The following is a 42,597-nucleotide window of genomic DNA, read 5'->3' as shown; positions in this document are numbered from 1 at the left end:
CTTACGGACAACTGCTGGCCAGCGGTCAGATCCAGCTCAACGCGCAGGGCGTGCCCATCGTGCAGCCGGGACAGGTGCTGCGGTTTGATCTGTCGGACTCGAGCGCGGCGCAGTGGGGCGGGCGCGCGATTGAGCACGAGAGTGCGGGGCGGGCGCAGCGGGAGGCTCAGGCTGCTCAGCAGGCGGGAGAGACCACCACAGGAGCAGGTGGCGGACGAGGGTTTGTGCATCCTGCGCTGGCTTCAGAGCATGGTCGCTACTCCTTTGCAGGACGCTCCACGATTACCGACCCTAATACTTACATTGATCCGCGCCAACGCACCATGGCACTGGCGGACATGTCGAACGTGCCCGCTGACAAATACAGCGCAGAAGAGTGGAGAGCCGTAGCCCAGGAGTACAAGCAAATCCGGGGCAAAGACTTCTCTCGCGACACCATCTATAACGGCCTGTGGACCAAGGCGGCGCAACTGGACGCTGCGGCAGGCAAAGGGTGGAGCCGGGATGTGATCAATGACATCACGGGCTTTGCCACGTCAGAAGGGTTGCATGCACAGGCCGGGGTGGCGATAGGTGGTGCGCTGGGCCGGGGTATTGGTAACAGGCTGGGTGGCAGCGTTGACAATGTAGTCGCGGGCGCTGAAAGTCGTCCAAGCGGCGGCGCTGCCGTCCAAACACTTGGCGCGACAAGAGAACAAGCCGTAGCTGATGCCGTTGGAGGGGTTCGTTCTGGGGAGATTATTAAAACCACACGCGGAAAGACAGATGTCGATGTGACGGATCCAGCTGGCAACCTCATTGCGGTGGGGGGACCAGCCAAAGCAGATAACCTCGGGAACTTTGTTCGAGGACTAATGGTGTATTCTGAAACCGCCACCGCTCGGGGTGTTAGCGCGTATTTTTACTATGCGCCAAATACGCCTCAGACGGTGATTGATGCAGCGACCAAAGTGCTTGGCCCCGGCTTTGTAAAGCCTATTCCCTAAAGATTTTGTTATGGCTTCGTTTACCTACACAGTTTGGTCCAATCTCTCCTTGCCTGCGTTGATTAATCAATTCCGGTTTGTCTTTGATCAATTGAACTTCTCTCTAACGAACAATCAATCTGGAAAAATTCATTTATGGAGTGACCGGGAGATTGAAATTGATCCATCTGCGTTGTCATTAATTTCAGATATTGAGTTGCCCTTGGGAGTGCAGTGGTGGCGAGGTGATGACGACATTTATGTTGGCTTTTCCAAGGCAAGTGATGTTGGTGGATTTATTTGCCACATAAGCCTTGTTGGGCTCTCTCGCGAGGAGCAGGCGGAGATTGCGAAGTTGCTAATCCTGCATATCACGCCTGAGAAACAGTGCTTTCCTGATGACTTTTATGTGTTTCGACTAAGTGCACAGTAGGAATTCGGCTCCGAGCGGCTTTATCGTATAACCCCCCCTCCGGCCGCGATAGACCCAACCCCAAGCGCAGCGGTGCCATAGCGGGCACTGACGCAGGCACCGTTGTCGGGTGCGCAAGTTCCGTGAAGCGGCTGAGCACAGCCACTCGCACATGCGATTCCGTTACCTGTCGCATCCCGAATGATGCTTGTGCGTGCTCATACACAGTGGCCAATTTGGCAAAGCTGCCCAATTTCTCGCGGCGCCCCCCGCCCGCCCACTTGGCGCAACCAGATCGACGGCGGGGCTGCCTTCCGTGCCGGTGTAGACGCCATCAAGGGGCTTGTAACGCACCCGCTTGCGCGGGCTGAAGAACGTCTCAAGTGTCCCAGCCCGGCGCTTCCCGCTCCACCTTGCGCAGCAGCGCAGGCCAAGCAAAGGCGCCGCCCAGGCCGCCGGTCTGCACGCGCATGGCCTGGGCCACACCGCTCACGATCTGGGGGTTTACGGGGATCAACTCGCCACCGGCCTGCGCGTCGATCTGAATGCGGCAGGTGTTCTCGAAGCTGTACATCGACAGGAACGCGTCGGCAATCGTCTTGCCCACGGTGAGCAGTCCGTGGTTGCGCAGCATGAGGAAGTTGGCTTCCCCCAGGTCGGCCTGCAGGCGCGGCTTTTCCTCGTCGCGGAAGGCCACGCCTTCGTAGTCGTGGTAGGCCAGCGAGGCGAGCACGAAGGTGCTCTGCTGGCTGATGGGCAGCACGCCGCACTGCTGCGCGCTCACCGCCACGCCCGCGCGCGTGTGGGTGTGCAGCACGCAGCCGGCTTCAGGCCGCGCCTCGTGCACTGCGCTGTGGATCACGAAGCCGGCGGGGTTCACCGGGAAGGGCGAGTCGTGCAGCTTGTTGCACTGCATGTCGACCTTGATCAGGCTCGATGCCGTGATCTCTTCGAACATGAGGCCATAGGGGTTGATGAGGAACTGGTGCTCGGGGCCCGAGACCGACTCGGGCAGCTTGGCGCTGATGTGGGTGAAGACCATGTCGCTGAAGCCATAGAGCGCGACGAGGCGGTAGCACGCGGCCAAGTCGCAGCGCAGTTGCCATTCTTCGGTGGATACGCTGCCTTGAATCGATGGGATGTTGAGCATGGGGTTGTCTCCGTGGGGTGGGGCATGGCGCACTGTAGGTTGCTGCGGCCTGAATCAGTGTCCGGCAGGCTACACAAGGGGCATCGGGCGCGCGGGGTGGGGGTTTCCCTCAATGTCGCTCGCGTTCCATTGCGTTGTGCGAACTTCCAATCGCGGCTTGGCGGGCGTCCCTACAGTCTTTTCATCCCGCCGTCCTGCGCGGGATTTCCACACGATTTCTGGAGGACCCCACCATGCACGCTTCATCGCGCACTTTGCGCAAATTGCTCGCCACGCTCATGTCTGCCGCCTGCCTGTCGGGCCTTGCGTTTTCGGCCCGGGCGCTTGAGACCGTCGACAAGGGCGCTTTCACCATCGCCTTCTCGGGCGACATGCCGGGCACCGGATACCAGGACGGCAAGATGGTCGGCTATGACGGCGAGATCCTGCAGCGCATTGCCGAGGCGCTCAAGCTCAAGGTCAAGCCCGCGCTGATGGAGTGGTCGGGCACCATTGCCTCGGTGCAATCAAAGCGGGTGGATGTGATGGCAGGCACCATGGGCTGGACGGAGCAGCGTTCCAAGATCATGGCGCTGAGCGACCCCATCCATTACTTCAAGAACGGCATCACCCAGTCGGACAAGACGGACTGGAGCAAGCTCAAGGACCTGGAGGGCAAGAAGGTCGGCACCATCACCGGTTTTTCGTTCATCCCCGAGCTGCGCAAGATCAGCGGCCTGCAACTGGCGCTTTATGACACCTCGGATGCCGCCGTGCGCGACTTGCTGGCCGGGCGCATCGACGCCGTGATCGGCGACCCGCCGGTAATGCAGTACGCGATCTCGCAGAACCCGCAGTGGAAGATCAAGTTCAACGCCTTCACCGACGCATCGCCCGACTACCCGCTGCTCACCGGCCTGGGCCAGGTGGTGTTCGGCCTGAACAAGGACAACCCCGAACTGGTAAAGGCCGTCAATGCCGAGATCGCCAAGCTCTGGGGTAACTGCGAGATGCGCAAGATCGGCAAGAACTATGGCCTGGTGCAAGACGTCTGGTACATCCCCGTGGGCCAGAACGCTCGCGCCGGCGTGGACCGTGCAGCGGACTGGAAGCTGCCCTCGTGCAAATAGCGGCGCGCAGCATCCGCTGATTTGATTTCTCGTTGGTGTCGACGAAACGGCCGCATGCTTTTTTCAAGGCATGCGGTCGTTTCACATGGCGCCCTGTTCTTTTTTCTCCTGTCGAGTTGAGCACCATGGCAACGCATGACCAGCCTTTGCGCGGACTCTCCATCCGCGCCTCCCTGATCCTCGGTTTCTCGGCTATCGGTGTGCTGCTGGCGGTGGTGCTGTCCCTCGCCGTGCATGCGGGGTTGGCCGCCAACGCGCGGGCCGGCGTTGTTGCGGCGCAGAGCCTGCCGCAGTGGAATGCCGCCTACGCGGTGTCGCTGGAGGTTTCGGCCATCTCGCGGGCCCTGCGCGATGCGGTGCTGGTGCAGATGCAGGAAGACCTGCCTGTGGAGGTCGAGCGCATCGAGGCGGCGCACCAGCGCATTGCGGGTCACATGGCCGCGCTCACGGCGGCGGTGGCGCAGCCTGCCGAGCGGCAGCAGCTGGACGCGATCGTGCAGGCCGCGGTGCGCTTCCAGAGCGACCGCGAGCAGTTCATTGCGCACCTGCAGGGCGGTGCACGCGGTCCGGCACGCGGCATGTTGACGGGCGTGCTGCGCGAGTCCCAGGCGGCCTATCTGGATGCGCTGGCGCAGTTGCGCGCGTCGCAGGCGGACGGCGTGCAGCGGGCTGCTGCGGCGTCCACCCAGGCGGTGCAAGACATGCTGTGGCAAGTGGGTGCGTCGCTGGCGGCAGCGCTGCTGCTGGTCGCCGCAGTCGCCGTGCTGCTGCTGCGCACGCTCAGGCTGCGGCTGGGCGCGGAGCCGGCCGCCGCCGCGGCAGCCATGGCACGCGTGTCGGCGGGCGATCTCACCCTGCCGCTGCCGGGCGTGGCGGCGCCCCGGAGTTCGGTGATCGACTCACTGCGCGCCATGGTGGCGGGCTTGGGCGAGACCGTGAAGGAGGTGCGCCGGGCATCGAGGGATGTGGCAGGCCACAGCCTGCACTTGGTCGATGAAGCCCGCACGCTTGCCGAGCGCACCGAGATGCAATCCGCCGAGTTGCAGCAGGCAGCGGCCGCGCTGGAGGAGTTTGCGGACACCATGGACCACAGCCAGCAATCGGTGCAGGAGGCGCACCGCCTGGCGGCCTCGGCCTGCCAGGTGGCGCGCGACGGTCAGGCCATCGTGGACGATGCGATGCAGAGCATGCTGTCCGTGGCAGGCCATGGGCAGCGCATTGCGGAGACCACGGCGGTCATTGACGGCATTGCGTTTCAGACCAACATCCTCGCGCTCAATGCGGCGGTGGAATCGGCCCGGGCCGGGGCGCAAGGGCGGGGCTTTGCGGTGGTGGCAAGCGAGGTGCGCAGCCTGGCGCAGCATTCCGCGCAGTCGGCCCGCGAGATACGGCAGATGATCGAGGAAACGAACGCGCAGATTGCCAGCTGCCGCGCAATGGTGGAACGGGCCCGTGCGCAGACCGCAGGGGTGATCGCTGCGGTGGAGTCGTTCGCTCAGCTGATGACCGCCGTGCAGACGGCCAGCAGCGAGCAGACCGTGGGCGTGCAGCAGTTGACCGAAGTGCTCTCGCGCATCGACCAGTTCACGCAGCGCAACGCTGCGCTGGTGAACGAAACCCGGGGCGCGTCGGAAGCGCTGCACGCGCAGTCCGACCGGCTGGTGTCGGTGGTGGCCCGTTTTCGTGTCGAGGGCGATGCGGAGGATGGGCGCCGTGCGGACGGTAGGGGTGGCGCAGGTGGTGCCGTAGTTCGGGTCGCCGCCGTGCGACAGGCCGCGCCTGTGCCCGTCCGTCTGTCCACCCGCGCTCAGGTGGTTTCGTCGACGCCGGCCTGAAGGCTCTTGCGCATGCGGCCCGGCGGCATGCCGTACAGCTGCTGGAAGTGGCGGATGAAGTGCGAGGCGTCCGCAAAGCCGCATTCATAGGCGATGGTGATCACCGGCAGGTCGGTGCTGGTGAGCATCCACTTGGCGTACTTCAGCCGCGCGTTGCGGTAGTACTCCGATGGGGTGCAGCGTGTCTCGGCCAGGAACACGCGCTCGAGCTGGCGGCTGCTCGAATCCACGAGCCGCGCGATGACCGCGATCTCCAGCGGCGTGCCGATGTTCTTCTCCATGAGCACGATGGCTTGGCGCAGCTTGTCGTGGTCGGTGGTGCCATAGCCCAGCGCGTGGCGGCGCGCCACATGCGTGTGGCCGGCGGATGGGTTCACCGTCATCTGGTGCACCACCTTGGCCGCGCGGTCGGGGCCGCAGTGCAGGCGCACCAGCTCGGCCATGAGTTCCACGATGGAAATGCCGCCCGCGCAGGTAATGCGGTCGCCATCGAACAGATAGTGCGAGTCCGTCACGAAAGGCAGCGTGGGGAAAGCCTGCTGCCAGTCGTCCACATGGTAGGGGTGCACACAGGCGCGCCGCTGTTCCATGAGGCCTGCATGCGCGAGCACGAACGAGCCCGTGCAAATGCCGATGAGCGGCTTGCCCAGCGATGCTGCGTACTGCAGAAACTCACGGTAGCGCGGGTTGGCCGAGGGAATGGCCGGCAGCAGCCCGCCGATGACGGCGATGTAGTCGTAGTCGCATTCGGAGGAGAGCGATTCCTGCACAGGCACTTGCACGCCGCAGCTGGCGGCCACCGATTGGCCTGGAATGCCCAGGATCGTCCAGGAGCAGCGGATCTGCCGGCTCTGGTCGCCCACGTCGGCCGCGTGCCGCAGGCCGTCGCACAGGCCGGCCAGGGACAGCAGCGGAAATTGTGGCCACAACAGGATGCCCACGCGCAGCTCGGTGCCGGTGGTCTTGCGACGGGGCGCGGCGGCGGGACGCGATGCGGCGTCGAGCTTGCCGATCAGTGCACCAATGTCGCCTGTGTTCTGTGCACTTCCCTGGTGCGGTTTTGCACCAACGTTGTCTTTTTTCGCCTGGAAATTGCTTTTTCTGGAGGCCATCGGGTTTTCCCTGACTGTCGCATACGTTCAATATAGCTGCGTCCTCCTCCAATGAACAGAAGGGCCAAATTTTTAGCATCGACGCACTGTGTATCGAACGGTATGTCTGCAAGGACTGTGCCGCGATGCCGGCCACCTGGGTGCACGCGAGCTGTTCGCGAGACCCGCTGTTTTGTCTGGAGAATGATGTGAACCACCCGCCTTTGCTCCGCGTGAGCGGCCTCAAGAAGAGCTACGGTCAGGCCGAAGTGCTCAAGGGCATTTCCTTCGACCTGAAGAAAGGCGAGACCCTCTCGCTGATCGGCCCTAGCGGTTCGGGAAAGTCCACCTGCCTGCGCTGCCTGAACTTTCTGGAAAAGCCCAATGAGGGCGAAGTCATGCTGGAGTCCGAGCGCATCGGCCAGGTGCCGGCGCGCAAGGGCGGCGGCTGGCGCCTGATGAGCGACACCGAGATGGCACCGCAGCGGCGCGAGATCGGCATGGTCTTCCAGCTGTTCTACCTGTGGCCCCACCTGACGGTGCGGGACAACGTGGCGCTGGCATCCATCAAGGCCGGTGGCATGCGGCGGGACGAAGCCTACGCGCTGGCCGAGGAGATGCTGGAGAAAGTGCACCTGCGCCACAAGGCCGGTGCGTACCCAGAGCAGCTCTCGGGCGGGCAGCAGCAGCGCGTGGCCATTGCGCGCACGCTGGCGCAAAAGCCCAAGCTCATCCTGTTCGACGAGCCCACCTCGGCGCTGGACCCTGAGCTGGTGGGTGAGGTGCTGGGCGTGATCCGCGAGCTGGCCGACGAAGGCCGCTCGATGATCCTCGTGACGCATGAGATCCGCTTCGCGCGCGACGTGGCCGACCGCGTGATCTTCATGGACGGTGGCCACATCGTGGAGGAAGGCCCGGCTGCACAGGTGATCAACACACCGCGCATGGAACGCACGCGCAGCTTCCTTGGGCAGGTGGGGCAGGAAGCGGGGCTGGGTTGACCATGCCAAGCCTCGATACCTTCACCCTGATCGCGCTCACGCTGGCGCGGGGCGCATGGAAGGCGGCCCAGGTGGCGGCCGGCGCCGCGCTGATCGCCGCGGGCCTGGGGCTTCTGCTGGCGCTGCTGGTGGTCTTTGTGCGCCACCGCGCACTGCAATGGGCCATCGCCGCCTACATCGAATGGATGCGCAATGTGCCGGCGCTGGCACATCTGTTCGTGCTGTATTTCGGGCTCGCTTCGGTGGGCGTGCGGCTGTCGCCGCTCACGGCGGCCATCGTGGGGCTGGGCCTGGTGGGCGCGGCCATCCTGTGCGATGTGTTCGCGGCCGGGCTGCGCTGCCTGCATGCGGGCCAGCGCGAGGCGGCACTGGCGGTGGGCCTCACGCCCGCGCAGACGCTGCGCTCGGTGCTGCTGCCGCAGATGCTGCGCGTGACGCTACCTTCGCTGGGCAACTACGCAAGCCAGCTCGTCAAGGACACCTCCATCGCGTCGGCCATCGCGGCGCCCGAGGTCATGTTCTACGCACGCAACTTGGTGACGTCAACGTTCGAGACGCCACTGATCTACCTCACCGCCATGCTGCTCTACGCGGCCATGGTCCTGCCCATCAGCTGGGCCTTCACGCGCCTGGAGCGCAACGCCGCCCGGGGGGCACGATGAACGCATTTCTTGCAACCTATGCCGAGTACTGGGCGGATTGGTGGCCGCGCCTGATGGATGCCGCGCGCGTCACGGCCGAGCTGTCGGCCATCGGCTTCGCCATCGCCATCGTGTTGGGCGCGCTGCTCGTATGGATGCTGCGCAGCGGCCTGTCCGCGCTGCGGCGCACTGCCCAAGGTTTCATCGAGCTCCTGCGCGCCGTGCCGCTGCTGGCGCTGCTCCTGGCGATCTATTTCGTGCTGCCCTCCGTCGGCGTCACGCTGTCGGGCTACTGGGCCGGGGCCATTGGGCTGGGCGTGCATGGCTCGGCCTATGTGGCCGAGATCCTGCGCGGCGGGCTCCAGTCCGTGCATGGCGGGCAGCGCGAGGCAGGTCTGGCCGTGGGGCTCACGCCCCGCAGGGTCTTCCTGCACGTCACGCTGCCGCAGGCGCTGCGCGTGATGCTGCCGCCCCTGCTCAACAGCTATGTGGCGCTGCTCAAGGACAGCTCGCTGTGCGCACTGATCGCCACCAACGAACTGATGCTGGCCGCGAAGGCGATCTCCAGCGAGTACTTCCTGCCCCTGCACATCTTCATCCTGGTGGGGCTCCTGTATTTCGCGATCGCGTTTCCGCTGTCGATGTTGTCGCGCTGGATGGAACGCCGCATGGCCCTGGGCCGCCGAACGGTGGGGGCCGCATGAAGAGGAACGATTCGATGATTGCATCCATGGTGCACGCGCCGCTGGCATCGCAGGCCGCGGCCATCCGTGCGGGCGCGCTGTCCAGCGAAGCCCTGGTCAACGCGCAGCTTGAGCGCATCGCCCGGCATGGCGAGAAGCTGCATGCCTATACCGAGGTGTATGCCGACGATGCCCGCGCTGCGGCGCAGGGCCTGGACCAGATGGCGCGCGCCGGGGTGTTCGTGGGCCCGCTGCACGGCGTGACGGTGGCGGTGAAAGACCTGTTCGAGGTGCAGGGCAAGGCGATTTCCGCAGGATCGCGTGCCCGGCCCGCGCGCATGTCGCTGCACACTGCGACGGTGGTCGACCGGCTCCGCGCGGCCGGTGCCATCGTGATTGGCAAGACCCACACGGTGGAGTTCGCGTTCGGCGGTTGGGGCACCAATGCGGTGATGGGCACACCCTGGAATCCGTGGGACCAGGAGATCCATCGCACGCCCGGGGGCAGCAGCAGTGGCTCGGCGGTGGCACTGGCGGCGGGCTTGTGCAGCGCCTCGGTCGGCACAGACACGGGCGGATCGGTTCGCATTCCGGCGGGTTTGTGCGGGCTGGTGGGGCTCAAGACCACGCGGGGACTCATCAGCCGCCATGGCCTCATCGAGCTGTGTCCCACGCACGACACGGTGGGCCCGCTCACCCGCACCGTGCGCGACAGCGCACTGATGCTGGACGTGCTGGCGGGCGCGGACTCGAACGATGCCGTGTCGTTGCAGGCGCCGGTGCGGTCGGTGCAGCCGCAGCTGGAGCGTGGCGTGGAGGGCATGCGCGTGTGGACGCTGCCCGAGGCCGAGCGCCACGATGTGGACCCCGATGTACTGGCCGCCTATGACGCGGCCGTGCAGGTGCTGGTGTCGCTGGGCATGCAGCGTGTGGAACGCGCGCTCCCGCAAAGCTGTGCCGAGTCCATGCGCGTGGCGGGCAGCCTGATGAGTGCCGAGGGCTATGCCAGCCTGGGCACGCTGTTCGAGCAGGAGGGGCTGGAGTTCGACCCCCACGTGCGCCGCCGCATTCTGCTGGGCCGCGATATTGATGCGGCGCAGTACATCCATCTGCTCAAGCTGCGGGAGCAGGCCAAGGCCGACATGCTGCAGGCCATGGACGGCGTGGAGGTGTGTGCCTTCCCGACCAATGCGATCTCTGCCATCCCCGTGAGTGCGGTCGACGAGCTGGCCACGCCGCTGTCGCGCTTCGGGCGCTTCGTGAACCTGCTGGACCTGTGCTCGCTGGCCGTGCCGGCGGGCTTCACGCGGGAAGGCATGCCCGTGTCCCTTCAGATCATCGGCCGACCCATGGACGAGCCGATGGCGCTGCGCGTGGGCCATGCGTTCGAGCAGGCCACCGACTGGCACCGCGCGATACCGCCGGGCTGGGACTAAGGCCGCATCGCTTCAGGAGTTCCCACCATGCTTGTGTCGTTCCTCCGCGCGCCCCTGGCGTGCGTTTTCGCCCTGACCGTGTGCTGTGCGCAAGCTGCGCAGGCCCCGGCGCCACAAAGCGCCTCGGCACTGGAGCGCATCGCGCGCAGCGGCGTGGTGAACGTGGGCTACATCCCGACGCCGGGCACGTTCGCGTTTCGCAATGCCGCAGGCGAAACGGTGGGCTACTCCATCGACGTGTGCCTGCGCGTGGTGCAAAGCCTGCGCAAGGCGCTGTCGATGCCGGGGTTGCGCGTGGAGTTCCGGCCGCTGGAGGCGGCGCAGCGCATTCCGCTGCTTCAGTCCGGTGCCATCGATATCGAGTGCGGCGGCAACACCAACACTGTGGGCCGGCAAAAGGATGTGGACTTCTCGCACACGCTGTTCACCACGGGTGTGCGCTTTCTGGCGCGCAAATCCGTGTTGCTGGATGGCGCGCCCAGTCTGTGGAAGCGGCGCGTGGCCGTGAGCAAAGGCACGACCGCGCAGGAGACCGTGCAGCGCCTGCAGCGCGAGCAGGATCTGACCGTGGTGGCCGTGGCCACGGACGCCGATGGCGTGCGCCTGGTGGAGGAGGGCAAGGTCGATGCGTTCGCGCAGGACGACATCCTGCTCTACGCCCTGGTCGCCGCGTCCCCGATGAAGGACAGCCTGCACGTCACGGGGCGCCACCTCACGGTGGAGCCCTACGCCTTCATGCTGCCCAAGGACGACCTGCCCCTGCGCGAGGTGGTGGACCGCACAGTGCTCGCGCTCATGCATTCGGGCGAGCTGGCCGCCATTTACCGCAAGTGGTTCGACACCGACACGCTGCGCATCCCGATGAGCGTGCACATGCGCGAAAACATCCGCTACCCCAACAAGTACGGCATTCCGTGATGCCTGGGCGCGTGGTGCCCGCCCTTTCTTTTTCTTCTTTTTCGTCTACTGCCTTTCAGAGTTTTCCATGAACACCAGCATTCCCTTCATCAGCGACCGGCAGATTGCCGAGGCGCTTGATTTCCGTTCGGTGGCCGCCGTGCTGGGCGAGGCCTTTGCCAGTCTGTCGGAGGGTGGCGCGGCCGTGCACCACCGTCAGCGCACCGATTGCCAGGGCCTGCGGCTGAGCACCATGGGCGCGGTATGGGCTGAACGCGGCGTGGCAGGGGTCAAGGTCTACCCCACCGTGCGCGGGCAATTCAGCTTTTCGATCCTGCTGTTCGACCTGGCCACCAACCAGCCGCTGGCGGTCCTCGATGGCAACGAGATCACCCGGCTGCGCACGGCGGCCATCACGGCGCTGGTGGCGTCCAAGGCAGGGCCCTTGCGGCCGCGCAAGCTTGCCGTGTTTGGCGCGGGCCTGCAGGGGCGCGCGCAGGCCGAAGCGCTGAGTGGCTGGTTCGACTTTGAACAGATCGCGCTGGTGGACCCCGCTGGCAACCCCGTTTGGGCCGAGACGCTGGCGCACAAGGCCGGCTGTCCGGCGGCATTCACCACCGCCGAAGCGGCGGTGTGCGATGCCGACATCGTGGTCACGGCCACGCGCTCGGCCACGCCGGTGTTCGATGGCGCGTGGCTCGCGCCCGGCGCGTTCGTCGCCGCCATGGGTATCAGTGCGCCCAAGGGCCGCGAGCTGGACGGCACCACCATGGATCGCGCGGGCCGCATCATCCTGGAGTGGATGCCGCAAAGCCTGGCCGAAGCGGGCGAGGTGGTGCTGTGGGAGGGGCGCAGCAGCACGGCGCCTTTTGTGGACCTGCCCCAGCTCTACGCGGGCGCCGCACCCTGGCGGCCCGAGGTGCCCGGGATCACCGTGTTCAAGTCCGTGGGCGTGGGGCTGGCCGACGTGGCCGTGGCGCAGCTGGCGGTGTCGCGCATCCTGCAGCGCGAGCCCGCCGTTGAAGGCGCGCTGCCATGAAAGTCTGCGTGATTGGCGCGGGCGTGATCGGCTGTGCCACCGCCTACGAACTGACGCGCAGGGGTCACGACGTGCATCTGCTGGACTCCGAACGGGGACCGGGCCTGGGCACCAGCTATGCCAATGGCGCGCAGCTGAGCTACAGCTACGTGGAGCCCTTTGCGTCGCCCGCCACGCTGCGGGGGCTGCCCAAGATGCTGCTGTCGCGCGGCTCGGCCGTGCGCTTTCATCCACGCTGGGACTGGCGGCAGTGGGCCTGGGGGCTGCAGTTCCTGCGCGCCTGCTCGGCACGCCAGTCGCTGCAGGGTACGGCGCAGCTGCTGCAGATGGCGCAGGCGAGCCGTGCCATGCTCGAGCAGTGGATGCGGGAGGAGCGCTGGTCCTTCGGCTTTGAAGAAAACGGCAAGCTGGTGCTGTGCCCGACGCCCGAGTCGCTGCGCCTGCAGGAGCGCCAGGTGGCGCTGCAGGCCGCCATGGGCTGCCGCCAGGAGGTGCTGAGCGTGCGGGAGTGCCTGGAGAAGGAGCCCGCGCTGCAGTCTGCACCCGGGCTGCCCTGGGCGGGCGGTGTGTGGACGCGTGACGAATGCATCGGCGACCCTCACCGCCTGTGTGGGGACATGGTGGCCAGCCTTCAGAAATGGGGCGGTCAGGTGTCGTGGGGTGTGCGCGCCACGTCGTTCCGCCGGCATGGTGAAAGGGTGGCTGCGGTGGTGACGAGCGAAGGCGAGATCGCCGCGGATGCGTTCGTGATGGCCGCGGGCCCGCGCGTGGTGGCCCTGGCGGCAAAGCTGGGCATCTACCTGCCCGTCTACCCCATCAAGGGCTACAGCATCACCGTGCCTTTTCGCCCGGGTGTGCACCGGCCCCGCGCGAGCGTGACCGACCTGGGACGCAAGACGGTGTTCGCGCCGCTGGGCGATCAACTGCGCGTGGCGGCCATGGCCGAAGTGGGTGCCACCGGCCTGGATGTGCCCCCCGACCGCGTGCGGACCATGGTGGACGCGGTGGCGCAAACCTACCCCGGGCTGTGCGACCTGGAGGCCCCGGCGGTGTGGGCCGGCCTTCGGCCCGCCACGCCGACCTCCGTGCCCATCGTGGGCCGCTGGCGCGGGAGCAATGTGTACCTCAACGTGGGACACGGTGCGCTGGGCCTCACGCTCGCGGCGGGCAGCGCGGTGGCGCTGTCGCGGCAGATGCCGCAGGCGGCCTGAGGGCCGGTGGCGCCGGGCCGCCTCAGACCACCATCGGCTTGGCCGGTATGGGGCTGCGCATGCCTGCGTTGAGCAGGTTCCACGCGTTGATGGTGGCGATGGCAAAGCTCAGATCGGCAATCTCGGCGTCGGTGAACAATGCCTGGAGCTTGGCGAATTCTTCATCGCTCGCGTCGCTGTGCGGCGTGGCGGTGATGATCTCGGCCCAGCGGAAGGCGGCACGCTCGCGTTCGCTGAAGAAGGGCGCCTCGCGCCAGCCGGCCACGGCGTTGAGGTGGCGCGGCTCCATGCCGTCCTTCACAAGGTAGTTCCAGTGCATGTCCATGCAGTAGGCGCAGCCGTTGATCTGCGAGACGCGCAGGAACACGAGTTCGGCCAGCCGTGCGCCCAGGGCGCCTTTCTTGACGGCTTCGGACACATTGACCAGGCCCATGAAGGCCTTGGACGAAAGCTGGTGGTAGGGCAGGCGGGCGGTGTGCTGGGACATGGCAAAACTCCTGAGGTGATGTGGATGCGCAAGAGAACGGCTGAAAAGCCGCGGCGGTCTGGAAGGGGCGCTTTCTTGTGCTGCCCTCCATACCCTTCAAGACGCTGCGGCCCGTGCGGTTGTGACAGCGCGCCCGCACTTTGTGGATTCAGTCGTCCAGCGTGAGGGGAATGCCCGCCAGCTTGTCGGGGTTGCGGATGGCGTAGATGGCCACGATGCGTTCACCATCCGTCACCACGGCCTGGGCCGATTCGAGCCGCCCATTGATGTAGCGCAGCAGGCCCGGTTCGCCGTTGATCCGCACCGCGCGGTACACCACCTGGTCGGCCAGGCGCCGCCATTGCGCCCAGTAGAGGTTGGCGATGCGGAAGGCGCCCACCAGCGGGTGCGGGAACGACTGCACCTTGCCCCCGCCATCGCCGATCAGCATTGCGTCTTGCGACAGCAGGGCTTCGATGGCCCGGCGCTCGCCGCTCTGGGCGGCGGCGATGAAGCGCTGCAGCAGTTGCTGGTGCGCGCCGTGGGGCACCTCGAAGCGGGTGCGCGCCTGCTGCACCCGCTCGCTGGCGCGGTGCACCATCTGGCGGCAGGCAGCCTCGCTCTTGCCCAGTTGCGCGGCGATGTCGGGGTAGTCGTAGTCGAACACCTGGCGCAGCAGAAAGGCCGCGCGCTCCTCAGGGCCCAGGCGCTCCAGCACGTACAAAAAAGCAACCGACAGCTCGCCTGCCAACTCGGCCACCGCCTCGGGGGTGCGCTCGTCCAGCGGCTCCACCAGCGGCTCGGGCAGCCACCAGCCCACATAGGCCTCCCGCTCGGCCTTGAGCGCCCGCAGGCGGTCGATGGACAGGCGCGTGACCACGGTCACCAGCCACGCCTCGGCGGACTGCAGGGTGGCAGGGTCGGTACGGCTCCAGCGCAGCCAGGCATCCTGCAGCACGTCCTCGGCATCGGCGCGCACGCCCAGCATGCGGTAGGCAATGCCGAAGAGGCGCGGCCGCAGGACTGTGAAGGGGTCGGGGGAGACGGGTACAGGGGTCGTGGTCATGGCGGCGTGGGGTGGAGTCCTCTGGGTTTTTTACAGACGCAGGAGGCGGCTGTTTTGTGACAGCACCGGTATGGTTGCTTTTGTTTTGATAGCTGTCAGCGCTTGCTGGATAAGCGTTGGAGGCACTTTTGGCATGAATCAGGAAGGCTGCGGAGATGGCAGCGTTGTACGCAACCCGGCTTGTGCCTGCAAGCCCTTTCCTGCGGCGGCGGCCATTGGGGGGTGGCTATAGTGCGGTGTGCGTTGGCACCATTTCACCCCCTCATGAGCCCTCACCTGCGCATCGCACGCCCCGTGCTGGATCTTTCCCGCGCCGTCGCCCAGTACCAGCAGGGCCTCGGCCTGGAAGAGCTTGCCCGCTTTGCGGACCACGATGGTTTCGATGGAACCGTGCTGGGCTTTCGCGGCGCGGATTTCCACTTCGAGTTCACCGTCTGCCGCACGCATCCGGTGACGCCGAGTCCTACGCCCGAGGATCTGCTGGTCTTTTACATTCCCGATCCACAGGCCTGGATAGAACGTTGCCAGGCGATGCGTGGTGCGGGCTTCAAGGACGTTGAATCGTTCAATCCGTACTGGAGTCAGCAGGGCTGTACGTTGGAGGATGCGGACGGGTACCGGGTGGTTATTCAGCGCGCTGCGCACCCAGTTCCTCGCTCAAGTGCTGAGAGTTGATTCGTGTCGTTTGAACAATCGCACTGCAGGAGCCCCATGTATCTGGTTGACATCGCTGATCCGCGCTCGCCAGAGTCCGAGCAGCTTTTGGCACATTTGTCGCGCACTCTGGAGCGCATTACCGGCAGTAGCGGCGCGGGCTCCTTTCGTGTCGATGATTTCCTGGCCGACGGAGCGTGTTTTGCGGTGGCGCGCACAGAGGAGGGCGTGGCGGTGGGGTGCGGGGCTTTGCGACCGCTCGAACCGGGCGTGGCGGAGCTCAAGCGCATGTTTGCCGTGCCGGGCTTCCGTGGGGTGGGGAGCGCGGTCCTCGAATTCCTGGAGCGCAGGGCGGCTTTGCTTGGCTATGGGCAGGTTTGGCTCGAGACGCGCCGCGTGAACCTGCGTGCCGTCGAGTTCTACGCGCGCCAGGGCTATCGTCCCATCGCCAACTTCGGTCGCTACGTCAGTCGGCCAGAGGCTGTCTGCCTAGCGAAAACGCTGACCCTCCCCGCCGATGCAAGGCCTGGGTTCAAAGCCTGGACCACGCAGCGTCCGGCTGGGTAAGCTGCTCTAGCCGCACCAGATACGCCACGGCCTGCGCCGTGCTGTCGCCGCACATCTCCACCGACGGCATCAACCCGCCACACACGGCCGGGCGCTCGGGCTGCCCAAAAATGCGGCAGCGTGCATCGTCCCCCAGCTGCACGCACCTCACCCCCGCAGGTTTGCCCTGGGGCATGCCCGGGATGGGCGAGGTGATGGAGGGGGCCGTGCAGCAGGCGCCGCAGCCGGGGCGGCAGTTCATGGGTGTTTGCTATTGTTTGTATAGCTACCAGCGCTTGTCGGTTAAGCGCTAGGGGCCATTTTGACTCAAATCTCGAGATTCACTGGCCTGCGGCAGCATTGCCGTGCAGACGGCTGGACGCCCACAGCACCTGGTCGACCACGGCGCGCACGCGCTCGCGGTGGATGGGCTGTACCAGTGCGCCATTTTCGTCAAATGCGCTGCCGGCCGAGCCCAGGGCAAAGGCCTTGGGCGCCAGCCAGCATTCGGCGTTGATGAGCAAGGGGGCCAGGTGGCTTTGCGAGCGCAGGCCGCCCAGGGCGCCGGGCGAGGCGCTGAGCATGCCCACCACCTTGCCGCGAAAGCTCTTGCCGCCGTCTTCCCAGTCGGGGTTGCCCTTGACCGGACTGGACGCCCAGTCGATGGTGTTCTTGAGCAGGGCGGTATAGCTGCCGTTGTATTCGGGCGAGCAGATCACCCAGGCCGGGTGCTGCCACAGGATTTCCTTGAGGCGGATCACATCGGCAGGCGTGCCCTGGGCTTCCAGGTCGGCGTTGTACAGCGGGATGTCGAAGTCCGAGAGCTCCAGCAGCGTGACGCTGGCCCCTGCGTCGCGCGCGATGGCGGCGGTGGCGTGGGCTAGCTTGCGGTTGAAGGATTGCTGGCGGGTGCTGCCGGCAAAGACGAGGAGGGAAGTGGTGGTGTGGGGCATGGTGCCTGCGATTGAATCACAGGCGGGCGGCAGGATTCCTGCAAGCCATGGGGTGGCGATGGACCAGCCGCGCCACCAGCGCGCCGAGCGCTATGCCGAACAGGCCCAGGCTGAGCAGCGCACGCCACAGGTTGGCTGCGTTCCACTGGTCGCGCACACGGGCCCAGTCGGCGGGCAGGGCCTGGGGGTTCCAGGCTTCGGTCGTGTAGTTGAGCGGCAGGTTCACTTGCTGGGTGAAGACAATGATGCCGAGCGCGTACGCCACGCCCACCATGGCCAGCACGCGCCACCAGCGTTGGCGATGTTCGCGCCAAGCCGCAGCCAGCGCGATCGCGCACCACAGCGGCGGGCCGAAGAAGAGGGCAAAGAACAGCACGTGCCGCACATTGCGATTGAAGGCCGACTGCACCGTGGCATAAGTTGCGCCGTCCATCTGCAGCATGGCGAGGTTGACGTTGGCACTGTAGGTGCCGAAGAAGCCGGCCATGAGGCCGAGCCACAGCACGGCCAGGGCGTGGGGTGCGAGCGCCGGCAGCGAAACCGGCGATGATGGGGAGGAAGGACCGTTGAGATGCATGGGGCAGTGTGCGGTGACGGGAGCAAGATCTTTCTGTCCGTCACTGTCGCCGCCCGGCCCGGGCAGCGCCTTAACTTTTGATAAGCCCCAGCTCCGCGCGCACTCGCGACAGCGTCACGTCGGTCATGCCCAGGAAAGACGCGAGATGGCGGAGGGGGAGGCGTTCCGCCCAGGCGGGATGCTGGCGCAGCAGCAGCTCGTAGCGCTGGCGGGCGCTCAGCTGGAGGAACTCCTGCTCGCGCTGCATCTTGCCGTCCAGCAGGGCGCAAAGGGTGCTGTGTTCCAGCCTCATCCAAGTGGGCCAAGCCGCGACAGCTGCGTTGGCGGGCAGCATGGGCAGTGCCCACACCAGGGTTTCGTCTTCGATCGGTTCCACGTGAAACATCGCGGGCGCATCCCGCAGCCGGGGTGTGATGGGCCACAGCATGTCGCCCTCCAGGAAGAAGTTCTTGTTGGACTCCGCTCCCCCGTTGTCCAAATAGTACAGGCGCAACGCGCCGCGTTCGACCCACCACAGGTGCTGCCAGCGATCGCCCGCCTGGAGCAACCGCTGGCCGCGCTGGAGGTGCAGGCAGCGGGCGCTGTCCCACCAGGCCTGAATGGGTAAGGGCGGGTGGCCCAGCAACTGGGTCAGGAACAGGGTGAGGGGTGTGGAAACAGACACGGCTGGCGCAAAGTGGGAAAATTGCGGGTTGCCCGCCAAAGACCGGGGCCATTGGGCCTGGCTGGCGAGGCGGGCGGAGGTTCTCAGCACCCTCGCGTTTTCATTATCGGGCCCGGCGGGCCCCGGAGTGTTCCCCATGTTGTACCCCCAGGAATTTGATGTGATCGTTGTCGGCGGCGGCCATGCTGGCACCGAAGCCGCGCTGGCTGCCGCGCGCATGGGCAGCAAGACGCTGCTGCTGACCCACAACATCGAGACCCTGGGCCAGATGAGCTGCAACCCCAGCATCGGCGGCATCGGCAAGGGCCACCTGGTGAAGGAGGTGGATGCGCTGGGCGGCGCCATGGCCCTGGCCACGGACGAGGGCGGCATTCAGTTCCGCATTCTCAACAGCTCCAAGGGCCCGGCCGTGCGCGCCACGCGGGCACAGGCCGACCGCATTCTCTACAAGGCCGCCATCCGCCGCATGCTGGAGAACCAGCCCAACCTGTGGCTGTTCCAGCAGGCGGTGGACGACTTGATGGTGGAAGGCGACCGGGTGGTGGGCGCCGTGACGCAGGTGGGTATCCGCTTCCGCTCGCGCACCGTGGTGTTGACGGCGGGCACCTTTCTGGACGGGAAGATCCATGTGGGCCTGAACAACTACGCCGCCGGCCGGGCAGGGGACCCGCCCGCCGTGTCGCTGTCGGCACGCCTCAAGGAGTTGAAGCTGCCGCAAGGGCGCCTGAAGACCGGCACGCCACCGCGCATTGATGGGCGCAGCATCGACTTCTCGAAGTGCACCGAGCAACCCGGCGACGGCATGCCCGGCGGCGTGAATGAGGGCACGGTGCCCGTGTTCAGCTTCATGGGCAATGCGGCCATGCATCCCCAGCAGGTGCCTTGCTGGATCACCCACACCAACGAGCGCACGCACGAGATCATCCGCAGCGGCTTTGACCGCAGCCCCATGTTCACCGGCAAGATCGAGGGTGTAGGCCCGCGCTACTGCCCGAGCGTGGAAGACAAGATCAACCGCTTTGCGGACAAGGACAGCCACCAGATCTTTCTGGAGCCCGAAGGTCTGACCACGCACGAGTACTACCCCAACGGCATCAGCACCAGCCTCCCGTTCGACATCCAGTACGACCTGGTGCGCAGCATGCCGGGGCTGGAGAACGCGCACATCCTGCGCCCGGGCTATGCCATCGAGTACGACTACTTTGACCCGCGCTCGCTCAAGAGCAGCTTCGAGACGCGCCAGATCCAGGGCCTGTTCTTTGCCGGGCAGATCAATGGCACCACGGGCTATGAGGAGGCGGCGGCGCAGGGCCTGTTCGCCGGCATCAACGCCGCGTTGCAGTGCCGGGGCGATGCGCCCTGGCTGCCTGGCCGGGACGAGGCCTACCTGGGCGTTCTGGTGGATGACCTCATCACCAAGGGTGTGACCGAGCCTTACCGCATGTTCACCAGCCGCGCCGAGTTCCGCCTGCAGCTGCGCGAGGACAACGCAGACATGCGCCTGACCGAGGTGGGCCGCCAGATGGGCCTGGTGGACGATGCGCGCTGGGATGCCTTCAGCCGCAAGCGCGATGCTGTTTCACGTGAAACAGAACGCCTCAAAGCCACCTGGGTGAATCCCCGCAACTTGGCCGCGGCCGAGTCCGAGCGGGTGCTGGGCAAGAGCATCGAGCATGAATACAACCTGTTCGAACTGCTGCGTCGGCCGGATGTGAGCTATGCCAATCTGATGACGCTGGATGGCGGCAAGTACGCATCGCACGAAGTTTCACGTGAAACGCTGGGCGACCTGAGCGAGCCTGTGTTGGAGCAGGTAGAAATTGCTGCGAAGTACGCCGGCTACATTGATCGCCAGAAGGGTGAGGTGGAGCGGGCCGCACACTTTGAAAAGCTGCGCCTGCCGGCCGACCTGGACTACATGCAGGTGACGGCACTCAGCATCGAGGCTCGGCAGGTTCTGAACCGCCATCGTCCGGAAACCCTGGGCCATGCTTCGCGCATCACCGGCATTACCCCCGCGTCCATTTCGCTGCTGATGGTCCATCTGAAGAAGGGTGGGTTCAAGGACTTTGCCACCGTGCCAGCCAAGGTGGAAGGCGAAACGGCATGACCGCCGTGGTAGATCACGTCACCCTGCGGGCGCAGCTACAGGCAGGCGCCGAGGCGCTGGGTCTCGGCCTGGGCGAGTCCCAGGTCGGCCAGCTCATGGACTTTCTTGCCTTGCTGCAGAAATGGAACAAGGTCTACAACCTGACGGCGGTGCGCGCACCGCAAGAGATGCTGACCCATCACCTGCTCGACAGTTTGGCCGCCGTGGCGCCACTGCGCCGACACGTTTCGGGCCTGCAGCAGGGCGGGGGGGCGGCGGTGAAGCTGCTGGATGTGGGATCGGGCGGTGGCCTGCCCGGCGTGGTGTTTGCCATCTGCTGCCCCGAGGTGGACGTGAGTTGCGTGGACACCGTGGGCAAAAAGGCGGCCTTCATTCAGCAGGCGGCCGTGGCGCTCAAGCTGCGCAACCTGCATGGTGTGCATGCACGGGTAGAAACGCTCGCCGGGCCTTTTGACATCATCAGCTGCCGCGCCTTTGCCTCGCTGCCGGACTTTGTGACCTGGTCACGCGGTGCCTTGGCCGCGCCCCACGGTGTTTGGCTGGCCATGAAGGGCAAGCACCCCGACGATGAAATCGCCGCGCTGCCGCCCGGCGTAGGGGTGTTTCACGTGGAACCGTTGAACGTTCCCGGCCTGGACGCCGAGCGCTGCATCGTCTGGATGCGACCCGTCGCGTAAACTCGGCCTCTTGCTTTTGGATGCGCGCTGCCTTCCAGCGTGCCGCCTTTTCACTGCCCGGGGGAAATCATGTTCGGCATTGCAGACTACGGCGCCTTCGTCGCCGCCATCGTGTTGTTTCTGGCGATTCCGGGTCCTGGCAATCTGGCGCTCATCACCTCGACCAGCAAGGGCGGCGTGCGTGGGGGGCTGGCCGCCACGATGGGCGTGATCGCAGGTGATCAGGTGCTGATGTGGGCGGCGGTTGCGGGAGTGGCAGCCTTGCTGGCCGCATACCCCGCCGCCTTCAACGCGGTGCAGTGGCTGGGCGCGGCCTACCTGGCCTGGCTAGGCTTCAAGATGCTGACCGCCAAGCCCGGCGCCAAGCCCGTGCTGAACATTGAGCCCCGCCACTATTTCAAGCAGGCCGGCCTCATCACCTTGCTCAACCCCAAGGCCATCGTTTTCTACATGGCGTTCTTCCCCCTGTTCGTGGACCCTGCCCGCCACCAGGGCATGCTGACCTTCGGCGTGATGGCCGCCACCATTGCCGCGCTGACTTTTGCCTACGGGCTGATCGTGGTCCTGCTGACCCACCGCTTGGCCGAGCGCATGCGCGCCAACCCGCGCATCAGCCGCACACTGGAAAAGCTGGCCGGCGTGTTTCTCGTCGGCTTTGGCATCAAGCTGGCCATCTCCAAATAACACTCCACAGACTGCAGCACCACATGGCCAAGATTTTTTGCGTTGCCAACCAGAAGGGCGGGGTGGGCAAGACCACCACCACCGTCAACCTTGCTGCAGGTCTGGCCAAGATCGGCCAGCGTGTGCTGATGATCGACCTAGACCCGCAGGGCAATGCCACCATGGGCTCGGGCGTGGACAAGCGCAGCCTCGACCTCACGGTGTACGACGTGCTGCTGGAATCCGCCTCGGTGAAGGAGGCGGCCGTGCTGTCCGACAAATGCGGCTACTGGGTGCTGGGCGCGAACCGCGAACTGGCCGGGGCCGAGGTGGAGCTGGTGACGCTGGAGCACCGTGAAAAGCGCCTCAAGGCCGCACTGGCCGAGGCCGATGCAGACTTCGACTTTGTTCTCATCGACTGCCCTCCCAGCTTGAGCATGCTCACCCTCAACGGCCTGTGCAGCGCGCACGGCGTGATCGTGCCCATGCAGTGCGAATACTTTGCGCTCGAAGGCCTCACGGACCTGGTCAATACCATCAAGCAGGTGCACGCCAACCTCAATCCCGACCTGCAGATCATCGGCCTGCTGCGCGTGATGTTCGACCCGCGCATCACGCTGCAACAGCAGGTGAGCGACCAGCTCAAGGGCCACTTTGGCGACAAGGTGTTCAACACCGTAATCCCCCGCAACGTGCGCCTGGCCGAGGCGCCCAGCTACGGCCTGCCGGGCGTGGTGTTCGACCCGGGCGCCAAGGGCAGCCAATCGTTCGTCGAGTTTGCGCAGGAGATGGTGCAGCGCGTGCAGACCATGCCCGCCGCCGCATCTTCCATGGCCAAAATGGCCCCCAGCGCTTGATGGACAAGCGCAGGCAGCTATTAAATTTGTAGCAATGACGCCTTCCAACATTCTGCTGCTGCCGGGCTGGCAAAACTCCGGCCCCGACCATTGGCAAAGCCGCTGGGAAGCCTTGCACGGGTACCAGCGTGTGGAGCAGCACGACTGGATGCGCCCGCTGCGCGGCGATTGGTCGGCCCGCCTGGAAGAAACCGTGGCGGATGCCGACGGCCCCGTGCTGCTGGCGGCCCACAGCCTTGGCTGCATCCTCACCGCCTGGTGGGCGGCGCACACCCGCCATGCGGCCAAGGTGCGCGGTGCGCTGCTGGTGGCGCCCGGCGATGTGGAGCGGCCCGACCTGGCTGAAGTGATCCCGGGCTGGGCGCCCATCGCCCGCCAGCCCCTGCCGTTCCCTGCCGTGCTGGTGGGCAGCCGCGATGACCCGTACTGCAGCTTTGATCGCGTGCAGGGCCTGGGCGACGCCTGGGGCGCGCGTTTTGTCGACTACGGCGAGCGCGGGCACATCAATGCCGAATCAGGGCTGGGCGACTGGGAAGAGGGGCGGAGCTGGCTGATGCAGCTGGCCGCTGCGGCATGAGCCGCTGGGCCTTCTGGCACCAGCGCCCGCCGGAGACTGCGGCCGCTGCCGCACCGGACGCTGTCTCAGCACCCCCGCGGCGCCCTGCCGGCTTCTATTGGGTGGGCGATGCCTTGCAGTTGCTGCTGGCCTGGCTGCTGCCCAGCGGGGCGGTGGTCGTAGGCGCGCTCGGGCAGTTCATGCTGGCCCTGGTGCTGCTGGCCATCACCTTCGGTGTGTGGCTCCGTCTGTGGCGCAGCCGCCAGCGGCGCCGCGCGGCGGGCCTGCGCTGAGCCCCAAGATTTCCTGCTTTAGAACCATGTCCAAAATCCATCTCGCTGCCATCGCCGACCAACTGCCCCGCGCCTGGAGCTCCACGGTCGTGGGCCAGGCCGCTGGCGCCAACTTCAAAGTGCTGCGCATGGACGCTGCCGCCTACCCCGACGAGTCGCACGATTTCGACGAGGCGCTGCTGGTGCTGGACGGCTGCATGCGCCTCGCCCTGCAGGGGCAGGTCACCGAGGTGAACGCGGGCGAGGTGTTCATCGTGCCCGCAGGCGTGCCCCACGCGGTGGCGCCCGGCAGCCATGGCACGCTGGTCATCATCGATCGCTGAAGATTTTTCCCCCTCCATCCTTTTCGAGAAGAAGACATCGCATGGTCACCAAAAAACCCAAGGGCCTCGGCCGCGGCCTGGAAGCGTTGCTCGGCCCCAAGGTCGAAGACAAAGTGGAGCAGGCCCAGGCGGCCGAAGCCGGCCTGCCCACGCGCTTGCCGCTCTCCGAACTGGTGCCCGGCGTGTACCAGCCACGCACGCGCATGGACGAGGGCGCGCTGTACGAGCTGGCCGAGAGCATCAAGGCCCAGGGCATCATGCAGCCCATCCTGGTGCGGCGCCTGGCCGATGGCGAGCATGCAGGCAAATACGAAATCATCGCGGGCGAGCGGCGGTTCCGTGCCTCCCGCCTGGCGGGCCTGGCCGAGGTGCCGGTGCTGGTGCGCGACGTGCCCAACGAGTCCGCCGCCGCGATGGCGCTCATCGAGAACATCCAGCGCGAAGACCTGAACCCGCTGGAAGAAGCCCATGGCCTGCAGCGCCTGATCCGCGAATTTGGCCTCACGCACGAGCAGGCCGCGCAGGCTGTGGGCCGCTCGCGCAGCGCCGCCAGCAACCTGCTGCGCCTCTTGAACCTGGCCGAGCCGGTGCAAACCATGCTCATGGCGGGCGACATCGACATGGGCCACGCGCGTGCGCTGCTGGCGCTGGACCGCGCGGCGCAGATCACGGCGGGCAACCAGATCGCGGCCAAGAAGCTGTCGGTGCGCGAGGCCGAGGCGCTGGTGAAAAAGCTCAGCGCCGAGTTCAGCCTGGTGCCGCAAAAGCCCCAGAAGGAAAAGTCCCGCGACCTCAAGCGCGTGGAGGAAGAGCTCTCTGATCTGCTCATGGCCGAGGTCGAGGTGCGTGTGAAAAAACGCGTCAAGCGCCATGGCCGGGTGGAAGACATGGGCGAGCTGGCGATCCAGTTTGGATCGCTGGAGGCTCTGAACGGGTTGATCGATCGCTTGCGGGGGTGAACGGGGCCCCCCTGAGTCGCCTTCGCGCCTCTCGCTTCGGCCGCGCCGGTTTTGAAGGCCGCTTTCCGGGGCGTGGAGAGATGAATATCTGTGACTCTTGCGCGGGGACCTGATGCGTGAAATAGCGCACAGAAATGGTTTCCGTCCGTAACTTGCGCAGGCAAAATGCGTCCGTGCGGGGCCTACACTGCGCTGCGTTCAACACACCCGGGTTGACTGCAAGGCCTCTTCACAGGGCGGCGAAAGTGCCGCGCTGCGGCCCACGATGGTTTGCCGGGTGATCCACGCATCTCCTGGAGCTAACCCGATGACCTCTTTGCGCTTGACCCCCGTGTGCCTGGCTTTACTGGCTTTCGGCCTTGGCATCGCCAGCCTGGGCGCCCAGGCCCAAACCACCAAGCCCCCCAAGGTTCAGCTGTGGATGGACCTCTCCACCGGCACCATGGCGGGCATGCCTGATATGGACAGCCTGCCCGGTGGCGGCGGCATGCTCGGCGGCCTCATGGGTGGCATGGGCGGCGGCGCGCAGGGCAGGGGGGCGGGTAGCGGCAACACTGCCTATGGCAACGCCCGCGCCATGTCCATCATGCCGCCGCGCGTCATCGACATCGCCCTGCACAACAGCCTGCGCCCCGGCGTGGAGGCCAGCCAGTCCATCCCGCCCGGCATGCGCATGGGCGAATCCCTGCCGCTGGTCCCACCCCGCGCGCAGCCCGTGCAGACCGAGCCGGGCGAAGTGCCGCAGGAGTACCAGCAGCACCAGCCCAAGGGCCGCATCCTGCTCTACTGGGGCTGCGGCAGCGCGGTGCGTGCAGGCCAGCCCCGCGTGATCGACCTAGCGCGCGCCAAGCCCACGGACTACGCCCAGGCCTTTGCGGGCCGCGCCGTGCCCGACCGTGGCCCGCGCGTGGGCCCGGCCTATGCGCTGTACCCGAATGAACGCAACCAGGTGAACCTGTCGCGGGACAGCTCCTTGGTGGGCGAGCACCAGGTGCGGGGTGACGGCGTGCCTGCGTCCATGAAATTCACGCTGGGTGCCGCGCAGGATCTGATGCCCGCCATCGACCTGCGCACCACCGGCAAGCCGCAGGACAGCATGGGTACCAGCTGGCAGCCCGTGCGCAACGCCCGCGCCTACTACCTGCACGCCATGTCGCAGAACGGGGACGACCTCGTCATGTGGTCCAGCGCCGAGACGCCCGACACGGGCATGGGCCTGTTCGACTACCTGGCGCCCGCCACGATTGACCGCTGGCTCAAGGAGCGCGTGCTGCTCGCGCCCGAAACCACGCAGTGCGCGATTCCGCAGGGCATCTTCGCGGGCGGGCGGGACGCGACGCCCATGCTGCGCATGATGGCCTATGGCGGCGAAACCCACATCGTGCACCCGCCGCGCCCCGCCGACCCCAAGGCCCCATGGGAGCCTGAATGGTCTGTGCGCGTGCGTGTGAAGTCGCACACCATGGCCATGCTGGGGCAGGACATGCCGCAGGCCCCGCGCGGCGGCATGGCGGCACCCTCCGGGGCCTCGTCCAGCGGCGCCTACGGTAGCGGCATGGGCAGCAGCAATGCGGGTAGCCAGCCCCAGGGCGACGGCAGCGCCGACGCGCCAGGCAACGTGGTCAATCCCGTGAACCTGTTGCGCGGCATTCTGGGCCGCTGAGACTGTTCACGAACTTCCGGCGATGTTCTTTTCCCTGCGCATGCCGTGGCCCCTGCCCGCGTTGATCGCGTGGGCGGGCGCGTGGCTGACCTTTGTAGCGCTGCAGCGTGCGGCGGTGCCACCGGTGGCTGCGCTGGTGGTGGCGTGCGTGCTGGGCACGGCAGCCAGCCTGCTCGGCGGAAGCTGGTGGCGGCGTGGGTTGATCGCGGCGGGGTTTCCGCTGTCGCTGGCCCTGCTGGGCGCGGCGGGCTTGCCCACCTGGTCTTGGCTGGTGCCGCTGGCGCTGCTGATGCTGGTCTACCCGCTCAACGCGTGGCGCGATGCGCCCGTGTTTCCCACGCCCCACCACGCGCTCCAGTCGCTGGGCGCCCAGGCGCCTCTGCCAGCGGGCGCGCGTGTGCTGGACGCAGGCAGCGGCCTGGGCGACGGCCTCAAGGCCCTGCGCCTGGCCTACCCTGCTGCGCAACTGGAGGGCATCGAGTGGAGCTGGCCCCTGCGCTTGCTGTGCGCGCTGCGCTGTCCGTGGGCGCGTGTGCGGCGGGGCGACATGTGGACCGCCGACTGGAGCCCCTTTGCGATGGTCTACCTGTTCCAGCGGCCCGAGAGCATGGCCCGCGCGGCGGCCAAGGCCCAGGCCGAGATGGCGCCGGGCGCCTGGCTGGTCAGCCTGGAATTTGCGGTACCCGGCGCGCTGCCCAGCGCGCAGTTGCGCGCCCCCGGTGGACGCGTGGTGTGGCTCTACCGCCTGCCCCTGAACCGCAGCGAGGTCTGACATGGCACACCATCTGCACGGCCGGCAGTGCGCGGCGCGGTTACAGAAAAGATACATCGTTTTGCTACATTGCCGAGCTGGCTACAACCCCATACAAAACTACCAAGAAACTCACAGCCAAAGGGGGCTGCCAGCAGCACGGGTTCGCGCCGAGAGGGGGCGCACCGCGCGCCAGCGCCTGCTTTTGTGGCCCGCCACCATCCCGCCGACTTCATTTGCCTGCAAGGCGCCCCGCTGTAGCGGTGCGCCCTTCGTGCAGTGCGGCCGCGCGCGTGGCGCCAGCCGGGGTTTTCTGGTGTGCAACCGATCGATCTGCAAGGAGCATTCATGACGACCGCCCACACATCCCGTTTCCGCCCACGCCTGCTGTGGGTGCTGGCCCTGAGCGCCGCCCTCACGGGCTGCGCCACCATGCAAAGCCACGACAAACTGGCCACCGACATGCAAAGCGCCGGCCGCAGCGGCGGCATCCCTGCAGCGCTGGCCAGCCTGGAGAGCACCGCCAAGACCGAAGAAGAAAAAACCGCGCTGCTCTACAACATGGAGCGCGGCGAGCTGCTGCGCATGGACCGCCGCTACCCCGACAGCACCAACGCCTTCCTGCTGGCTGACAACAAGGTCAAGGAATGGGAAGAAACCGCCAAGACCAACCCCAGCAAGCTGATGGGCACGGTGGGCGCTGCCCTGGTGAGCGAGCGGCTCAAGGTCTATGAAGGCCAGGACTACGAAAAAGTGTGGCTGACCACGCGCCTGGCCCTCAACCGCATGGCCGTGGGCGACTTTGAAAACGCCCGCGTGGACATCAAGCGCACGCACGAGCGCGAGGCCGTCATTGCCGAGTTCCGCGCCAAGGAAACGCTGGCTGCCGAAGAAGAAGCCAAGTCCAAGGGCGCGAGCTCGGGCGGCAAGGAACTCAACGGCTACCCCGTGGAGACGCTCAACGACCCCGAGGTGCTGGCGCTCAAGAACGGCTACTCCAACGCGCTCAGCCACTACCTTGCCGGCTTTCTGTACGAAATGCTCAACGAGCCGGGCCTGGCCGCGCCCGGCTACCGCAAGGCCATCGAGCTCAAGCCCGACACCCCCATTCTGGAAGAAGGCCTGCGCGGCCTGGACAACCGCACCGGCTTCACCTGGAAGCGCCGCCAGCGCATGACCGACGTGCTCTTCATCGTCGAGGCCGGCGATGCGCCCGCGCGCAAGCCCAAGGCTTTCACCATTCCCGTGCCGACGGGCCGCGGCATGGTCACGGCCAGCATCTCCTACCCCGTGATCGAGCCGTCCCGGGACGCGCCGCTCACGGTGATCTCCGCTGCCGGCACGGACCTCAAGCTGGAGAAAGTGGTGGACGTGAACGTGATGGCGCGCCGCGCGCTCAAGGACGAAATGCCCGGCATGGTGCTGCGCGGTTTCACGCGCGCCGTGGCCAAGGGCGTGCTGCAGAACGAGCTGCAAAAGCGCGGCGGGATCATCGGCGGCATCATCGGTGCGGCCGCGTCGGTGGCCACCGAGCAGGCCGATGACCGCATGTGGCGCATGCTGCCCGGCCGCGTGTACGTGGCCCGTGGCTACCTGCCGCCTGGCGAGCACGTGGTGAGCGTGAACGGCCGCCAGCTGCCCCAGCCCATCAAGATCGACGGCCAGTACGCCCTGGTGCCGCTGCGCATGTACGACAACAGCGTGCTGACCGGCGACGTGGCCATGCTGGGCCAGCTGCCCACCGTGGCTGCGGCGCCGCAACCCGCGGCAGAGCCTGCTGCGACGGTGCGCACGACGACCACGACCAGCAACACGCGCACCCGCTCGGCTTCGACCAGCGTGCCCAAGGCGGCCGTCAAGCCCACGGCTGCTGCGCCTGCTGCCAAGAACTGATTCTGCAAACCATCACAACGCCGTATCCCTTTTTTCTTTTTCTAGGAACCTGGCATGAAAGTCCGTTTGTTGGCCCTTGCGGCCGCCACTGTGGCGCTGGCTGGCGCCGCTACCACCGCCAGCGCGCAGCTGCATGACCCGGCCACGCCGCTGGCCGTGGCCTCCAAGATCGCCCTGCGTGGCGAGGCCAACAGCATTGCCGTGCGCGAGATGCGCATCGTGCGCAAGAACGACATCCTGGTCGTGCAGGCCGACATGGCCAACATGGGCCGCACCGACCGCACCGTGTTCTACCGTTTCAAGTGGCTGGACAACGTGGGCAACCAGGTGGGCGATGGCGAATCGTGGAAGCAGATGAGCGTGCTCGGCCTGGGGCAGCAGACCGTCAAGAGCGTGGCACCCACCAGCGCCGCCGTGGACCTGCGCTTGGAAATGAATGTGGAGCCGCGCTGAAGGCATGAAGCACCCCCTGAGTCGCTTCGCGCCTTCCCCCTCTCTCACGCTGCGCGTGGGAGGGGGACGCAGCCAGGGCGGCGGGGCGGCCCTTGCCCGGCTGCCCGCGCCTGCGTCGCGCCGGTTTCAAGCGTTAGCTGCAGTGTGAACTGCTATGTCTTACTAAGGAATACCAAACCATGACCCAAAATCCCATCCAGCGCACTGCGCTCATCCTGGCCTTCGCGGCCAGCACCCTGGCCCTGTCGGCCTGCCAGAACCTGTCGTCGCCCACCGTGCGTTTTGACCGCCAGGTCAACTACGGCGACGCCAAGGCCGTCGAGCTGGTCACCAACGAATTCGGCTCCACCGACCTGCAGATGATTGCCGAGAAGATGACCGGCGGCCTGCTCGAAACCGGCATCTTCCAGGGCCGTCCCACGGTGACGATCTCCACGGTGAAGAACAAGACCAGCGAGTACATCGACACCACCAACGTGATGAACTCCATCCAGACCGCGCTGGTCAAGTCGGGCAAGGTGCGTTTTGTGCGCTCCATCAACGAGATGCAGGCCGGCGTGGACGAGCTCCAGCGCCAGAACCAGAGCGGCCTGTACAAGCAGGGCACCACCGCCAAGGTCGGCCAGATGACCGCCGCCAAGTACAGCATGGAGGGCGAGCTGACCAGCATCGTCAAGCAGAACAACACGACCAAGGACGTGTACTACAAGTTCACGCTGAAGCTGTTTGATGTGCAGGAAGGCACGATCGAGTGGCAGGACGAGAAGGAAATCCGCAAAACAAGCAAGAGGTAACCCCCTGAGCGGCTGCGCCGCTTCCCCCTTTCTCTCGCGCTGCGCGCGGGAAGGGGGACGCCGCCAGTGCGGCGGGGCGGCCCTTGCACGGCGGCCGCTGGCCTGGGCCGCGCCAGTTTCGAAGGATGTCGGTGCTGAGGCCACATCGCTCGATGAATTCATGACTTCCCGTTAGCTCACAAGGAGCACACCATGCAACGCAGAACCACCTTGCACACGGCCCTGGCCGTGATCGCGGCCACCACGCTGGCCTGGGGCACGACCGCGCAGGCGCAGCAGCCCGGCGCCGCGCCCAAGATCGCCGTGACCGACCTGGCCTACGCCCAGCGCGTGTCCGAATACTTCGTCGCCGGCACCTACCAGCGCAGCAGCCAGATGAGCGCGGGCGGCAGCCACAGCGGCGGCTACAGCGCCGGGCCCTACGGCGGTGGCGGCTCGCACTCGGGCAGCCACCACATGCAGGCCTCCGAGCAGGCCAGCGGCACCTACGTGGCGGGCCGCTACAGCTACATCGAGCAGCGCGAGCTGGGTGGCTACACCAACGACATCAAGGGCGCCATCCTGCAGGGCACCTACTTCAAGCTGGTGCAGGGCAAGGGCTTTGACGCGGGCAAGCCCCAGCCCAGCAAGGCCGAGCAGGTGCTCAACCAGGTGCAGGGCGGCAAGATGGCCACACCCCAGGTGCAGCCCCAGGTCAACGACGTGATCAGCCGCATCAAGAAGGGCGAGTTCAACGGTGCCGACTACGTGCTGTTCGGCGTGGTCTCCAGCATCGACTTCACCGATGCCCTGTCGCCCCTGCAGGGCACCACCAGCGCCACGCGCCAGTATGGCCTGCAGCTGCTGGCCGACTTCTCGCTCATCAACACCAAGACGTACGAGATCAAGGCCGCGTTCTCCGCCCAGGGCGAAGGCAACGACACCAAGATCCTGTCGATCCGTGGCGACATCGCGCCCCCCAACCGTGCCAAGGTGATGCGTGAAACCTCGCTCTCGCTGGCGCAGGACGTGTACCAGCAGCTGGCCATGCAGCTGGGCTACACCGACGCCAACCTGGCGCGCGGCGTGCGCCCGCCCGTGGTGTACCAGCAAGGCGGCCAGCCCATGCCGGTGCCGCAGCCCCAGCAGCCGGAGCAGGTCATCATCCTGAAGTGAAGCCCCCCTGGGTCGCTTCGCGCCTTCCCCCCAGGGGCGCCACCGGCGGCCTGGCAGAGCCAGTTCCACGGTGGCGCTGGCTTGGCGTGTTCCTTTGCGGAGTGCGTGCCACGGCATGCGCCATTCATTCCGTAGGTCGGGTTAGCGCAGCGTAACCCGACACTTCCATCGCCAACAAAAACCGCTTCAGCGCTTGTCCATAAAGCGCAATGTGCTACCAATTTGGTAGCATTGTGAAGATCCGGCACCCCGTGGCATAGCCCCTGCCGGGCTTCTTCCCCCGGGCCGCGCAGCGTCTGGGGCCTTCGCGGTCGTGCCAGACTTCGGCTGTGCTCAACATGTCCCGCCCTCTCGCTGTTGCCGCATCCGTGCGGCCCCCGGCCCGCGCTGCGCTGGCCTTTTTCGTGGCCTCGGCCATGGCGCTGATGCTCGGCGGCTGCGCCGCATCCCCCCCGCCTTTCTACGCGGCGGCGGCGTCCGAATCGCTGGTGAATATGTACGGGTCAGAGGCTTCTGCTGAGACGTCCTCGCCACCCGCGCCAGCACCGAAGGCATCCGTCCAGAACCCATCCCCGGCAGAGACCTTTGCCATGCGGCCTCTGCCCGGCGCCGATGGCGCCACTCTTCAGGCCCTCGCGCGCAACGAGCGCACCGCGCCGCTGCGCTACCGCGTGATCGTCATCCCGGGCTCTGGTTGCGCTGGCATGGGGCCGATTGCAGACCGTTACTTTGCCGGTTTGCTGCATGCGCAGGTGCTCGTGCTGCACAAGCCCGGCGTGCACCCGCAAGCGCGCACGGCCCCCGCAGACTGCGCGCGTGACTTCGTGCAGCAGGACCGCCTCTCCACTTGGCTGGCCCACGCCCGTGCAGCCCTGATCGCAGATGCGCGGCAGCGCGAGCGTGACGGCGCGCCCGCGCTGCCGCAGTTGCTGGTGGGCATCTCCGAAGGGGCCGAGCTGCTGCCCGCCCTGGCGCCCGAGGTGCCACGACTGGCCGGCCTGGTGGCGCTGGCCTCCAGCGGCCTCGACCCGCAAGAGGCGGGTGCCCTGCAGGCCCAGCGCCTCGGTGCGCAAGCCGACTGGGAAGAGCTGGGCCGCACGGTGGCCAGCCGCCGCCCCGACAGCGCCGTGGCGCAGGGCCGCAGCCTGGGCTACTGGCGCGACCTGTGGAACTGGCCGCTGACCCTGCCGCTGGTGCAAAGCCCTTGGCCGTTGCTGCAGGTGTGGGGCGGCGACGACGCCCTGGTGCCGCCCGCCGCCTACGAACGGTTTGCACAACTGGCCAGCGTGCGCACCGTGCCCTATTGCGCGCGCCGCCTGGACGGCGCCAACCATGGCCTGCAGCGCGGTACAGGGCAGTCCACAGACGGTGTGCAGCTGGTCTGGGCCTGGATCGAGCAATGGGCTCGCACCCCGGCCGCAGGGTTGTGCGCGCCGTTGCTGGACCGGCCTCTGACCCTGCTGCCCTCAGCGGGCGTTCCCTGAAACAGGATCGCATTCAACGGACGCTCAGCCCGACGGTGGGCCTTGCGGCCCAGGAGGGACGGGGTTGGCGCGGGCCTGCGCCTGCAGCCAGTCGCAGAACACATCCAGCCGGGGCAGGGGACCGCTGGCTCGGCGGCACACCACGTAGTCATACCCCGAGGTCACAAAACCCAGCGGGGCCACCAGCCGGCCCGCCAACACGTCGTCCATCACCAGATGCCAGGGGGCTATGGCAATGCCCAGCCCGCGCACGGCGGCCTCCAGCGTGAAGTAGTAGTGCTCGAATTCGGGAGCCGCCTGCGAAGGCGTGGGCAGCGGCACGCCCGCCGCAGTGCTCCACATGGCCCAGGCGTTGCGCCGCGTGCGGGTGCGCAGGCACAGGGGCCCGAGGGCGGGATCGGCCAGATCGGCCGGCTGGTGCAGCGCCACCCGCTGGGCCAGTTCGGGGCTCAGCACCGGACCCAGGTGTTCGGGGAACAACGGTTGTTCCGTGCGGGCATCGCGCACCCCGGCGGCGGCCTCGGCGGTGATGACCAGATCGCCCTGCATGCGGCCCGCCCCGGCGCCTGCGTCGGTGGTGCGCAGACGCACCTCGATGCCCGGGTGCTGCGCCTGGAAGTCGAACAGTCGGGGGATCAGCCACTTCACGGTAAAGGTGCTGAAGCAGGCGACGTCCAGCGGCCCCCGGCTGGGGTCGCTGACCTCGCGCACGGCATCGGCGATGTGGGCGAATGCGGTGGTCAGCACCGGCTGCAGCACATGCGCCGCCGGGGTGAGGGTGGGGCGGGCCTTGCTGCCGCCAAACAGCGCCACGCCCAGGTGCTGCTCCAGCTGGCGCACCTGTCGGCTGATGGCGCCGGGCGTGACCGACAGCTCGTCCGCCGCCGCTGTCATGCGGCCGAGCCGGGCAGCCGCTTCAAACGCCCGCAGGGCACCCAATGGGGGTAGACGGTGACTCATCTATGTGATTTTGGAGAACATAAGGGCAGACAAATCATCGCTTTCAAGAACTGAATCTGATAGCAACAATGAACGAATAGACAAGCGCTGCTGGCCAGAAGTTGTTTCAGTCCAGTTGGCGCTCATTTCAGTATCTCTATTTGATTTGAAAGAATATAGGAGAAGCTATGCCCTTTGTCCGTACCAATGTTCCGCACGACACCCCCGCTGTCACGCGCGATGCCATCGTTCAAGGCATCCATCAGGCGCTGGTGGACGGCATCGGCATGCCGCCGGATGAACTCTTCAACCTGGTGGCCGGCTACGCGCCCGGCGAATTTGCCTGCAGCCGCACGTTCAACGGCGTGGCCCGCTCCGACCGTGTCGTGGTGGTCGAGATCACACTGCGGCGTGGGCGCAGCGACGCGATGAAGCGCACCCTCTACGCCGCTATCGCGCGCAACCTGCAGGCCATGGCGGGCGTGGCCCCGGCCGACGTGTTCATCTTCATGCACGAGAACGACTATTCCGACTGGTCGGTGGGCCACGGCCGGTTCGCGATGGACCTGGTGCAGAACAAGGCGACGGCCTGAGCGCTGTTCGCAGTGCTCAGAATGCTCCTGTTTTTATAGCTGTCAGCGCTTGATCAGCAAGCGCTGGGCAACGATGGGGACCGATTCCCCGGAAGCGGCGGATGCAGTCCCACGGGCGTGGGCGCGGAGCGGTTTGATATCCATGGCGCTGTTCATCCCGAGACTTCTGCACGCCGGCATCCGTTCACGCTGAACGGCGCCGATGGACCGAACGCGAATCCGTGTCAGGCACTGCCATGTCCCGGCTGCTGCTGTCCCAGAAACCGTCCCGGTGGCTGTCCCACCGATTTGCGCACCATGGCGCTGAAGGCGCTGGGGCTGTAGCCCAGCTCGGCGGCGATCTGGCCCATGGGCATGCGCCCGGCGGCCAGCGACACGGCCTTGGCCAGGATGACCTGCTGGCGCCACTGGGTGAAGGTGCTGCCCAGTTCGGAGCGGAACAGCCGTGCCACGGTGCGCGGGCTGGCGCCGGTGTCCTGTGCCCAGTCGGCCAGGGTTTCGTGGCGCGTGGGGTCGGCCAGCACGGCCTCGCACAGGTGGCGCAGGCGCTTGTCCTGGGGCAGGTCCACGCCCAGCTTCACGGCGGCGGCGCGGGCCAGTTCATCGCGGATGAGGGCGCTCAGGTGCTGCTCGCGCAGCCGCTCGGCGGGCGTGAGGGCGGGCCCGCCGTCGGGCGTGGTGGGCATCTCGCGCACCAGTGAGCGCAGCAGGTCGGACACCTCCAGTACGCGGCACTGGCGCCAGGCGGCTGAATCGTCTTCGCCGCGAAGACTGGGGCCGGCGCCATCGCCGCCGAGGGCGCCGGGCCCGCACCGGCCGCGCGGCTGGTGGAAGTACAGCGTGCGCAGGTCGGCGTCTTCCACCATGGTCACGGCATGTTCCACACCGGGCGGAATCCACAGCGCGCGCGAGGGCGGCACGATGTAGGTGCCGTGGTTCACCGTGAGCCGGATCACGCCCGTGGTCGAGATTGCCACCTGCGCCCAGGGGTGGCTGTGGGGCATCACCTGGGTGTCGGCGGCCAGCCAGCGCAGCTTGGCGCGCACCGGGCGGGCGAGGGTGGGCACGAACAGCTCGGGCGTGAGCGAGCCCACGTACGACAGCCCGCGTCCGGCTCCACGCGAGCTTCCGGCTTTTGGTCGGGGGACGACCTGGGCGGCAAAGTGCTCCACGACCGGCTCGGGGGATGGGGCGGGTGCGGCGGCGGGGGTTGGCATGTTTGCGATAGAAGTTGGCCGCCTATCGTAAACCTGCCGAAGCCCGCCTGCCTAAGATCAAGCCCATGACCGCTTCAGCTTCATCCTCCGGCGCCGCCGCCAACCCTGTGCCCCTTCGGCAGGACGCTCGCACCATCGGCCTCATCGGCCTGGCCCATGGCAGTTCGCACTTTTTCCACATGCTGCTGCCGCCGCTGTTCCCGTGGCTGATCGGCGAGTTTGGCTTCAGCTATTCCGAGCTGGGGCTGCTGGTGTCGGTGTTCTTCGTGATCTCCGGCGTGGGGCAGGCGCTGTCGGGCTTTCTGGTGGACCGCGTGGGCGCGCGGCCGGTGATGTTCTTTGCGCTGTCGAGTTTTGCCGCAGCGGGTCTGGCCGCGGGCACTGCCCAGGGCTACACCGGCCTGCTGCTGGCGGCGGCGCTGGCCGGGCTGGGCAATGCGCCCTTCCACCCGGTGGACTTCACGATCTTGAATAAGCGCGTGTCGCCGCAGCGCCTGGGGCATGGCTTTTCGGTGCACGGCATCAGCGGCAACCTGGGCTGGGCCACGGCGCCAGTGTTCATGGCGGGCATTGCGACGGCCACGGGCTCGTGGCGCACGGCCTGCCTGTGCGGGGGCCTGTTCGCCCTGATAGTGCTGGGCATCATGGTCTGGAACCGCGATGCGCTGGACGACCGCCAGGGCGCCTGGGCGCACCAGGCCAAGGGCGGGGCAGGGGCAGGAGCCGGCAAGCCCGAGCACCCCATGGCCTTCCTCAAGCTGCCGTCCGTGTGGCTGTGCTTCTCGTTCTTCTTCTGGAGCACCTGCGCGCTGAGCGCCATCCAGAGCTTTGCCGGCCCGGCGCTGAAGAGCATGTACGGCCTGCCACTGAGCGTGACGGCCATGGTGGTTACCGGCTACATGCTGTGCGGCGCGGCGGGCATGGTGGTGGGCGGATTCCTGGTGGGGCGCGTGCAGCGGCTCGAAAAAATCATCTCTGTGTGCCTGCTGGGCTCGGCGGCCTTGCTGGTGCTGGTGGGCACGGGCCTGCTGCCCGGCATGGCCGCGGTCGTGGTGGCGTCGGTGGCTGGCCTGGGTACGGGGCTGGCCGGCCCCTCGCGCGACATGCTGATCAAGCGCGCCGCCCCCCCCGGCGCCACGGGCCGGGTGTATGGCACCGTGTATTCGGGCCTGGACCTGGGCTTTTGCCTGGCCGCCCCGGTGTTTGGCGCCATGCTGGACCACGGCATGACGGCGGGCATCTTCTACGGCTCGGCCTTCACGCTGGCGCTGAGCGTAGTGTCTGCGGCGCTGGTGGGGGTGGGGGTTGCGGCACGGGCTGCCAGGCCCCTGGCGACGGCGGTCTGAAGGACGCTGGGGCAGCTACGGGCACTCCCGCCGCGCTGGCGAGGCTGTCGAGAGACAGGTCGAACGCGTTCTAATGCCAGGCTGAACGCGCGCCCCGCGCCGGTAGCCCCAGCCGGGGCTTGGCCGCAACGGAGCTTGCTGCTTTTGGTCACCAACCCTTCATTGCCCTGTTCGTACACACCCATGCGCAAGATTGCTTTGGAATCCATCGCGGCTGGCACCTTCGCTGCGCTGGCCATGATGCCGGCGGGCTGGCTCTTTCGGCTGCTGGAGATGCGCGTCGGGCACTACGGCCCCAAGTTTGCGGCCCTGTACCTTGCGCAGCCCGGGCCCGTCGCGCTATTCGTTCAACACCTGGTTCTAGGCTGGGTGTCTGCCCTTCCCCTGGTAGTGTTGCCACTGCACCGTATGGTCACAGGCGGGGCGCTGGGTGTGGGTGCTGTCTACGGTGCACTCTATTACGCAACCGTCAACTCGCTGGCGCTCCCGATCTACTTTGGTGACCCATTGCCCTGGAGCCTGGGGCTGGCCGTGGTGCTGCCGAGCCTGGTGGTGCACGTGGTTTTTGGTGTGGCGGTGGTCTTCGGAGTGCTGGCGATGAGGCGCAGGGGCGGAGGTGGGCGTTAAAAATCGGCGCGGTCGATTTGCAGCCGACGATCTCTCAGTCCGACAGCTCTTCGGCTCCCGCATACTCCTGCCATGCCATTTCCCCTCGAAGAACGCCGCGCCTTGCTCAACGTGAAGGGCGTGGGGCCGACCGTGATCGCCCGGCTTGAACAGATGGGCTTTGAATCGTTGGCGCATCTGGGCAAGGCCAATGCCCTGGACATTGTTTCCAAGGCCTCGGCCATGCTGGGCTCCTCCTGCTGGAAGAACAGTCCCCAGGCCCGTGCCGCCATCCAGGCGGCCATCGCGCTGGCCCAGTCGCGGTCGGCTTGACCTTTCCGCTGCACGCCGGGGCGGGGTGTGTTGCAATGCGGCCCCGTGCTGGGCACCACGTGCCCCCGGCTGTTGCTTCACACCCCTTCAGGAATCTCCACCATGACATCGCCTCTCTACAACGCCAGTGTCCCCGTGTTCCGCCAGATGCTCGGTTCGCTCAAAGACATCCTGGCCAAAACCGAGGCCCATGCCACGGCGCGCAAGATCGAGCCGGATGCACTGCTGCAGGCCCGGCTGTTCCCCGACATGTTCCCCCTGGCGCGCCAGGTGCTGATTGCCTGCGACTTTGCCAAGGGCGTGGCGGCGCGCCTGGCCGGGGCGGAGGTGCCGTCCTTCCCCGACGCCGAGCGCCCCGGTTTCGCCGACCTGAATGAACGCATCGACACCGTACTCGCGTTTGTCGAAGGCCTGCCAGAGGCTGCGTTTGCCGATGCCGCCACGCGCCAGATCACGATCCAGCCCGGCACACCGCGCGAAAAACAGTTCGTCGGCGAGCACTACCTGCTGCACTACGGCTTGCCGCAGTTCTTCTTCCATGTGAACGCAACCTACGCCATTGCGCGGCACAACGGTGTGGAGCTGGGCAAACGCGACTACATGGGCAAGTACTGATCAGCGCCGTTGCGCAGACGGTCACCTCGGTGGCCGCTACTGCGCATAGTTCAGCGGCAGCGCCGTGGTGAACTTGATTTCTTCCATCGCAAAGCTCGAACTCACGTCTGACAGCGCCACGGCCTGCGTGAGTCGCTTGTAGACCGAATCGTAGGCGCGGATGTCGGGCACCACCACGCGCAACAGGTAGTCCACGTCGCCGCTCATGCGGTAGAACTCGACGATCTCGGGGATTCCCATCACGGCATCCCGCAAGGTGTCAAACCATTGCTGGTGGTGCTGGTTGGTCTTCACGGCCACGAACACCGTCACACCCACATTCACCTTGCGCGGGTCCACCAGGGCGACATGGCGGGTGATGTAGCCCTTCTCGCGCAACCACTGAATGCGCCGCCAGCAGGGCGTGTTGGAAAGGTGCACGGCCTCGGCCAGCTCGGCCAGCGGCGTCTCGGCATTGTGTTGCAGCATCGCCAGCAGTTGGCGGTCAATGGAATCCAGATTCTGTTTCAAGGGGTATGTGAGAAATCGTTTCCCTTATTGGGCGTTATTCAGGGCATAAAAGCAAAGTTTTTTCAGGGCTGTCGTTACATACTGTCAAGGCATCGTTGGCACGGAATCTGCGTCAAGTCCCCGTAATTTCGCACCGTGCATCCACCCGGTGCGTGGTGCGCTGTTTGCCCATGGCACGCCGTTCCTGGCCCCTCCCGTCGCCCTTTTTTCAAGGATTTCATCCATGTCGCTTTCTGTTTTTCGACGCAACCCCTACGCCCTGGGACTGAGCATTGCCGCATTGGCCGTGCTGGCCGCCTGTGGCGGCAGTGACGGCCCCACCACCCCGGTGGCCACGCCTGAGCCCACCGAGCAGTACGTGCCGCCCGAGCCGCCCTCGGGCTACACGCCCAAAACCATCAGCTATGCCAACAAGGACATGGTGGCGGCGGCCAACCCGCTGGCGGTGAAGGCAGGTGTGGACATCCTGGCCAAGGGCGGCACGGCCACAGATGCCGCCATTGCCGTGCAGATGGTGCTGAACCTGGTGGAGCCACAGTCGTCGGGCATTGGGGGCGGCGCCTTCATGCTGCACTACGACAAGGGCGCCAACAAGCTGCTGGCCTACGACGGCCGCGAGACCGCGCCCAAGGCCGCCACGCCCAACCTGTTCATCGGCGCCGATGGCAAGCCGCTGGCGTTTCTGGCGGCGGTGGACGGCGGCCTGTCGGTGGGCACGCCGGGCGTGCTGCGCATGCTCGAAGCCGCACACAAGGCCCATGGCAAGCTGCCGTGGAAGGACCTGTTCGAGCCCGCCATCAAGCTCAGCGAAGACGGCTTTGCGATCTCGCAGCGCATGAGTGTGTCCATTGCCGGGTCGGCCGCGCGCATCAAGGCCCAGGGCGAGCCCGGATCCAGCTATTTCCTCAACGCCGACGGCACCGCCAAGGCGGCGGGCACGCTGCTCAAGAACCCTGAATTTGCAGCCACGCTCAAGGCCATTGCAGCGGGTGGTGCCGATGCGTTCTACAAGGGGGACATCGCCAAGGACATCGTGGCCAAGGTGGTCAGCCATCCCACCAACCCCGGCAAGCTCGCGCTCGATGACCTGAGCGATTACACCCACAAGGTGCGTGAGCCCGTGTGTGGCGTCTACCGTGTGCAGTACCGCGTGTGTGGCATGCCCGCGCCCAGCTCCGGCGGCATCGCGGTGCTGCAGACGCTGGGCCTGCTGCAGGGCTTTGACCTGGCGGCCATGAAGCCCAACACGCTCGACGCCGTGCACGTGGTGTCCGAGGCCTACCGCCTCGCCTATGCCGACCGCGCGCTGTATGTGGCCGACCCTGACTTCGTCAACGTGCCCCAGGCCGGCCTGATCAACGCCGACTACCTCAAGGAGCGCGCCAAGCTCATCAGCATGAGCAAGAGCATCGGCACGCCCGTGGCGGGCACACCACCGGGTGTGAGTGGCGCCAAGGGGCGGGACAACTCGCTGGCCCTGCCATCGACCACCCACCTGTCCATCATCGACAACGCAGGCAATGCGGTGTCCATGACCACCACGATCGAGAACGGCTTCGGCAGCCTGCAGATGGTGCGCGGCTTCCTGCTGAACAACCAGCTCACCGACTTCTCGTTCACAGCCACCGATGCGGCGGGCAACCCCATTGCCAACAGCGTGCAGGCCGGTAAGCGCCCCCGCAGTTCCATGGCACCCACCATCATCTTCAATGCCGCCACGGGCGACCTCGAAGGTGTGGTTGGCTCGCCAGGAGGCAGTGCCATCATCCAGTACACCGCCAAGACCATCCTGGGTATGACGGACTGGGGCCTGAACGTCCAGCAGGCCATCAACCTGCCGAACTTCGGTGCGCAGACCAACGCCACCACGTCCATCGAAAAGGGCTCGCTCATCGACACCGCTGCCATCCGCGACGGACTCAAGGCGCGTGGCCACACCGTGGCGCAGACCGACTCCTTCACCAGCGGCCTGCATGGAGCGGTGTTCAACGGTGTGCGGTCCAACGGCAATGCGGGTCTGCTGTCGCGCAACCCAGGCGCGGGCACCTATGCCGGTGGCGCCGATCCCCGCCGGGAGGGGATTGCGCTGGGCAACAACTGAGCTGCGCCATGTGATCGGTGGCGGCTCCAGAGCAGGGGCTGCGCTGATACTGACGAAGGCTGCCGGGTGGACTACCGGGCAGCCTTTTTTTGTGGGTGCTCCGTGGTGACCGCCGGGTGCTTTTCGCCCGCCAGCGTCTGGAGCAAGCGGGTGAAGGTCGCTGTCGGGCCCACGTTGTCCTCGGCGCGATAGACCAGCGTCAGCGGCACATCCAGCCGCCCGCCATCCACCAGCGGCCGGTAGGCAATCGCATGCCGGTGCACACCCAGCATGGACGACGGCACCACGGAAATGCCCGTGCCCGCAGCCACCAGGTTGAGATTGGTCAGCATGCGCGCCACCTCGGCCACCACGCGGGGGCGCACGCCCTGCTCGGCACACAGCGCCAGCAGGTTGGCATACAGGCCGGGCGCGCCCGGGCGGCGCACCAGGATCATGGGCTCGCCCTCCAGATCGGCAATCTGGATGGGCAGCGGCTTGCCGCGCCGCTGGCGCAGTGCCAGCGGGTGGTCGATGGGCAGGGCCACCATGGCGGGCTCGTGCTGCAGGGTGTCGAAGGCCAAGCCCGCAGGCCGCGCCACGGGCACGCGCAGCAGGCCACAGTGCAGGCGCCCGTCGGCCACGGCCTCGGTGATCTCGGCGGCGTTGTTCTCGCCAATCTCCAGCACCAGACCGGGGTGGCGGGCGCGGCACTCTCGCAGGGCGAATGGGGTGAATTCATGGGCGGCGGCCGAGCTGGTGAAGGCGATCACGAGCCGGCCTGTCTTGCCCTCGGCCAGCAGCTGCATGCGGCTTTGCAGTGCGTCGAAGTCGTGCACCAGGCGGGCGGCCTCGGCCTGCAGTGTCTGCCCCGCCTCGGTCAGGGTGACGCCCTTGGCGTGGCGCTTGAACAGCACCATGCCCACCGTGTTTTCTAGGGCCTTGATCTGCTGGCTGAGCGGTGGCTGGGCCATGCCCAGCAGCTCTGCCGCGCGGGTCATGTGCCCGGCTTCGGCCACCGCGAGAAAGTAGCGCAACTGGCGGATGTCCATGTCAGTGCCTAGGGGCAGCACGAAAGATAGTCATATGCAGATCATATCGATAGTGCCAATTTTGCCTATTTGACGTATTGAAAGGCGGTTTCTACGATGCATCGGCATCCGGCTTTGCGCCGCCAAGAATTTTTCAGGAGACACCCCCGCCATGACTGCACCGCAGCCCCATCCTCTGCCACCCGCCTTGTCCGAGGGCCCCCGCTGGGCCCTCGCGGGCCTGGCCTGCCTTGCGATGGCGGCTTGCGCACCCATGGCCACCACCAGCGTGCCTGGGGG

46 protein-coding genes are annotated in these 42,597 nt (G+C 66.6%); 34 read left to right on the top strand and 12 right to left on the bottom strand.

Going from position 1 to position 42,597, the window contains the following annotated elements; all coding sequences use genetic code 11:
• Together MRY84_RS12435 and MRY84_RS12430 are read left to right on the top strand one after the other, a co-directional pair.
• Window positions 1-986 (top strand): hypothetical protein (locus tag MRY84_RS12435; RefSeq protein WP_291506035.1); only part of this gene is annotated, 986 nt, incomplete at its 5' end.
• Between the two features lie 10 nt (window positions 987-996).
• Window positions 997-1,398, top strand: coding sequence for a hypothetical protein (locus tag MRY84_RS12430; RefSeq protein WP_291506034.1), 402 nt, complete (start codon window positions 997-999; stop codon window positions 1,396-1,398).
• A gap of 358 nt (window positions 1,399-1,756) precedes the next feature.
• On the opposite strand, the gene MRY84_RS12425 is transcribed toward MRY84_RS12430, so the two are convergent.
• Window positions 1,757-2,527: a class II aldolase/adducin family protein gene (locus MRY84_RS12425; protein WP_291506033.1), complete on the bottom strand. Its 771-nt coding sequence runs from the start codon at window positions 2,525-2,527 to the stop codon at window positions 1,757-1,759.
• Window positions 2,528-2,760: 233 nt separating this feature from the next.
• Here MRY84_RS12425 and MRY84_RS12420 point away from each other — a divergent pair, with 233 nt between their 5' ends.
• Both MRY84_RS12420 and MRY84_RS12415 read left to right on the top strand, forming a co-directional pair.
• Complete coding sequence (locus MRY84_RS12420; RefSeq protein ID WP_291506032.1) at window positions 2,761-3,636, top strand: ABC transporter substrate-binding protein; 876 nt, start codon at window positions 2,761-2,763, stop codon at window positions 3,634-3,636.
• Between the two features lie 125 nt (window positions 3,637-3,761).
• Window positions 3,762-5,471: a methyl-accepting chemotaxis protein gene (locus MRY84_RS12415; RefSeq protein WP_291506031.1), complete on the top strand. Its 1,710-nt coding sequence runs from the start codon at window positions 3,762-3,764 to the stop codon at window positions 5,469-5,471.
• Here MRY84_RS12415 and MRY84_RS12410 read toward each other — a convergent pair.
• Window positions 5,444-6,583, bottom strand: a complete 1,140-nt coding sequence (locus MRY84_RS12410; protein ID WP_291506030.1) for a GlxA family transcriptional regulator — start codon at window positions 6,581-6,583, stop codon at window positions 5,444-5,446. The two genes, MRY84_RS12415 and MRY84_RS12410, sit on opposite strands and share 28 nt — an antisense overlap.
• Window positions 6,584-6,771: 188 nt before the next feature.
• On the opposite strand from MRY84_RS12410, the gene MRY84_RS12405 reads away from it, so the two are divergent.
• The 7 genes from MRY84_RS12405 (at window position 6,772) to MRY84_RS12375 (ending at window position 13,470) form a co-directional block, all read left to right on the top strand.
• Entirely contained in the window at window positions 6,772-7,563 is a 792-nt protein-coding gene (locus MRY84_RS12405) for an amino acid ABC transporter ATP-binding protein (RefSeq protein WP_142149646.1), read from the top strand.
• A 2-nt stretch (window positions 7,564-7,565) separates the two neighbouring features.
• A complete protein-coding gene (locus MRY84_RS12400; protein ID WP_291506029.1) occupies window positions 7,566-8,225 on the top strand; it encodes an amino acid ABC transporter permease in 660 nt (219 codons plus the stop codon).
• Window positions 8,222-8,908: an amino acid ABC transporter permease gene (locus MRY84_RS12395; RefSeq protein WP_291506028.1), complete on the top strand. Its 687-nt coding sequence runs from the start codon at window positions 8,222-8,224 to the stop codon at window positions 8,906-8,908. The genes MRY84_RS12400 and MRY84_RS12395 overlap by 4 nt, the downstream gene beginning before the upstream one ends.
• A 14-nt stretch (window positions 8,909-8,922) precedes the next feature.
• Window positions 8,923-10,323, top strand: a complete 1,401-nt coding sequence (locus tag MRY84_RS12390; RefSeq protein ID WP_291506027.1) for an amidase — start codon at window positions 8,923-8,925, stop codon at window positions 10,321-10,323.
• 27 nt (window positions 10,324-10,350) lie between these two features.
• Window positions 10,351-11,241, top strand: coding sequence for an amino acid ABC transporter substrate-binding protein (locus MRY84_RS12385; protein WP_291506026.1), 891 nt, complete (start codon window positions 10,351-10,353; stop codon window positions 11,239-11,241).
• A 67-nt stretch (window positions 11,242-11,308) separates the two neighbouring features.
• Window positions 11,309-12,259 carry an ornithine cyclodeaminase family protein gene (locus tag MRY84_RS12380; protein ID WP_291506025.1) on the top strand — a complete coding sequence of 317 codons (951 nt, stop codon included), beginning with the start codon at window positions 11,309-11,311 and terminating at the stop codon, window positions 12,257-12,259.
• A complete protein-coding gene (locus tag MRY84_RS12375; RefSeq protein WP_291506024.1) occupies window positions 12,256-13,470 on the top strand; it encodes an FAD-dependent oxidoreductase in 1,215 nt (404 codons plus the stop codon). The genes MRY84_RS12380 and MRY84_RS12375 overlap by 4 nt, the downstream gene beginning before the upstream one ends.
• 22 nt (window positions 13,471-13,492) lie before the next feature.
• On the opposite strand, the gene MRY84_RS12370 is transcribed toward MRY84_RS12375, so the two are convergent.
• Window positions 13,493-13,957, bottom strand: a complete 465-nt coding sequence (locus MRY84_RS12370) for a carboxymuconolactone decarboxylase family protein (RefSeq protein ID WP_142149632.1) — start codon at window positions 13,955-13,957, stop codon at window positions 13,493-13,495.
• A gap of 148 nt (window positions 13,958-14,105) precedes the next feature.
• Window positions 14,106-15,002, bottom strand: a complete 897-nt coding sequence (locus MRY84_RS12365; RefSeq protein ID WP_291506023.1) for an RNA polymerase sigma-70 factor — start codon at window positions 15,000-15,002, stop codon at window positions 14,106-14,108.
• Between the two features lie 264 nt (window positions 15,003-15,266).
• Here MRY84_RS12365 and MRY84_RS12360 point away from each other — a divergent pair, with 264 nt between their 5' ends.
• Together MRY84_RS12360 and MRY84_RS12355 are read left to right on the top strand one after the other, a co-directional pair.
• Window positions 15,267-15,677, top strand: coding sequence for a VOC family protein (locus MRY84_RS12360; RefSeq protein ID WP_291506022.1), 411 nt, complete (start codon window positions 15,267-15,269; stop codon window positions 15,675-15,677).
• A gap of 36 nt (window positions 15,678-15,713) precedes the next feature.
• On the top strand, window positions 15,714-16,223 hold the full coding sequence (locus MRY84_RS12355) for a GNAT family N-acetyltransferase (protein WP_291506021.1): 510 nt from the start codon (window positions 15,714-15,716) through the stop codon (window positions 16,221-16,223).
• On the opposite strand, the gene MRY84_RS12350 is transcribed toward MRY84_RS12355, so the two are convergent.
• From MRY84_RS12350 to MRY84_RS12335, 4 genes are all read right to left on the bottom strand, one after another.
• Window positions 16,189-16,464, bottom strand: coding sequence for a YkgJ family cysteine cluster protein (locus tag MRY84_RS12350; RefSeq protein WP_291506020.1), 276 nt, complete (start codon window positions 16,462-16,464; stop codon window positions 16,189-16,191). The genes MRY84_RS12355 and MRY84_RS12350 overlap by 35 nt on opposite strands.
• A 79-nt stretch (window positions 16,465-16,543) precedes the next feature.
• Window positions 16,544-17,155 (bottom strand): NAD(P)H-dependent oxidoreductase, encoded by a 612-nt coding sequence (locus MRY84_RS12345; protein ID WP_291506019.1) that lies wholly within the window; start codon window positions 17,153-17,155, stop codon window positions 16,544-16,546.
• Window positions 17,156-17,171: 16 nt separating this feature from the next.
• Window positions 17,172-17,732 carry a DUF1772 domain-containing protein gene (locus MRY84_RS12340; protein ID WP_291506018.1) on the bottom strand — a complete coding sequence of 187 codons (561 nt, stop codon included), beginning with the start codon at window positions 17,730-17,732 and terminating at the stop codon, window positions 17,172-17,174.
• A 70-nt stretch (window positions 17,733-17,802) separates the two neighbouring features.
• Complete coding sequence (locus MRY84_RS12335; protein WP_291506017.1) at window positions 17,803-18,396, bottom strand: Crp/Fnr family transcriptional regulator; 594 nt, start codon at window positions 18,394-18,396, stop codon at window positions 17,803-17,805.
• A 136-nt stretch (window positions 18,397-18,532) separates the two neighbouring features.
• On the opposite strand from MRY84_RS12335, the gene mnmG reads away from it, so the two are divergent.
• From mnmG to MRY84_RS12260, 15 genes are all read left to right on the top strand, one after another.
• Complete coding sequence (gene mnmG / locus MRY84_RS12330; protein ID WP_291506016.1) at window positions 18,533-20,506, top strand: tRNA uridine-5-carboxymethylaminomethyl(34) synthesis enzyme MnmG; 1,974 nt, start codon at window positions 18,533-18,535, stop codon at window positions 20,504-20,506.
• Window positions 20,503-21,183, top strand: a complete 681-nt coding sequence (rsmG, locus tag MRY84_RS12325; RefSeq protein WP_291506015.1) for a 16S rRNA (guanine(527)-N(7))-methyltransferase RsmG — start codon at window positions 20,503-20,505, stop codon at window positions 21,181-21,183. The genes mnmG and rsmG overlap by 4 nt, the downstream gene beginning before the upstream one ends.
• 69 nt (window positions 21,184-21,252) lie before the next feature.
• Window positions 21,253-21,867, top strand: a complete 615-nt coding sequence (locus MRY84_RS12320; protein ID WP_291506014.1) for a LysE family transporter — start codon at window positions 21,253-21,255, stop codon at window positions 21,865-21,867.
• A gap of 23 nt (window positions 21,868-21,890) precedes the next feature.
• On the top strand, window positions 21,891-22,703 hold the full coding sequence (locus MRY84_RS12315; RefSeq protein WP_291506013.1) for an AAA family ATPase: 813 nt from the start codon (window positions 21,891-21,893) through the stop codon (window positions 22,701-22,703).
• A gap of 34 nt (window positions 22,704-22,737) precedes the next feature.
• Entirely contained in the window at window positions 22,738-23,280 is a 543-nt protein-coding gene (locus MRY84_RS12310) for an alpha/beta fold hydrolase (RefSeq protein WP_291506012.1), read from the top strand.
• Entirely contained in the window at window positions 23,277-23,552 is a 276-nt protein-coding gene (locus tag MRY84_RS12305; RefSeq protein WP_291506011.1) for a hypothetical protein, read from the top strand. The genes MRY84_RS12310 and MRY84_RS12305 overlap by 4 nt, the downstream gene beginning before the upstream one ends.
• 26 nt (window positions 23,553-23,578) lie before the next feature.
• Entirely contained in the window at window positions 23,579-23,875 is a 297-nt protein-coding gene (locus MRY84_RS12300) for a cupin domain-containing protein (protein ID WP_291506010.1), read from the top strand.
• A gap of 41 nt (window positions 23,876-23,916) precedes the next feature.
• Window positions 23,917-24,834 carry a ParB/RepB/Spo0J family partition protein gene (locus MRY84_RS12295; RefSeq protein WP_291506009.1) on the top strand — a complete coding sequence of 306 codons (918 nt, stop codon included), beginning with the start codon at window positions 23,917-23,919 and terminating at the stop codon, window positions 24,832-24,834.
• Between the two features lie 307 nt (window positions 24,835-25,141).
• Window positions 25,142-26,497, top strand: a complete 1,356-nt coding sequence (locus MRY84_RS12290; RefSeq protein WP_291506008.1) for a hypothetical protein — start codon at window positions 25,142-25,144, stop codon at window positions 26,495-26,497.
• A 22-nt stretch (window positions 26,498-26,519) separates the two neighbouring features.
• Window positions 26,520-27,269, top strand: coding sequence for a class I SAM-dependent methyltransferase (locus MRY84_RS12285; RefSeq protein WP_291506007.1), 750 nt, complete (start codon window positions 26,520-26,522; stop codon window positions 27,267-27,269).
• Between the two features lie 327 nt (window positions 27,270-27,596).
• Window positions 27,597-29,141 (top strand): hypothetical protein, encoded by a 1,545-nt coding sequence (locus tag MRY84_RS12280; protein ID WP_291506006.1) that lies wholly within the window; start codon window positions 27,597-27,599, stop codon window positions 29,139-29,141.
• A gap of 54 nt (window positions 29,142-29,195) precedes the next feature.
• Entirely contained in the window at window positions 29,196-29,594 is a 399-nt protein-coding gene (locus MRY84_RS12275; RefSeq protein WP_291506005.1) for a YcfL family protein, read from the top strand.
• 179 nt (window positions 29,595-29,773) lie between these two features.
• Entirely contained in the window at window positions 29,774-30,388 is a 615-nt protein-coding gene (lpoB, locus tag MRY84_RS12270) for a penicillin-binding protein activator LpoB (RefSeq protein ID WP_291485455.1), read from the top strand.
• Window positions 30,389-30,580: 192 nt separating this feature from the next.
• Window positions 30,581-31,543, top strand: coding sequence for a hypothetical protein (locus tag MRY84_RS12265; RefSeq protein ID WP_291506004.1), 963 nt, complete (start codon window positions 30,581-30,583; stop codon window positions 31,541-31,543).
• Between the two features lie 338 nt (window positions 31,544-31,881).
• Window positions 31,882-33,027: an alpha/beta hydrolase gene (locus tag MRY84_RS12260; protein WP_291506003.1), complete on the top strand. Its 1,146-nt coding sequence runs from the start codon at window positions 31,882-31,884 to the stop codon at window positions 33,025-33,027.
• A gap of 24 nt (window positions 33,028-33,051) precedes the next feature.
• On the opposite strand, the gene MRY84_RS12255 is transcribed toward MRY84_RS12260, so the two are convergent.
• Window positions 33,052-33,987, bottom strand: coding sequence for a LysR substrate-binding domain-containing protein (locus MRY84_RS12255; protein ID WP_291506002.1), 936 nt, complete (start codon window positions 33,985-33,987; stop codon window positions 33,052-33,054).
• A gap of 167 nt (window positions 33,988-34,154) precedes the next feature.
• Between MRY84_RS12255 and MRY84_RS12250 the strand changes: the two genes are divergently transcribed.
• A complete protein-coding gene (locus MRY84_RS12250) occupies window positions 34,155-34,559 on the top strand; it encodes a tautomerase family protein (RefSeq protein WP_291506001.1) in 405 nt (134 codons plus the stop codon).
• Between the two features lie 224 nt (window positions 34,560-34,783).
• On the opposite strand, the gene MRY84_RS12245 is transcribed toward MRY84_RS12250, so the two are convergent.
• Window positions 34,784-35,776, bottom strand: coding sequence for a helix-turn-helix transcriptional regulator (locus MRY84_RS12245; protein ID WP_291506000.1), 993 nt, complete (start codon window positions 35,774-35,776; stop codon window positions 34,784-34,786).
• 65 nt (window positions 35,777-35,841) lie between these two features.
• Here MRY84_RS12245 and MRY84_RS12240 point away from each other — a divergent pair, with 65 nt between their 5' ends.
• The 4 genes from MRY84_RS12240 to MRY84_RS12225 all read left to right on the top strand — a co-directional run bounded on the left by MRY84_RS12240 (window position 35,842) and on the right by MRY84_RS12225 (window position 38,676).
• Entirely contained in the window at window positions 35,842-37,122 is a 1,281-nt protein-coding gene (locus tag MRY84_RS12240) for an MFS transporter (protein ID WP_291505999.1), read from the top strand.
• Between the two features lie 183 nt (window positions 37,123-37,305).
• Window positions 37,306-37,749 carry a hypothetical protein gene (locus tag MRY84_RS12235; protein WP_291505998.1) on the top strand — a complete coding sequence of 148 codons (444 nt, stop codon included), beginning with the start codon at window positions 37,306-37,308 and terminating at the stop codon, window positions 37,747-37,749.
• 72 nt (window positions 37,750-37,821) lie between these two features.
• On the top strand, window positions 37,822-38,061 hold the full coding sequence (locus MRY84_RS12230) for a helix-hairpin-helix domain-containing protein (protein ID WP_291505997.1): 240 nt from the start codon (window positions 37,822-37,824) through the stop codon (window positions 38,059-38,061).
• A gap of 102 nt (window positions 38,062-38,163) precedes the next feature.
• Window positions 38,164-38,676, top strand: a complete 513-nt coding sequence (locus tag MRY84_RS12225; protein WP_291505996.1) for a DUF1993 domain-containing protein — start codon at window positions 38,164-38,166, stop codon at window positions 38,674-38,676.
• Window positions 38,677-38,712: 36 nt separating this feature from the next.
• Here the strand turns inward: MRY84_RS12225 and MRY84_RS12220 are convergent, their stop codons facing one another.
• Complete coding sequence (locus MRY84_RS12220) at window positions 38,713-39,174, bottom strand: Lrp/AsnC family transcriptional regulator (protein WP_055395804.1); 462 nt, start codon at window positions 39,172-39,174, stop codon at window positions 38,713-38,715.
• A 235-nt stretch (window positions 39,175-39,409) separates the two neighbouring features.
• On the opposite strand from MRY84_RS12220, the gene ggt reads away from it, so the two are divergent.
• Window positions 39,410-41,287 (top strand): gamma-glutamyltransferase, encoded by a 1,878-nt coding sequence (ggt, locus tag MRY84_RS12215; protein ID WP_291505995.1) that lies wholly within the window; start codon window positions 39,410-39,412, stop codon window positions 41,285-41,287.
• A gap of 71 nt (window positions 41,288-41,358) precedes the next feature.
• On the opposite strand, the gene MRY84_RS12210 is transcribed toward ggt, so the two are convergent.
• Window positions 41,359-42,318, bottom strand: coding sequence for a LysR family transcriptional regulator (locus MRY84_RS12210; protein ID WP_291505994.1), 960 nt, complete (start codon window positions 42,316-42,318; stop codon window positions 41,359-41,361).
• Window positions 42,319-42,597: the final 279 nt, after the last annotated feature.

Origin of the sequence: Acidovorax sp. (assembly GCF_022763525.1) — a bacterium.
In the GTDB taxonomy this organism is placed as follows: Bacteria; Pseudomonadota; Gammaproteobacteria; order Burkholderiales; family Burkholderiaceae_C; genus Acidovorax.
This window is presented reverse-complemented; position numbering and strand designations above follow the sequence as displayed.

What these genes read in the sequence shown, in the direction of transcription:
- MRY84_RS12430 (WP_291506034.1), top strand. Translation starts at nt 997, where the DNA reads ATGGCTTCGTTTACCTACACAGTTTGGTCCAATCTCTCCTTGCCTGCG.
- MRY84_RS12425 (WP_291506033.1), bottom strand. Translation starts at nt 2,527, where the DNA reads ATGCTCAACATCCCATCGATTCAAGGCAGCGTATCCACCGAAGAATGG.
- MRY84_RS12420 (WP_291506032.1), top strand. Translation starts at nt 2,761, where the DNA reads ATGCACGCTTCATCGCGCACTTTGCGCAAATTGCTCGCCACGCTCATG.
- MRY84_RS12415 (WP_291506031.1), top strand. Translation starts at nt 3,762, where the DNA reads ATGGCAACGCATGACCAGCCTTTGCGCGGACTCTCCATCCGCGCCTCC.
- MRY84_RS12410 (WP_291506030.1), bottom strand. Translation starts at nt 6,583, where the DNA reads ATGGCCTCCAGAAAAAGCAATTTCCAGGCGAAAAAAGACAACGTTGGT.
- MRY84_RS12400 (WP_291506029.1), top strand. Translation starts at nt 7,566, where the DNA reads ATGCCAAGCCTCGATACCTTCACCCTGATCGCGCTCACGCTGGCGCGG.
- MRY84_RS12395 (WP_291506028.1), top strand. Translation starts at nt 8,222, where the DNA reads ATGAACGCATTTCTTGCAACCTATGCCGAGTACTGGGCGGATTGGTGG.
- MRY84_RS12390 (WP_291506027.1), top strand. Translation starts at nt 8,923, where the DNA reads ATGATTGCATCCATGGTGCACGCGCCGCTGGCATCGCAGGCCGCGGCC.
- MRY84_RS12385 (WP_291506026.1), top strand. Translation starts at nt 10,351, where the DNA reads ATGCTTGTGTCGTTCCTCCGCGCGCCCCTGGCGTGCGTTTTCGCCCTG.
- MRY84_RS12380 (WP_291506025.1), top strand. Translation starts at nt 11,309, where the DNA reads ATGAACACCAGCATTCCCTTCATCAGCGACCGGCAGATTGCCGAGGCG.
- MRY84_RS12375 (WP_291506024.1), top strand. Translation starts at nt 12,256, where the DNA reads ATGAAAGTCTGCGTGATTGGCGCGGGCGTGATCGGCTGTGCCACCGCC.
- MRY84_RS12370 (WP_142149632.1), bottom strand. Translation starts at nt 13,957, where the DNA reads ATGTCCCAGCACACCGCCCGCCTGCCCTACCACCAGCTTTCGTCCAAG.
- MRY84_RS12365 (WP_291506023.1), bottom strand. Translation starts at nt 15,002, where the DNA reads ATGACCACGACCCCTGTACCCGTCTCCCCCGACCCCTTCACAGTCCTG.
- MRY84_RS12360 (WP_291506022.1), top strand. Translation starts at nt 15,267, where the DNA reads ATGAGCCCTCACCTGCGCATCGCACGCCCCGTGCTGGATCTTTCCCGC.
- MRY84_RS12355 (WP_291506021.1), top strand. Translation starts at nt 15,714, where the DNA reads ATGTATCTGGTTGACATCGCTGATCCGCGCTCGCCAGAGTCCGAGCAG.
- MRY84_RS12350 (WP_291506020.1), bottom strand. Translation starts at nt 16,464, where the DNA reads ATGAACTGCCGCCCCGGCTGCGGCGCCTGCTGCACGGCCCCCTCCATC.
- MRY84_RS12345 (WP_291506019.1), bottom strand. Translation starts at nt 17,155, where the DNA reads ATGCCCCACACCACCACTTCCCTCCTCGTCTTTGCCGGCAGCACCCGC.
- MRY84_RS12340 (WP_291506018.1), bottom strand. Translation starts at nt 17,732, where the DNA reads ATGCATCTCAACGGTCCTTCCTCCCCATCATCGCCGGTTTCGCTGCCG.
- mnmG (WP_291506016.1), top strand. Translation starts at nt 18,533, where the DNA reads ATGTTGTACCCCCAGGAATTTGATGTGATCGTTGTCGGCGGCGGCCAT.
- rsmG (WP_291506015.1), top strand. Translation starts at nt 20,503, where the DNA reads ATGACCGCCGTGGTAGATCACGTCACCCTGCGGGCGCAGCTACAGGCA.
- MRY84_RS12320 (WP_291506014.1), top strand. Translation starts at nt 21,253, where the DNA reads ATGTTCGGCATTGCAGACTACGGCGCCTTCGTCGCCGCCATCGTGTTG.
- MRY84_RS12315 (WP_291506013.1), top strand. Translation starts at nt 21,891, where the DNA reads ATGGCCAAGATTTTTTGCGTTGCCAACCAGAAGGGCGGGGTGGGCAAG.
- MRY84_RS12310 (WP_291506012.1), top strand. Translation starts at nt 22,738, where the DNA reads ATGACGCCTTCCAACATTCTGCTGCTGCCGGGCTGGCAAAACTCCGGC.
- MRY84_RS12305 (WP_291506011.1), top strand. Translation starts at nt 23,277, where the DNA reads ATGAGCCGCTGGGCCTTCTGGCACCAGCGCCCGCCGGAGACTGCGGCC.
- MRY84_RS12300 (WP_291506010.1), top strand. Translation starts at nt 23,579, where the DNA reads ATGTCCAAAATCCATCTCGCTGCCATCGCCGACCAACTGCCCCGCGCC.
- MRY84_RS12295 (WP_291506009.1), top strand. Translation starts at nt 23,917, where the DNA reads ATGGTCACCAAAAAACCCAAGGGCCTCGGCCGCGGCCTGGAAGCGTTG.
- MRY84_RS12290 (WP_291506008.1), top strand. Translation starts at nt 25,142, where the DNA reads ATGACCTCTTTGCGCTTGACCCCCGTGTGCCTGGCTTTACTGGCTTTC.
- MRY84_RS12285 (WP_291506007.1), top strand. Translation starts at nt 26,520, where the DNA reads ATGTTCTTTTCCCTGCGCATGCCGTGGCCCCTGCCCGCGTTGATCGCG.
- MRY84_RS12280 (WP_291506006.1), top strand. Translation starts at nt 27,597, where the DNA reads ATGACGACCGCCCACACATCCCGTTTCCGCCCACGCCTGCTGTGGGTG.
- MRY84_RS12275 (WP_291506005.1), top strand. Translation starts at nt 29,196, where the DNA reads ATGAAAGTCCGTTTGTTGGCCCTTGCGGCCGCCACTGTGGCGCTGGCT.
- lpoB (WP_291485455.1), top strand. Translation starts at nt 29,774, where the DNA reads ATGACCCAAAATCCCATCCAGCGCACTGCGCTCATCCTGGCCTTCGCG.
- MRY84_RS12265 (WP_291506004.1), top strand. Translation starts at nt 30,581, where the DNA reads ATGCAACGCAGAACCACCTTGCACACGGCCCTGGCCGTGATCGCGGCC.
- MRY84_RS12260 (WP_291506003.1), top strand. Translation starts at nt 31,882, where the DNA reads ATGTCCCGCCCTCTCGCTGTTGCCGCATCCGTGCGGCCCCCGGCCCGC.
- MRY84_RS12255 (WP_291506002.1), bottom strand. Translation starts at nt 33,987, where the DNA reads ATGAGTCACCGTCTACCCCCATTGGGTGCCCTGCGGGCGTTTGAAGCG.
- MRY84_RS12250 (WP_291506001.1), top strand. Translation starts at nt 34,155, where the DNA reads ATGCCCTTTGTCCGTACCAATGTTCCGCACGACACCCCCGCTGTCACG.
- MRY84_RS12245 (WP_291506000.1), bottom strand. Translation starts at nt 35,776, where the DNA reads ATGCCAACCCCCGCCGCCGCACCCGCCCCATCCCCCGAGCCGGTCGTG.
- MRY84_RS12240 (WP_291505999.1), top strand. Translation starts at nt 35,842, where the DNA reads ATGACCGCTTCAGCTTCATCCTCCGGCGCCGCCGCCAACCCTGTGCCC.
- MRY84_RS12235 (WP_291505998.1), top strand. Translation starts at nt 37,306, where the DNA reads ATGCGCAAGATTGCTTTGGAATCCATCGCGGCTGGCACCTTCGCTGCG.
- MRY84_RS12230 (WP_291505997.1), top strand. Translation starts at nt 37,822, where the DNA reads ATGCCATTTCCCCTCGAAGAACGCCGCGCCTTGCTCAACGTGAAGGGC.
- MRY84_RS12225 (WP_291505996.1), top strand. Translation starts at nt 38,164, where the DNA reads ATGACATCGCCTCTCTACAACGCCAGTGTCCCCGTGTTCCGCCAGATG.
- ggt (WP_291505995.1), top strand. Translation starts at nt 39,410, where the DNA reads ATGTCGCTTTCTGTTTTTCGACGCAACCCCTACGCCCTGGGACTGAGC.
- MRY84_RS12210 (WP_291505994.1), bottom strand. Translation starts at nt 42,318, where the DNA reads ATGGACATCCGCCAGTTGCGCTACTTTCTCGCGGTGGCCGAAGCCGGG.